This window comes from Gordonia sp. 135, from assembly GCF_009720185.1.
Taxonomy (GTDB): Bacteria; Actinomycetota; Actinomycetes; order Mycobacteriales; family Mycobacteriaceae; genus Gordonia; species Gordonia alkanivorans.
In genome coordinates this window covers 3,504,796-3,561,798 of sequence record NZ_CP046257.1, presented here as the reverse complement: position 1 = coordinate 3,561,798, position 57,003 = coordinate 3,504,796, and the positions used below count along the sequence as shown (strand labels likewise).

56 protein-coding genes (2 of these 56 cut by a window edge) are annotated in these 57,003 nt (G+C 68.0%); 37 read left to right on the top strand and 19 right to left on the bottom strand.

What is annotated here, in order from left to right:
* Together fdxA and dapC are read left to right on the top strand one after the other, a co-directional pair.
* Positions 1-257 carry the 3' portion of a ferredoxin gene (gene fdxA, locus GKZ92_RS16170; RefSeq protein ID WP_155225423.1) on the top strand. It extends 73 nt beyond the left edge of the window, so the window shows 257 of its 330 coding nt (coding positions 74-330); its start codon lies beyond the left edge, outside the window; it ends in the stop codon at positions 255-257.
* Between the two features lie 26 nt (positions 258-283).
* A complete protein-coding gene (gene dapC, locus GKZ92_RS16165) occupies positions 284-1,429 on the top strand; it encodes a succinyldiaminopimelate transaminase (RefSeq protein ID WP_155225422.1) in 1,146 nt (381 codons plus the stop codon).
* A 25-nt stretch (positions 1,430-1,454) separates the two neighbouring features.
* Here the strand turns inward: dapC and GKZ92_RS16160 are convergent, their stop codons facing one another.
* Positions 1,455-2,114 carry a TetR/AcrR family transcriptional regulator gene (locus GKZ92_RS16160; protein ID WP_155225421.1) on the bottom strand — a complete coding sequence of 220 codons (660 nt, stop codon included), beginning with the start codon at positions 2,112-2,114 and terminating at the stop codon, positions 1,455-1,457.
* A 251-nt stretch (positions 2,115-2,365) separates the two neighbouring features.
* On the opposite strand from GKZ92_RS16160, the gene GKZ92_RS16155 reads away from it, so the two are divergent.
* Complete coding sequence (locus GKZ92_RS16155) at positions 2,366-4,540, top strand: ABC transporter permease (protein WP_196222011.1); 2,175 nt, start codon at positions 2,366-2,368, stop codon at positions 4,538-4,540.
* Positions 4,541-4,621: 81 nt separating this feature from the next.
* Here GKZ92_RS16155 and GKZ92_RS16150 read toward each other — a convergent pair whose 3' ends face one another.
* Entirely contained in the window at positions 4,622-4,870 is a 249-nt protein-coding gene (locus GKZ92_RS16150; RefSeq protein WP_155225420.1) for a DUF3072 domain-containing protein, read from the bottom strand.
* A gap of 50 nt (positions 4,871-4,920) precedes the next feature.
* On the bottom strand, positions 4,921-5,886 hold the full coding sequence (gene dapD, locus GKZ92_RS16145) for a 2,3,4,5-tetrahydropyridine-2,6-dicarboxylate N-succinyltransferase (RefSeq protein ID WP_155225419.1): 966 nt from the start codon (positions 5,884-5,886) through the stop codon (positions 4,921-4,923).
* 214 nt (positions 5,887-6,100) lie between these two features.
* Between dapD and GKZ92_RS16140 the strand changes: the two genes are divergently transcribed.
* The 10 genes from GKZ92_RS16140 to GKZ92_RS16095 all read left to right on the top strand — a co-directional run bounded on the left by GKZ92_RS16140 (position 6,101) and on the right by GKZ92_RS16095 (position 14,793).
* Positions 6,101-6,622, top strand: a complete 522-nt coding sequence (locus tag GKZ92_RS16140) for a DM13 domain-containing protein (RefSeq protein ID WP_155225725.1) — start codon at positions 6,101-6,103, stop codon at positions 6,620-6,622.
* A 63-nt stretch (positions 6,623-6,685) separates the two neighbouring features.
* Positions 6,686-7,783 carry a succinyl-diaminopimelate desuccinylase gene (dapE, locus tag GKZ92_RS16135; RefSeq protein WP_155225418.1) on the top strand — a complete coding sequence of 366 codons (1,098 nt, stop codon included), beginning with the start codon at positions 6,686-6,688 and terminating at the stop codon, positions 7,781-7,783.
* A gap of 52 nt (positions 7,784-7,835) precedes the next feature.
* Positions 7,836-8,660, top strand: a complete 825-nt coding sequence (locus GKZ92_RS16130; protein ID WP_006359459.1) for a TIGR00730 family Rossman fold protein — start codon at positions 7,836-7,838, stop codon at positions 8,658-8,660.
* Complete coding sequence (locus tag GKZ92_RS16125; protein ID WP_006359458.1) at positions 8,657-9,193, top strand: TIGR00730 family Rossman fold protein; 537 nt, start codon at positions 8,657-8,659, stop codon at positions 9,191-9,193. The genes GKZ92_RS16130 and GKZ92_RS16125 overlap by 4 nt, the downstream gene beginning before the upstream one ends.
* Before the next feature lie 77 nt (positions 9,194-9,270).
* Complete coding sequence (locus GKZ92_RS16120) at positions 9,271-11,097, top strand: long-chain-acyl-CoA synthetase (protein WP_006359457.1); 1,827 nt, start codon at positions 9,271-9,273, stop codon at positions 11,095-11,097.
* Positions 11,094-11,975 carry a dihydropteroate synthase gene (gene folP, locus GKZ92_RS16115; protein WP_006359456.1) on the top strand — a complete coding sequence of 294 codons (882 nt, stop codon included), beginning with the start codon at positions 11,094-11,096 and terminating at the stop codon, positions 11,973-11,975. Before GKZ92_RS16120 ends, folP begins: the two co-directional genes overlap by 4 nt.
* Positions 11,972-12,985 (top strand): glucosyl-3-phosphoglycerate synthase, encoded by a 1,014-nt coding sequence (locus GKZ92_RS16110; protein ID WP_006359455.1) that lies wholly within the window; start codon positions 11,972-11,974, stop codon positions 12,983-12,985. The genes folP and GKZ92_RS16110 overlap by 4 nt, the downstream gene beginning before the upstream one ends.
* A gap of 147 nt (positions 12,986-13,132) precedes the next feature.
* On the top strand, positions 13,133-13,579 hold the full coding sequence (locus GKZ92_RS16105) for a DivIVA domain-containing protein (protein WP_042375590.1): 447 nt from the start codon (positions 13,133-13,135) through the stop codon (positions 13,577-13,579).
* A gap of 102 nt (positions 13,580-13,681) precedes the next feature.
* The gene (locus GKZ92_RS16100; protein WP_004019232.1) at positions 13,682-13,849 is read left to right on the top strand and encodes a DUF3117 domain-containing protein; all 168 of its coding nucleotides are present in this window, start codon (positions 13,682-13,684) and stop codon (positions 13,847-13,849) included.
* A 41-nt stretch (positions 13,850-13,890) separates the two neighbouring features.
* Positions 13,891-14,793 (top strand): putative RNA methyltransferase, encoded by a 903-nt coding sequence (locus GKZ92_RS16095; RefSeq protein WP_230461816.1) that lies wholly within the window; start codon positions 13,891-13,893, stop codon positions 14,791-14,793.
* Positions 14,794-14,813: 20 nt separating this feature from the next.
* Here the strand turns inward: GKZ92_RS16095 and glgA are convergent, their stop codons facing one another.
* A complete protein-coding gene (gene glgA / locus GKZ92_RS16090) occupies positions 14,814-15,980 on the bottom strand; it encodes a glycogen synthase (protein WP_196222010.1) in 1,167 nt (388 codons plus the stop codon).
* Positions 15,981-16,093: 113 nt separating this feature from the next.
* Here glgA and glgC point away from each other — a divergent pair, with 113 nt between their 5' ends.
* On the top strand, positions 16,094-17,308 hold the full coding sequence (gene glgC / locus GKZ92_RS16085; RefSeq protein ID WP_006359451.1) for a glucose-1-phosphate adenylyltransferase: 1,215 nt from the start codon (positions 16,094-16,096) through the stop codon (positions 17,306-17,308).
* Positions 17,309-17,463: 155 nt separating this feature from the next.
* Here the strand turns inward: glgC and GKZ92_RS16080 are convergent, their stop codons facing one another.
* Genes GKZ92_RS16080 through cofD form a run of 3 tightly spaced genes read right to left on the bottom strand, consistent with a single transcriptional unit; the run spans position 17,464 to position 20,416 of the window.
* Entirely contained in the window at positions 17,464-18,039 is a 576-nt protein-coding gene (locus tag GKZ92_RS16080) for an NUDIX hydrolase (protein WP_035751189.1), read from the bottom strand.
* Complete coding sequence (locus GKZ92_RS16075) at positions 18,036-19,385, bottom strand: coenzyme F420-0:L-glutamate ligase (RefSeq protein ID WP_006359449.1); 1,350 nt, start codon at positions 19,383-19,385, stop codon at positions 18,036-18,038. Before GKZ92_RS16075 ends, GKZ92_RS16080 begins: the two co-directional genes overlap by 4 nt.
* Positions 19,382-20,416 carry a 2-phospho-L-lactate transferase gene (gene cofD, locus GKZ92_RS16070; protein ID WP_006359448.1) on the bottom strand — a complete coding sequence of 345 codons (1,035 nt, stop codon included), beginning with the start codon at positions 20,414-20,416 and terminating at the stop codon, positions 19,382-19,384. Before cofD ends, GKZ92_RS16075 begins: the two co-directional genes overlap by 4 nt.
* Before the next feature lie 719 nt (positions 20,417-21,135).
* Between cofD and GKZ92_RS23580 the strand changes: the two genes are divergently transcribed.
* Positions 21,136-21,399: a WhiB family transcriptional regulator gene (locus GKZ92_RS23580; RefSeq protein WP_187346529.1), complete on the top strand. Its 264-nt coding sequence runs from the start codon at positions 21,136-21,138 to the stop codon at positions 21,397-21,399.
* Between the two features lie 96 nt (positions 21,400-21,495).
* Here GKZ92_RS23580 and GKZ92_RS16060 read toward each other — a convergent pair whose 3' ends face one another.
* Complete coding sequence (locus GKZ92_RS16060) at positions 21,496-22,017, bottom strand: metallopeptidase family protein (protein ID WP_006359446.1); 522 nt, start codon at positions 22,015-22,017, stop codon at positions 21,496-21,498.
* A gap of 103 nt (positions 22,018-22,120) precedes the next feature.
* Between GKZ92_RS16060 and GKZ92_RS16055 the strand changes: the two genes are divergently transcribed.
* The 3 genes from GKZ92_RS16055 to manA all read left to right on the top strand — a co-directional run bounded on the left by GKZ92_RS16055 (position 22,121) and on the right by manA (position 25,286).
* On the top strand, positions 22,121-22,681 hold the full coding sequence (locus GKZ92_RS16055; protein WP_187346527.1) for a DUF3499 domain-containing protein: 561 nt from the start codon (positions 22,121-22,123) through the stop codon (positions 22,679-22,681).
* A 164-nt stretch (positions 22,682-22,845) separates the two neighbouring features.
* The gene (locus tag GKZ92_RS16050; protein ID WP_042375690.1) at positions 22,846-23,994 is read left to right on the top strand and encodes a hypothetical protein; all 1,149 of its coding nucleotides are present in this window, start codon (positions 22,846-22,848) and stop codon (positions 23,992-23,994) included.
* Complete coding sequence (manA, locus tag GKZ92_RS16045) at positions 23,991-25,286, top strand: mannose-6-phosphate isomerase, class I (protein ID WP_040004218.1); 1,296 nt, start codon at positions 23,991-23,993, stop codon at positions 25,284-25,286. Before GKZ92_RS16050 ends, manA begins: the two co-directional genes overlap by 4 nt.
* A 115-nt stretch (positions 25,287-25,401) precedes the next feature.
* Here the strand turns inward: manA and eccE are convergent, their stop codons facing one another.
* Positions 25,402-27,123 (bottom strand): type VII secretion protein EccE, encoded by a 1,722-nt coding sequence (gene eccE / locus GKZ92_RS16040; protein WP_155225417.1) that lies wholly within the window; start codon positions 27,121-27,123, stop codon positions 25,402-25,404.
* A 201-nt stretch (positions 27,124-27,324) separates the two neighbouring features.
* Between eccE and eccB the strand changes: the two genes are divergently transcribed.
* On the top strand, positions 27,325-28,803 hold the full coding sequence (gene eccB / locus GKZ92_RS16035; protein WP_075863832.1) for a type VII secretion protein EccB: 1,479 nt from the start codon (positions 27,325-27,327) through the stop codon (positions 28,801-28,803).
* Positions 28,804-28,820: 17 nt separating this feature from the next.
* Here eccB and hpxO read toward each other — a convergent pair whose 3' ends face one another.
* Together hpxO and GKZ92_RS16025 are read right to left on the bottom strand one after the other, a co-directional pair.
* Positions 28,821-29,981 (bottom strand): FAD-dependent urate hydroxylase HpxO, encoded by a 1,161-nt coding sequence (gene hpxO / locus GKZ92_RS16030; RefSeq protein WP_075863869.1) that lies wholly within the window; start codon positions 29,979-29,981, stop codon positions 28,821-28,823.
* Between the two features lie 130 nt (positions 29,982-30,111).
* Positions 30,112-30,738 carry a TetR/AcrR family transcriptional regulator gene (locus tag GKZ92_RS16025; protein WP_035751209.1) on the bottom strand — a complete coding sequence of 209 codons (627 nt, stop codon included), beginning with the start codon at positions 30,736-30,738 and terminating at the stop codon, positions 30,112-30,114.
* Between the two features lie 111 nt (positions 30,739-30,849).
* Between GKZ92_RS16025 and GKZ92_RS16020 the strand changes: the two genes are divergently transcribed.
* The 5 genes from GKZ92_RS16020 to nrdF all read left to right on the top strand — a co-directional run bounded on the left by GKZ92_RS16020 (position 30,850) and on the right by nrdF (position 36,117).
* A complete protein-coding gene (locus tag GKZ92_RS16020; RefSeq protein WP_006359438.1) occupies positions 30,850-31,407 on the top strand; it encodes an NAD(P)H-dependent oxidoreductase in 558 nt (185 codons plus the stop codon).
* A gap of 414 nt (positions 31,408-31,821) precedes the next feature.
* Positions 31,822-32,058 carry a redoxin NrdH gene (locus tag GKZ92_RS16015; RefSeq protein WP_005198719.1) on the top strand — a complete coding sequence of 79 codons (237 nt, stop codon included), beginning with the start codon at positions 31,822-31,824 and terminating at the stop codon, positions 32,056-32,058.
* 226 nt (positions 32,059-32,284) lie between these two features.
* The gene (gene nrdI, locus GKZ92_RS16010) at positions 32,285-32,749 is read left to right on the top strand and encodes a class Ib ribonucleoside-diphosphate reductase assembly flavoprotein NrdI (RefSeq protein WP_006359437.1); all 465 of its coding nucleotides are present in this window, start codon (positions 32,285-32,287) and stop codon (positions 32,747-32,749) included.
* 99 nt (positions 32,750-32,848) lie between these two features.
* Positions 32,849-35,044 (top strand): class 1b ribonucleoside-diphosphate reductase subunit alpha, encoded by a 2,196-nt coding sequence (gene nrdE / locus GKZ92_RS16005; protein WP_006359436.1) that lies wholly within the window; start codon positions 32,849-32,851, stop codon positions 35,042-35,044.
* Between the two features lie 68 nt (positions 35,045-35,112).
* Positions 35,113-36,117, top strand: a complete 1,005-nt coding sequence (nrdF, locus tag GKZ92_RS16000) for a class 1b ribonucleoside-diphosphate reductase subunit beta (RefSeq protein WP_006359435.1) — start codon at positions 35,113-35,115, stop codon at positions 36,115-36,117.
* Between the two features lie 47 nt (positions 36,118-36,164).
* Here the strand turns inward: nrdF and GKZ92_RS15995 are convergent, their stop codons facing one another.
* Positions 36,165-36,974: an SWIM zinc finger family protein gene (locus GKZ92_RS15995; RefSeq protein ID WP_006359434.1), complete on the bottom strand. Its 810-nt coding sequence runs from the start codon at positions 36,972-36,974 to the stop codon at positions 36,165-36,167.
* On the bottom strand, positions 36,971-39,865 hold the full coding sequence (locus GKZ92_RS15990) for a DEAD/DEAH box helicase (protein ID WP_006359433.1): 2,895 nt from the start codon (positions 39,863-39,865) through the stop codon (positions 36,971-36,973). The genes GKZ92_RS15995 and GKZ92_RS15990 overlap by 4 nt, the downstream gene beginning before the upstream one ends.
* Positions 39,866-40,106: 241 nt before the next feature.
* On the opposite strand from GKZ92_RS15990, the gene GKZ92_RS23575 reads away from it, so the two are divergent.
* Positions 40,107-40,265: a hypothetical protein gene (locus GKZ92_RS23575; protein WP_006359432.1), complete on the top strand. Its 159-nt coding sequence runs from the start codon at positions 40,107-40,109 to the stop codon at positions 40,263-40,265.
* Between the two features lie 72 nt (positions 40,266-40,337).
* Here the strand turns inward: GKZ92_RS23575 and GKZ92_RS15985 are convergent, their stop codons facing one another.
* Together GKZ92_RS15985 and GKZ92_RS15980 are read right to left on the bottom strand one after the other, a co-directional pair.
* The gene (locus GKZ92_RS15985; protein ID WP_155225415.1) at positions 40,338-40,826 is read right to left on the bottom strand and encodes a beta-class carbonic anhydrase; all 489 of its coding nucleotides are present in this window, start codon (positions 40,824-40,826) and stop codon (positions 40,338-40,340) included.
* 78 nt (positions 40,827-40,904) lie between these two features.
* A complete protein-coding gene (locus GKZ92_RS15980) occupies positions 40,905-41,882 on the bottom strand; it encodes an ABC transporter substrate-binding protein (RefSeq protein ID WP_006359430.1) in 978 nt (325 codons plus the stop codon).
* A gap of 338 nt (positions 41,883-42,220) precedes the next feature.
* Here GKZ92_RS15980 and ctaD point away from each other — a divergent pair, with 338 nt between their 5' ends.
* The 4 genes from ctaD to GKZ92_RS15960 are packed head-to-tail and all read left to right on the top strand — an operon-like array spanning position 42,221 to position 46,530.
* Positions 42,221-44,005 carry an aa3-type cytochrome oxidase subunit I gene (gene ctaD / locus GKZ92_RS15975; RefSeq protein WP_006359429.1) on the top strand — a complete coding sequence of 595 codons (1,785 nt, stop codon included), beginning with the start codon at positions 42,221-42,223 and terminating at the stop codon, positions 44,003-44,005.
* Between the two features lie 3 nt (positions 44,006-44,008).
* Complete coding sequence (gene serB, locus GKZ92_RS15970; RefSeq protein WP_075863831.1) at positions 44,009-45,250, top strand: phosphoserine phosphatase SerB; 1,242 nt, start codon at positions 44,009-44,011, stop codon at positions 45,248-45,250.
* Position 45,251: 1 nt separating this feature from the next.
* The gene (locus GKZ92_RS15965; RefSeq protein WP_006359427.1) at positions 45,252-46,058 is read left to right on the top strand and encodes an aminoacyl-tRNA hydrolase; all 807 of its coding nucleotides are present in this window, start codon (positions 45,252-45,254) and stop codon (positions 46,056-46,058) included.
* A 19-nt stretch (positions 46,059-46,077) separates the two neighbouring features.
* Positions 46,078-46,530 (top strand): cupin domain-containing protein, encoded by a 453-nt coding sequence (locus tag GKZ92_RS15960; protein WP_006359426.1) that lies wholly within the window; start codon positions 46,078-46,080, stop codon positions 46,528-46,530.
* Positions 46,531-46,545: 15 nt separating this feature from the next.
* Here GKZ92_RS15960 and GKZ92_RS15955 read toward each other — a convergent pair whose 3' ends face one another.
* Positions 46,546-47,559: an LLM class flavin-dependent oxidoreductase gene (locus GKZ92_RS15955; RefSeq protein WP_006359425.1), complete on the bottom strand. Its 1,014-nt coding sequence runs from the start codon at positions 47,557-47,559 to the stop codon at positions 46,546-46,548.
* Between the two features lie 96 nt (positions 47,560-47,655).
* Between GKZ92_RS15955 and GKZ92_RS15950 the strand changes: the two genes are divergently transcribed.
* Together GKZ92_RS15950 and GKZ92_RS15945 are read left to right on the top strand one after the other, a co-directional pair.
* A complete protein-coding gene (locus GKZ92_RS15950; protein ID WP_006359424.1) occupies positions 47,656-48,489 on the top strand; it encodes an ABC transporter ATP-binding protein in 834 nt (277 codons plus the stop codon).
* On the top strand, positions 48,489-49,313 hold the full coding sequence (locus tag GKZ92_RS15945; RefSeq protein ID WP_035751220.1) for an NUDIX hydrolase: 825 nt from the start codon (positions 48,489-48,491) through the stop codon (positions 49,311-49,313). Before GKZ92_RS15950 ends, GKZ92_RS15945 begins: the two co-directional genes overlap by 1 nt.
* Before the next feature lie 4 nt (positions 49,314-49,317).
* Here the strand turns inward: GKZ92_RS15945 and ligD are convergent, their stop codons facing one another.
* Positions 49,318-50,298, bottom strand: a complete 981-nt coding sequence (gene ligD / locus GKZ92_RS15940; protein WP_035751222.1) for a non-homologous end-joining DNA ligase — start codon at positions 50,296-50,298, stop codon at positions 49,318-49,320.
* A gap of 102 nt (positions 50,299-50,400) precedes the next feature.
* Here ligD and GKZ92_RS15935 point away from each other — a divergent pair, with 102 nt between their 5' ends.
* The 5 genes from GKZ92_RS15935 (at position 50,401) to GKZ92_RS15915 (ending at position 54,547) form a co-directional block, all read left to right on the top strand.
* Complete coding sequence (locus GKZ92_RS15935) at positions 50,401-51,189, top strand: enoyl-CoA hydratase-related protein (RefSeq protein WP_040004216.1); 789 nt, start codon at positions 50,401-50,403, stop codon at positions 51,187-51,189.
* Positions 51,190-51,244: 55 nt separating this feature from the next.
* On the top strand, positions 51,245-52,225 hold the full coding sequence (locus tag GKZ92_RS15930) for a class I SAM-dependent methyltransferase (protein ID WP_035751226.1): 981 nt from the start codon (positions 51,245-51,247) through the stop codon (positions 52,223-52,225).
* A gap of 111 nt (positions 52,226-52,336) precedes the next feature.
* Positions 52,337-52,594 carry a hypothetical protein gene (locus tag GKZ92_RS15925; RefSeq protein ID WP_006359419.1) on the top strand — a complete coding sequence of 86 codons (258 nt, stop codon included), beginning with the start codon at positions 52,337-52,339 and terminating at the stop codon, positions 52,592-52,594.
* A 61-nt stretch (positions 52,595-52,655) separates the two neighbouring features.
* Positions 52,656-53,855, top strand: coding sequence for a class I SAM-dependent methyltransferase (locus GKZ92_RS15920; RefSeq protein WP_155225414.1), 1,200 nt, complete (start codon positions 52,656-52,658; stop codon positions 53,853-53,855).
* Positions 53,856-53,914: 59 nt separating this feature from the next.
* Entirely contained in the window at positions 53,915-54,547 is a 633-nt protein-coding gene (locus GKZ92_RS15915; RefSeq protein ID WP_075863827.1) for a DUF3887 domain-containing protein, read from the top strand.
* 73 nt (positions 54,548-54,620) lie between these two features.
* Here GKZ92_RS15915 and GKZ92_RS15910 read toward each other — a convergent pair whose 3' ends face one another.
* On the bottom strand, positions 54,621-55,958 hold the full coding sequence (locus tag GKZ92_RS15910; RefSeq protein ID WP_006359416.1) for an outer membrane protein assembly factor BamB family protein: 1,338 nt from the start codon (positions 55,956-55,958) through the stop codon (positions 54,621-54,623).
* Between the two features lie 91 nt (positions 55,959-56,049).
* On the opposite strand from GKZ92_RS15910, the gene GKZ92_RS15905 reads away from it, so the two are divergent.
* Positions 56,050-56,811: an acyltransferase gene (locus GKZ92_RS15905; protein ID WP_006359415.1), complete on the top strand. Its 762-nt coding sequence runs from the start codon at positions 56,050-56,052 to the stop codon at positions 56,809-56,811.
* Between the two features lie 4 nt (positions 56,812-56,815).
* Here GKZ92_RS15905 and GKZ92_RS15900 read toward each other — a convergent pair whose 3' ends face one another.
* Positions 56,816-57,003, bottom strand: the 3' end of a protein-coding gene (locus tag GKZ92_RS15900; protein WP_155225413.1) for a glycosyltransferase family 4 protein. It continues 1,102 nt past the right edge of the window; only the last 188 of its 1,290 coding nucleotides appear in the window; its start codon lies beyond the right edge, outside the window; it ends in the stop codon at positions 56,816-56,818.

Below are 57,003 nucleotides of genomic sequence, written 5' to 3'. Positions count from 1 at the left end.
ACTGCATCTACGAGGGTGGACGCATGCTCTACATCCAGCCGGATGAGTGCGTCGACTGTGGTGCGTGCGAGCCGGTGTGTCCGGTCGAGGCGATCTTCTACGAGGATGATGTTCCCGACGAGTGGGAACCGTACGTCAGCGCGAACGCCGACTTCTTCGACGATCTCGGCTCGCCCGGCGGCGCGAGCAAGGTCGGCAAGACCGACGCCGACCCGGCCTTCATCAAAGCTCTGCCGCCGATGAACGCCGAGGACTGACCGAGACGCGCCATGGGGAACCCGCAGTGAGCACCCCGGTGTCCCGTGCAGCAGCGCCGCTTCGCGTGTCGACGACACGTGTGAGCCGGCGCCTGCCCGACTTTCCGTGGGACACGATCGCCGACGCCAAGGCCGCCGCACGTGCACACCCCGACGGCATCGTCGACCTCTCCGTCGGCACCCCGGTTGACCCGGTCCCGCCGCTGATCCGCGAGGCGCTCGCCGACGCCGCGGAGTTCCCCGGATACCCGACGACGACGGGTACCACCGAACTGCGCGAGGCGGCTGCGGAGTCGCTGACGCGGCGTCACGGGGTCACCGGTCTCGACCAGTCCGGAATCCTGCCGGTCATCGGGACCAAGGAGGCCATCGCCGGTCTGGCGTCGACTTTCGGGCTCGGGCCCGCTGACGACGTGGTCATCCCCGAGGTCGCCTATCCGACCTATGAGGTCAGTGCGCTGCTCGCGGGTGCGCGCGCGGTGCGCGCCGACTCGACCATCGCGCTCGGCCCGATGAACCCGGCGTTGATGTTCATCAACTCGCCGTCGAATCCGACGGGCAAGATCCTGGGTCTCGACCATCTGCGCAAGGTGGTCGGCTGGGCACGTGAACGGGGCACCGTGGTGGTCTCCGACGAGTGCTACCTGGGTCTGAGCTGGGAGGGGGAGCCGCCGCTCTCCGTTCTCGACCCGCGTGTGTGCGACGGCGACCACACCGGCCTGCTCGCCGTCCACTCGTTGTCGAAGATCTCCGATCTCGCGTCGTACCGGGCGGGCTTCTTCGCCGGCGACACCGACCTCATCGCCGAGCTGCTCGCCGTCCGCAAGCACGCGGGCCTCATGCTGCCGTTCCCCATCCAGGGCGCGATGACCGCAGCGCTGCGCGACGATGCCCACGTCGACGAACAGCGTGAGCGCTACGCGGCCCGGCGCCGCACGCTGCTCGCCGCTGTCGAGGCGGCGGGTTTCCGCGTCGATCACTCCGAGGCCGGCCTGTACCTGTGGGCCACCCGGGACGAGCCGTGCCGCGACACCGTCGCGTGGTTGGCGGAACGCGGAATCCTCTGCGCGCCAGGCGATTTCTACGGACCTGTCGGCCACCGGCACGTTCGGATGGCGTTGACTGCCACCGACGAGCGCATCCGCAGCGCCGCCGACCGCCTGGTTGCCTGACCGCGTCGTACCGGCCAGGCGGGGGCTAGAGCAGCACCCCCGGTGAGGCCGGGCTGAACGAGCTCGGTTCCGTCACCGGCGCCGAGAGCATCCCGGCGGCCGCATCGGTGAGGAAACCTCCGAAGGCGGCCCATTGGGGATCGGTCTTCCCGGCTGCGATCGCCGCCTCGTACTCAGCGCACACGTCGACGACCATGCGCGCCAGAATCCAGATGCGTCCCCGGATGACGTCCCCGGGCAACCAGGACATCTGGTGTGCGATCGCGGTCACCATCTCGTCGACCACCGAATCGGCTTTGGCGACCTCGGCGACCAGGGTGGCGAGTGCGGGCACATCGCGCGCCTGGAGCACGAATCGCGCGCGCCACGTCGGCAACGGCAGGCCGTCGAGGGTTTGCGTGACCGGCTGGATGAGGCACCGCAGCAGGTCGGCGATGAGTGGTTCGGCGGGCAATGCGGCCATCATCTCCGCACGCAGCGAACGCGTCCGCTGGGTGTGGCGCTCGACGAGCTCGCGGAGCATCGCCTCGCGGCCGCCGAAGTGGTAACTGACCGCCGAGTGGTTCGCGTTACCCGCGTGCACGCAGATCCGCCGGTTGGACACCGAGTCGATCCCTTCCGTGGCGAAGAGTTCCTCCGCCGCGTCCAGTAGCGCGCGACGTGCCTGGTCGCCGTGTCGTCCCATCGGGTCGCCGCCTTGTTCTCGTCATCGCTGGTGTCCGCTGGTGGTGTCCGCGGGTGTGCTCGTCGTGCCCGCGCTGTCTCGCCGCAGAGAGCCTACGACGAAGATCACTCGGTACTGCGTTCATCATTTTAAGACAAGTGGCGTAAATTATGGAAGTCGCCGCGAACTCGTAGGTGCCAGTGTCCCGTGCCGTCGAAGGTGCGCGGTCGGCGAGTGCGAGCGGCCCCTTTTCCGAACATCCAGGAGGTTCTGTGGCCACGCCCTCACCGGCCCACACCGACAAGTCCGACGACACGGTCCCGGCGCACGACGCCACCGAGGCCGAACTCGAAGCCGCCAAACAGGCGCGCAAGATGAAGATCGGGCGTTACGGCTTCGCGTTCGTGTTCCCGTTCCTGATGGTGGTCATGATGATCACCGGCTACCTCGGGTCCATGCACGACCCGCAGCCCAACGACATGCCGATCGCCGTGGCCGGCTCGACGCCGGACGCCGAGCGGTTCGTGGCTACGCTGGAGAACGCCGACGCCGATGCCGTGGACATCCGGGTGGTCGACTCCGCGGAGACCGCGCGCCAGCTGGTCGTCGACCGCGAGGCCTCGGGTGCCGTCGTGCTGCCCACCGCAGTCGACGACACCTCGGCGACCGTGTACACCGCAGGCTCTGCCGGTGCCTCCCAGGCGACGGCGGTCACCGGACTCGTGGCGCCGCATCTTGGGGCGGAGGGATTGCGGATCCAGTCCGAGGATCTGGTGCCGCTGCCGGCCGAGGATTCGTCCGGACTGGCGCCGATGTTCATGGTGACCGCCCTGATCCTCGCCGGCTACATGCCGCTGAGTCTGCTGCTGTCCTCGGCCCCCGAGCTTCTGCGGCTGCGCCGCATCGTGCCGATCCTGGCGGTGTGGTCGGGTCTCGCCAGCCTGCTGACCTGGATCATCGCCGGACCCGTCCTCGGTGCAGCGCAGGGCAGCGCCTGGGAGGTGCTCGGCATCGGCTGGCTGGCCGTATTCGCGGTCGGCGCGGTCCTGCTGTTCCTCACCAGGATCCTCGGTCCGCTCGCGGTCCTGGCGGGCATGCTGTTCCTGATGGTGCTGGGCATCCCGGCGTCGAACATGGGTATGTCGGTCTACACGATGCCCGGCATTTTCCCGTGGTTACACGGCTTCCTGCCGACGCCGGCAGCGGGCGAGGCGTTCCGCTCGGTCATGTACTTCGGCGGCAACGGCGTCGGGGGACACCTCCTGGTCCTCGTGATCGGTGCTGTGCTGGCGCTGGCCGCAGTCGCGGGGATCGACGCCGTGAAGCGCCGCCGCAACCACGAAGAACCTCAGCAGTCGATGGTGTCGATGACCGGTGGCGTCAAGCCGCCCAAGACCTGGGTGCGGTACGCCCTCCTCGCGTTCTTCCCGCTGGCGATGGTCGTGATGATGTTGTCGGCGATGCTCGGCGGGATGGGCGAACCGACCCCGCGTGACATGCCCGTCGCGGTCGTCGGCTCGTCGGAGGCGCAGGCCGAGCAGGCCAGGAACGGTTTCCAGAGCAGCATGCCGGGCCTGTTCGAGCTGACCGCGACGACCTCTGCCGACGATGCGGAAGCGGCCGTGCGTGACCGGCAGATCGTGGCCGCCTACGTCCTGCCGTCGGCGGAGAACCCGTCGGCAACCCTGATCACCAACGGTGCTGCGGGTATGAGTGCGCAGCAGGTCGTGCAGACGGTGTTCGGGCAGGTCGCCCAGAGCCAGGGGATGACGCTGAACATCACCGATCTCACCCCGCTTGATTCCGAGGACTCGGTGGGCACCGTCAGTCTTTATCTCGCGATCGGCTGGATCATGTCCGGCTTCCTGCTCATCATCGTGTTGGCCAATGCGGCACCGGATCTCATGCGCAAACGGATTCTGGTCCCGATCATGGCCGGCTGGTCGGCCTTCATGTCGGTGGCGCTGTGGGTGATCGCCGATCTCATCGTCGGCGCGATCGACGGCCACTTTCTGCCCCTGTTCGGGCTGGGGCTCGCGGCCATCTTCAGCACCGCGCTGTTCACCACGGTGTTCACGCGGATGATCGGGCTCCTCGCGGTGCTGCCGGTGGTGGCGGTGCTCATGTTCCTCGGGGTTCCGGCCTCGGGCGGCGGGCTGTCGGTCTACATGACGCCGGACATCTTCCGGTTCCTGCACGACGTGCTGCCGTTGCCTGCGGCGGTGGAGTCGGCGCGGTCGATCCTGTACTTCGGTGGAGACGTCACCTCGACACACCTGCTGACGTTCGGGATCTGGGCGGTGGCATCGTTCGCCGCACTGTTGATCCTCGACCGGTTCTTCGCCCGGCCGCCGCAACCGATCCCGGGGCAGCCGGTGTCCCAGGACGCGGTCGGCGAGAAGGCCGCGGAGGCCGACGACGCCGAACACGCGACGGCATCACGATAGCCACGTAGCCAGACGCACGAAGGGTGCCGGACGATGACTCGTCCGGCGCCCTGTGTGTCCCAAACTGTATGTCCCAGGCTGTTATTCGGCCCCGCGTCCGCTCTTGTTCTGCAACCGGTCGATCTCCTCGGATGCCTGGGCCTTGGTGAGGTCGGCGGAGATGGTCTCGCCCGCCTCACGCGCGAGCGTGTCGAGGTAACTGCGCTGAGCGCCGGTCATCGGCTCGTCGCCCGTCACCCAGTCGTCGGGATCCTTCTCCGTGCTGTTGCCGGCACCGGCGCCGAGAACGTCCTCGCCGCCCAGCGTCGAACTGTTGTTCGATGTACTCATGAGGCCACAATACGACCGAATCGGCGATCCGGCCAGTCCCACGGCGCGGATCAGTCGTTCTTGTGCAGCGTCTCGTTCAGGGCGATGCCGTCGCCCTTCCACGGCACGACCTCGACCGCGCCGGTCAGGCTGTTGCGACGGAACAGCAGGTTCGACTGACCCGAGAGATCGCGAGCCTTGATCTGGGTGCCGTCCGGACCGGTCACCTTGGTGCCGGCGGTGACGTACAGGCCGGCCTCGATGACGCAGTCGTCGCCGAGCGGGATGCCGCAGCCTGAGTTCGCGCCGAGCAGGCAGCGCTTGCCGAGGGAGATGATCTCCTTGCCGCCACCGGAGAGCGTGCCCATCGTCGACGCGCCGCCGCCGATGTCGGAGCCGTCGCCCACGACGACACCCGCCGAGATGCGACCCTCGACCATCGACGACCCGAGAGTGCCTGCGTTGAAGTTCACGAAGCCCTCGTGCATCACCGTGGTGCCGGCGGCCAGGTGGGCGCCGAGACGGATGCGGTCGGCGTCACCGATGCGGACGCCGCCGGGGACGACGTAGTCGACCATGCGCGGGAACTTGTCGATCGAGTACACGGTGACCGGACCGCGGGCGCGCATCTTGGCGCGCACCGACTCGAAGTTCTCGATCGCGCACGGACCGTGATTGGTCCAGACGACGTTGGTGAGCATCCCGAAGATGCCCTCGAGGTTCGCGCCGTGCGGCTCGATGAGCCGGTGGGAGAGCAGGTGGAGTCGGAGGTAGACGTCGTAGGCGTCGACCGGGGCGACCGACAGGTCGGCGATGCCGGTGCGGACCGCGACGGTCTTGACGCCGCGGGCCTCGTCGACACCGACCAGTTCGCGCAGTTCCGCCGGTGTCGACTCCTCGTCGAGGACGACGGTCTCGGCGGTCTCGACGCCGTCGAGTTCGGGTGCGGGGAACCAGACGTCGAGCACGACTCCCGGAGTCGACCCCCCGTCGATCACCGTTGCGATGCCAGTTGCGTGTGCGCCAGTAGTTGTCACGGCACCCGAGTCTAGGCGATCGGCCCGGGTGAACGACGCCGCGCCTCCCGCCGCCCGCCGCCGTCGGCGCATCGGGGCCGACGGGTGCCCGCCCGTCATCCGAATGGCTCAAACTCCTGGTGGGGGCAGGTTCGGGGCTCGTATCGTCGCTGCCATGACCGGCCACGACCGACCTTCCCCACCCGCCCCGCGGCGCAGGCGTCGCTGGCCCTGGGTGCTCGGCGGCGTGGGCTTGCTGGTCGTCGTCGCTGTCGCGGTCGCCGCGGTGATCTTCCAGCCGTGGCTGATCTTCGTCGACACCGAGGTCGACGACGAGATCCCGGTCGCTGTGACGCCGTCGACCTCGCAGGTCGGTCAACCGCCCCCCGCCGCGCCCGTCGTGCTGTCCGAAGGCCGGCTGATCAGCCACGAGCATTCGACCTCGGGAACCGTCACGATCATCGAGAAGCCGGACGGTACACGGGTTCTCGCCATCGAGAACCTCGACACCACCACCGGACCCGACGTCCACGTCTGGTTGTCGCAGGCCGAGGTCGTCGAAGGCTTCAGCGGTTGGCGGACCGCCGCCGATCCGCCCCACGTCGACCTCGGGACGATCAAAGGCAACAAGGGCAACCAGGTCTACGAGATCCCTGCCGACGTCGACCTCGACGCCTATCCCGCGGTGTTCCTGTGGTGTGTGAAGTTCAGCGTCTCCTTCGGCGCCGCCGAGCTGGCCGCACCGAACGCCGGCTGATCCATGTCGGTGGAGCCGAACCTTGCCGGTTGAGCTTGTCGAAACCCCAGATACGGTAGGCGCGTGAGCACCGCACTCGACCTCGCCGCCGATCCCGTCGAACTGACCGCCGCCCTCGTCGACATCGAGAGCGAGTCGCGCAACGAGTCGGCCATCGCCGGTGCGGTGGAAGCGGCACTGCGCGAACAGACGACGGGCTTCGAGATCCTCCGGCACGGCAACCGGGTACTCGCCCGCACCAACCGGGGGAAGGCGCAGCGCGTCATCCTCGCCGGGCACCTCGACACCGTGCCCGTCGCCGGCAATCTGCCGTCGCGACGCGAGAGGCATCCCGAGGAGGGCGACGTGCTGCACGGCTGCGGCACCGTCGACATGAAGTCGGGCGACGCCGTGTTCCTGCACCTCGCCGCGACGCTCGAGGATCCCGCCCACGACCTGACGCTGATCTTCTACGACTGCGAGGAGATCGCCGCCGAGTTCAACGGCCTCAACGACATCGAGCGGGAACTGCCGGAGTGGCTCGCCGGTGACGTCGCCATCCTCGGCGAACCCACCGCCGGTCTCATCGAGGCGGGTTGTCAAGGGACGCTGCGCGTTCGGCTCTCGACGTCGGGAACGCGATCGCACTCGGCCCGCTCGTGGATGGGGGACAACGCGATCCACAAGCTCGGGGGAGTGCTGACCACGCTGGCCGCCTACGAGCCGCGCCGCGTCGACATCGACGGCTGCGAGTACCGCGAGGGACTCTCGGCGGTCGGGCTCGGCGGCGGTGTCGCAGGCAACGTCATCCCCGACGCCGCGCACGTCGACGTGAACTTCCGCTTCGCCCCGGACCGTTCCGTCGAGCAGGCCCTCGACCACGTCGGCGAGGTCTTCGCCGCCGACCTCGCCGACGGCACGGTCACCCTCGAGGTCACCGACGCCGCGGCCGGTGCGCTCCCCGGCCTGGCCCACCCGGCGGCCGCCGCGCTCGTCGAGGCCGCGCAGGGACGCTTCCGCGCCAAGTACGGCTGGACCGACGTCTCACGGTTCTCCGCCCTCGGCATCCCCGCGGTGAACCTCGGGCCCGGCGACCCGAACCTCGCGCATCGTCGGGACGAGCGCGTCCCGGTCGAGCAGATCCGCACGGTCACCGAGCTGCTGCGCGCGTACCTGTCCTGAGCCCGGCCGACGCCGGCCGGGAGCCGCATCGCACGCTGCTAGCGTGAGCCGCATGTCGACCGATCCGGAACCTCTCGCCACCGACTCCGCCGCTGACGACGTCTGCTACGTCGGCCCCATCCGCATGCGGCCGGAGCAGCGCGGCAAGACCACGGACCGGCGGCTTCTCGAATGGGTCGACCCGCGCGATGCGGATCGTCGCGCCGAACGCACGATGCGCGACTCGTGGCGGGTCCTGCGCATCCAGTCGGAGTTCGTCGCGGGCTTCGACGCGATGAGCGAGGTCGCCGAGGCGGTGACCGTGTTCGGCTCGGCCCGGCTGAAGCCGGATTCGCCGGAGTACGCACTCGGCGTGCGCGTGGGTCGTGCGCTCGGCGAGGCCGGCTACGCGGTGATCACCGGCGGCGGGCCCGGCGCGATGCAGGCGGCCAACCAGGGTGCGCACGAGGCGGGTGCCCAGTCGATCGGGCTGAACATCGAGCTGCCCTTCGAACAGGGCCTCAACCCCTGGGTCGACCTCGGCATGAACTTCCGCTACTTCTTCGTCCGCAAGACGATGTTCGTGAAGTACGCGCAGGCCTTCGTCTGCCTGCCGGGCGGCATGGGCACGCTCGACGAGCTGTTCGAGGCGCTCACCCTGGTACAGACCAAGAAGGTGGTGCGATTCCCGATCGTGTTGGTGGGCAGCGACTTCTGGGGCGGCCTGCTCGACTGGATGCGCGACGTGCTGGCCGCGCGCGGGATGATCTCGCCCGAGGACCTCGACCTGCTGACCGTCGTCGACGACCCGGACGACGTCGTCGCGACGATCGAGGCCGCCGCCCCGACGCAACCCGGCGTGAACCAGTCGGGAGTCGATGGCACGATTGCCCGGTGAGTGCCGTCTGTGTCTACTGTGCGTCCGGTCCCGTCGAGCAACGCTTCCTCGATCTCGCCTCCGAGGTGGGGGCGGCGCTCGCGCGTGCCGGTCACGTCGTCGTCTCCGGCGGCGGCAACGTCTCGATGATGGGTGCGCTGGTCACGTCGGCGCGCGCGGCGGGCGGCAACACCATCGGCATCATCCCGAAGGCGCTGATCGAGCGCGAGGTGGCAGACCTCGGGTCCGACGAACTCGTCATCACCGAGACCATGCGTGAGCGCAAACGCATCATGGACGAGCGTGCCGACGGTTTCATCACGCTCCCCGGGGGTATCGGAACTCTCGAGGAGCTGTTCGAGACCTGGACGGGTGGGTACCTGGGCATGCACGAGAAGCCGGTGGTCCTGCTCGATCCTTTCGATTTCTACGCGCCGCTCCTCGGCTGGCTGCGAGAGTTGTCGACAACCGGTTTCGTCTCCCAGCGGTCGTTGGATCGACTGCTGGTCACGGCCTCTGTCGACGAGGCGATCGAGTTGGCGACACAGCGGTAGAAACTTCCTACCGGCCGGTAAGGTGGCGCGGTGAGTGCGCGGGGCACTCACGACGCCCAGCGGAGAGCGGAGGCCACATGCCAGAGACCCAGCCCAAGGACGTCCAGACGGACTCGACGACAGACGGTTCGAATCAGGACACGGTGAAGACGGTCGGGGTGGGGGATCTCCTGCGCGGCGTGGCCAGGATGGCGCCACACGCGACCGGGATGATCAAGCACGCGCCGGGCCTGATCCGGCGGCCGCCGGAAGCGAAGAAGACGATCGGCTCGGTCTTCCAGAAGCATGCGAGTGCCCATCCGGACCGCCCGTTCGTCCGGTTCGAGGGCCGCACGACCACCTACGGCGAGGCCAATCGCCGGGTGAACCGTTACGCCGCAGTTCTTTCCGAGGCCGGTGTGGGCAAGGGTGACGTGGTCGCCCTGCTCTCCAAGAACAACACCACCGATCTGCTGCTGATGCTCGCGACGGTGAAGCTCGGCGCGATCGCCGGAATGCTGAACTACAACCAGCGCGGCGAGGTCCTCGAGCATTCGGTCAAGCTGCTCGGGGCCAAGGTCCTCGTCCACGACCCGGACTGTGCCGAGGCCTTCGAGTCGATCCCGGAGTCGGCGCTGCCCGACCATGTCTTCGACTTCGCCGAGTTCGACGCGGCCGCCGAGGGCAAGGCGGACACCGACCCAGAGGTCACCGCACAGCTGCCGGCCTCGACCAAGGCCTTCTACATCTTCACCTCGGGCACCACCGGGATGCCCAAGGCCAGCGTGATGAGCCACAACCGATGGCTGGCCAGCTTCTCCGGTATCGGCGGTCTCGCGGTCCGCCTGCGCCACAGCGACACCATGTACGTGCCGCTGCCGCTCTACCACAACAACGCACTGTCGGTGTCCCTGTCGTCGGTGCTCGCGTCGGGGGCATGCTTCGCGATCGGCAAGTCGTTCTCGGCGTCGAAGTTCTGGGACGACGTGATCCTCAACCGCGCCACCGCCTTCTGCTACATCGGTGAGTTGTGCCGCTACCTGCTGGCGCAGCCGGAGAAGCCCACCGATCTGCAGCACTCGGTGCACACCGTGGTCGGAAACGGGATGCGCCCCGACATCTGGGACGAATTCCGTGAGCGGTTCGGCGTGGACCGCGTTGTCGAGTTCTACGGCGCAAGCGAGCTCAACCTCGCCTTCGTCAACGCCTTCACCGTCGACAAGACGGCCGGGTTCTGCCCTCTGCCGTACAAGATCGTGGAGTACGACGAGGAGGGCAATCCCAAGCGCGACTCCGAGGGCCGACTGACCGAGGTCGGCAAGGGCGGTACGGGCCTGCTGCTCGCGCAGATCTCCAACCGGGTGCCGGTCGACGGCTACACCGACGAGGAGGAGACCGAGAAGAAGATCGTGCGCGACGCCTTCAAGGAGGGGGACTCGTACTTCAACTCGGGCGACCTCGTCCGCGATCAGGGCTTCGCGCACATCGCCTTCGTCGACCGCCTCGGCGACACCTTCCGGTGGAAGGGTGAGAACGTGGCCACCACCGAGGTGGAGGGTGCCGTCGACTCATACGACGCGGTGGCCCAGTCGGTGGTCTACGGCGTCGAGGTACCCGGCACCGATGGCCGCGCCGGGATGGTGGCGATCAAACTGCGCGACGGCGCCGACCTCGACCCGAAGCGGCTCGCCGAACACCTCTACAAGGCGCTGCCGTCCTATGCGGTGCCGCTGTTCGTGCGCATCGTCGACGACTTCGAGCAGACTTCGACGTTCAAGAACCGTAAAGTCGAACTCCGTAAGGAAGGTTATGCCGACGCCGAGGCCGATCAGGTCTACGTGCTGGTCGGCAAGGAGAAGGGCTACGTGGAGTACTACGAGGATTACCCCGACGACGTGGCAGCCGCCAAGGTCCCCAAGGGATGACCGTTTCGCCGACCCTGTGCGGTCGTCCGGTGGCCGTCGACCGTGCGCTGGTCATGGCGATCGTCAACCGCACCCCTGACTCCTTCTACGACCGTGGCGCCAGCTTCGACGACACCGCTGCACAGCGGCGCGTCGACCAGGTGGTCGCCGAAGGTGCCGACATCATCGATGTCGGCGGGGTGAAGGCAGGGCCCGGCGAAGAGGTCGACGCGATGACCGAGGCGGCTCGCGTGGTGCCGATGATCTCGTGGATCCGGGAGCGCCACCCGGATGTGCTGATCAGCGTCGACACCTGGCGCAGCGAGGTCGCCGACCAGGCGTGCGCGGCGGGGGCCGACCTCATCAACGACACGTGGGCCGGAGTCGACCCCGAGGTCGTCGCGGTCGCGGCCGAACGGGGTGCGGGGATCGTGTGTTCGCACACCGGCGGTGCCGTCGTCCGGACCCGCCCGCACCGCGTCTCCTACGGCGATTCCGTCGACGCGGTGGTGGCCGACGTGCTCGACGAGGTGACCGGGGCGGCGGAGCGGGCCCTGGCAGCGGGCGTACATCGAGACGCGATCGTTATCGACCCGACGCATGATTTTGGCAAGAACACTCACCACGGGCTCGCACTGTTACGCCGTGTAAAAGATCTTGTTAATACGGGTTGGCCAGTCCTGATGGCGCTGAGCAACAAGGACTTTGTGGGGGAGACTCTGGGTACAGACCTGGAGCAACGGTTGGAGGGAACCCTCGCCGCGACCGCTCTGGCCGCCGCCGAAGGCGCCCGGATCTTTCGCGTACACGAGGTCGCCGCCACCCGTCGTGTGGTCGACATGGTCGCTGCCATCGCGGGAACGAGACCGCCCGCCCGAACAGTCAGGGGACTTGCATGACCAAGCAGAAGCGACGTAACCCCATCGGTCGCGATAAGGCCGCCGTCTGGCCGACGCCGGCCGAGGAGCTCGGTACCAAGCGGCAGTGGTCGGCGACCCACACCTGGGAGCAGCCGGACTGGACCATCGACGAACTCGTCGCCGCCAAGGACGGACGCACCGTATCGGTGGTGCTGCCCGCCCTGAACGAGGAGGAGACCGTCGCCGACGTGATCGCCTCGATCATGCCGCTGTACGGCACGCTCGTCGACGAACTGATCGTCCTGGACTCGGGCTCCACCGATGCCACCGCCGAGCGTGCGCTCGCGGCCGGTGCGCAGGTCATCAGCCGTGAGGAGGCGGTGCCCGAGCTCGAACCCGTCAAGGGCAAGGGTGAGGTGCTGTGGCGTTCGATCGCCGCGACCACCGGCGACATCATCGCCTTCGTCGACTCCGACCTCATCGACCCGGACCCCATGTTCGTGCCGAAGATGCTCGGCCCGCTCCTGGTGAATCCGGAGATCCACTTGGTGAAGGGCTACTACCGCCGTCCGCTGCGTACCGGCGGCACCCAGGACGCCAACGGCGGCGGCCGCGTCACCGAACTCGTCGCCCGCCCACTGCTGGCCTCCCAGAAGCCCGACCTCACCGCGGTCCTGCAGCCGCTCGGCGGTGAATACGCCGGCACCCGCGAGATGCTGTCGTCGGTGCCGTTCGCGCCCGGCTACGGCGTGGAGATCGGTCTCCTCATCGACACCTACGATCGGTACGGCCTCGGCGGCATCGGACAGGTCAACCTCGGCGTCCGCACCCACCGCAACCGTCCACTCATCGAGCTCGGCGTCATGAGCCGGCAGATCGTCGGCACGCTGATGCGCCGATGCGGCATCGAGGACTCCGGCGTCGGACTCACCCAGTTCACCGCCGAGCCCGACGGCTCGTTCACGCCGCACACCACCGAGGTCTACCTCGAGGACCGTCCGCCGATGAACACCCTCCGCTCGATCGACTCCAAGGTGATGGCCTCCTAGCCATCCGGCCACACCCCGACTCCGGCGACACCCTGACACGCCTACGGCGTGCCGCAGTGTCGCCGGATTCGTGTGCGGAGGCGATCGCCGGCCCGGCCGCCAGGTGCCGCCGGGGCCGCGCGCCGGCGGTCTGTCAGGATGGAATGCATGCAGACCCTGCTGCTGTACCTGCTGATCATGGCGCTCGTCGCCGGGGCAGTGTTCGCCGTCGTGTGGTTCGTCTTCGGGCGCGGGGAGGAACTGCCCCCGGTCGAACCCGACACCACACTGACCCGCCTGCCGAGGGTCGGGATCGGCGGCGACGACGTTCGCGCGTTGCGTTTCGCGCAGACGTTCCGGGGTTACAAGCAATCCGAGGTCGATTGGGCGCTGGCGCGTCTCGCACGCGAGGTCGACGACCTCCGCGCGGTCATCGCACGGCTCCGGGAGCGCGAGTCTGGGTCAGGTCCGCTCCCCGGCGCCACGGGCGTCCCCGAGGCTGCCGAAGACGATGCCGCCGCCCCCGAGAATGGCCGGGATCAGGCGGCTTACGACGACCCGACCCCCAATCCCGCCTCCCGCGAAGCAGGTCCGTCGATACGCTCGGAGAGGTGAGCAGAGCACACCGGAACAACGCTTGTGTCGCGCACTCGCATTCGATTGAGACGACGACACGTATCATGTTCGAAGCAGGGACACTGTGAAGGGAGCTTGAGAATGGCGGCAATGAAGCCACGTACTGGGGACGGCCCCCTCGAAGCGGCCAAAGAAGGGCGTGGAATCGTTGTCCGGATTCCGATCGAGGGCGGAGGTCGCCTCGTCGTCGAGCTGACCGCCGACGAAGCCGCCGCACTGGGTGAGGAACTCCGCGGGGTCACCGGCTGAACGGAGATCTCGCCGACGTCGTCGAGCTGCTTCGATGCCCGGTGTGTGCCGGGTCATTCGAGACCGGACCTCTCGGGACCGGGCACGACGAAACTTCCCCGGCCGCAGCCGGGTCTGGACCGTCACCGCGTGGAGTCGCACTCCGCTGCGGTGACGGTCACTCCTTCGACATCGCCAAACAGGGTTACGTCTCGCTCCTCGACGGACGTTCGGGATCGCTGCGTGCCGACACCGCGGCAATGGTCGCGGCCCGTGCGCGTGTCCACGACGCCGGATTCTTCACCCCGGTCCTCGCCGCGGTCGCGGACCGGACACGCGAATTAGGTGCCGGTGTCGACAAACCCGTCGTACTCGACGCCGGAGCCGGTGGCGGTCACTACCTTCGCGCCGCGGTCTCCGCGCTCGCCGACTCGTCGCCGTCCGTCCGGGCACGGGGACTCGGCATCGATCTCTCCAAATTCTGTGCGCGGGCGATCTCCCGCGGCACCCCACGACACGCCGCAATCGTCGCCGACATCTGGCGTGGCCTACCGATCGCCGATGACGCTGCCACTGTTGTGCTCTCGGTGTTCGCCCCGCGCAACGCCGCCGAGTTCGCACGGGTACTCCAACCCCACGGTGGGCTCGTCGTGGTCAGCCCGGCTGCCGACCACCTCGCCGAGATCATCGAACCGATGCAGATGCTGCGGGTCGACTCCGGCAAGTACGAACGCCTCCAGGCCACCTTCGCCGACGGTTTCGAGGTCGTCGACTCGTCGACGATCCGGCACGTCATCGAACTCGACGCGCAGACCGTGGGCGACCTGGTGGCGATGGGGCCGTCGGCCTTTCATGCCGACGACGCCGACATCCGCTCGCGTGCAGACGCATTCGTGGGAGGTGGCACCGTGGGCGTGACACTGTCGGTGGTCGTGACGACCTGCCGCCCGATCGCGCAGGGCTGACCTGCCGCAACGGCGCGCTGTCAGCGGAGTACGGACCGGTACACCCCTAGGGTCTGTTCGGCGATCGTCGACCAGGAGAACTCGGCTTCGGCACGCTCGCGGCCGGCCGCACCCATCGCCGTGGCCGCGACGGGATCTCCGACGACGGCGTTGACCGTCTGGGCGAGATCGTGTTCGAAGGTCTGCGGATCGACGGGGTCGTAGGGCACCAACCGGCCGGTGACGTGATCGCGCACCACCTCCGGGATACCGCCGACTTCCGACGCCACGACGGCGGTCCCGCAGGCCATGGCCTCCAGGTTCACGATGCCGAGCGGTTCGTACACCGACGGGCACACGAAGACCGATGCTGCAGTGAGGATCTCGCGGATGCGGGGGAGCGGCAGCATCTCCCGTATCCAGTGCACGCCGGGTCGTGACGCGGACAGCTCGCCGACCGCCGACTCGATCTCGGCGCCGATCTCCGGGGTGTCGGGGGCGCCGGCGCAGAGCACGAGCTGGATGTCCGGATCGAACCGGTGGGCGGCAGCGACGAGATGGGCGACGCCCTTCTGCCTGGTGATACGGCCGACGAAGGCGACGATCGGACGCTCCGGATCGACGCCGAGCGCAGTCAGCGTCGATTCGGGGCCGAACGGGTCGTCGACGGGATACCACTGGTCGGTGTCGATGCCGTTGCGCACCACGTGGACACGTTCGGGATCGAGATGCGGATAGGTGGTGCAGATCTCGCTGCGCATCCCCGAGCTCACGGCGATCACCGCGTCGGCGTACTCGACCGCGTTGCGCTCGACCCAGCTCGACACCCGATAACCACCGCCGAGCTGTTCGGCCTTCCACGGCCGCGACGGTTCGAGCGAATGCGCGGTGAGGATGTGAGGGACGCCGTACAGCTGCGCGGCGACGTGCCCGGCGAGGCCGGTGTACCAGGTGTGGGAGTGCACGACGTCGGCGCCTTCGGCACCGACGGCCATCCGCAGGTCGGCGGACAGCGTCGTGATCGCCGCATTCGCGCCGGCCAGGCCCGGGTCCGGCGAATAGACCGCCGCGGTCTCCCGCTCGGCACCCATGCAGTGCACATCTACGGTGGCGAGATCGCGTAGGTGGCGGACCAATTCGGTGACGTGTACACCGGCGCCGCCGTACACCTCGGGTGGATACTCCCGTGTCATCATCGCCACCCTCATATCGACGACGCTAGTGGCATCCGCAGCAGTTCGCCATCGCAGAGTGAACACAACCGCGAATCCGATGGTGCGGTCATCTGGCCGAGGCTCCCGATCGCGGTTAAGTTGGGGGAGTGAGATCACAGCCGCACGTCCTCGGCATCGTCCTCGCGGGCGGCGAAGGTAAACGCCTTTACCCGCTGACGATGGATCGGGCAAAGCCTGCGGTGCCCTTCGGCGGTGCCTACCGGCTGATCGACTTCGTGCTGTCGAACCTGGTCAATGCCGGATACGAGCGCATATGCGTGCTGACACAATACAAATCGCATTCGCTGGACCGGCACATCTCGCAAACCTGGTGGACATCGGGATTTCATGGCGAATACATCACCCCGGTGCCCGCGCAGCAGCGCCTCGGTCCGCGCTGGTACACGGGTAGCGCAGATGCAATCTTCCAGTCCATGAACTTGATCAGCGATGAACAGCCGGAATACATCGTGGTGTTCGGTGCCGATCACGTGTATCGCATGGACCCGTCGCAGATGGTCGAGGCGCACATCGCATCGGGAGCCGACGTCACCGTCGCCGGCATCCGCGTACCGCGTGCGGAGGCCGTGGCCTTCGGGTGCATCGACTCCGACGCGTCCGGCAAGATCACGCGCTTCCTCGAGAAGCCCGCGGACCCGCCCGGGACCCCCGACGATCCGGACTCGACCTTCGCCTCCATGGGCAACTACGTGTTCACCACCGAGGCTCTCGTCGACGCCCTGCGCGCCGACGCCGCCGACTCAGACTCCGACCACGACATGGGCGGCGACATCATCCCCGCGTTCGTCGCGCGCGACACCGCCTACGTCTACGACTTCAAGGACAACGAGGTGCCCGGGGCCACCGAGCGCGACAAGGGCTACTGGCGTGACGTCGGAACCCTCGACGCGTTCTACGAGGCGCACATGGACCTCGTGTCCGTGCACCCGATCTTCAACCTGTACAACGGCCGCTGGCCGATCCGCGGCGAGACACACAACCTGCCGCCGGCCAAGTTCGTCCAGAGTGGCGTCGCCGAGGACTCGGTGGTCGGTTCGGGCTGCATCATCTCGGGTGGGACGGTACGCAATTCGGTGCTGTCGTCCAACGTCATCGTCGAGGACGGCGCGATCATCGAGGGCAGCGTCCTCATGCCGGGCGTACGGGTCGGCAAGGGTGCGGTCGTGCGCAGGGCCATCCTCGACAAGAACGTCGTCGTCGGCGACGGTGAGCAGCTCGGCGTCGACCCCGACGCCGATCGCGAACGCTTTTCCGTCAGCGCCGGAGGTGTGGTGACGGTCGGCAAGGGGATTCGGGTCTAGCGCCGAACTTCTGCTCCCTGAGGTGCGAGCGGAGCGAGCCACGAAGGGCCGGTGAGGTCGACGCACCAGGCCTTCGTGGCTCGTCGCTTGCGCTCCTCGCACCTCAGGCAGCAGGGGGCGGCGCCCGAGCGGAGCGGAGACGCCGCGTGTCGAGGTCAGCTCGCCAAGGCCGCGCGGATCAGTTCCGGGATGTCGGCGTCGGCATCCGGGGGCAGGTCGTCGATGGGCCACCACTGCAGGTCCACGGACTCCTCGCTGCGTGCGAACTGCGGCAGGCCACCGTCGGCGGTCGGGCCGGCGACCACCCGGTAGCGCACGTCGAGATGCCGGGTCGGCACGCCGAGCGAGCAGGTGATCGGGTGGGTGTGCAGGTGGACGATGCCACCGCCGGCGCCGATCTGGTCGAGATCGAGCCCGGGGATGCCGGATTCCTCGCGGGCCTCTCGCAAGGCGGCGTCGGCCAGGGTCTCGTCGGACGGTTCGCAGTGTCCGCCGAGCTGAATCCACTTGCCGACGCGCGGATGCAGGGTCAGCAGGACATGGCTGCGATCGGCGTCGAAGACGATGGCCGACCCGGTGACATGTCCTGCCGCACAGGCCCGCAGGCACGCGTCCGGGGCAGCGGCCAGGAACGCGAGGTAGGCATGCCGGAGGCTGTCCTGTCCCGAGTCGGGCGCCTGCCAGGCGGTCAATGCCTCGACAGCAGAGGCGTGCAGGGATTCCGCGCTCACAGTTCGATCACCCACTCGTCGGTCGGCGCCGCGTCGCGCAGCGGGGCAGCTTCGAGCGGGTGTCCGATGGCGACCGCGCCCAACGGCTCCCACGACGCGTCCACTTCGAGGACACGACGTACCGTAGGTGCGGCGAAGATCGTCGAGCCGACCCAGCAGCTGCCGATCTCGCGGACCGACAGCGCGATCAGCAGGCTCGCCACGGCACCGCCGGCGGCCACCGTGAACATGGTGTGCTCGGCCGCATTCCGACGCTCGTCGGGGTACTCGTGCACGCCGTCGGGTACCAGGAACGGGATCACCAGTTCCGGTGCGTCATAGAGGATCTGCCCGCGGCGGAGTCGCTTCTCGATCGATTCGGGTGTCTTGGAATCGGATTCGAGGTCGGCGCGCCATTCGGCGGTCATCGCGTCGAGCAGCGCACGACGCCGCTGCTCCGAGCGCACCCACACGAACCGCACCGGATGGGTGTGGTGCGGCGCGGGCGCGGTGAGGGCCTCACCCAGGGCGGTGCGGATCAGTTCCGGGTCGACCGGCCGGGTATCGAAGGCGCGTACGGACCGTCGGGTGCGGATGGCCTCCCGACGACCCAGGGCGATGGCCTCCTCGGTGCCGAGCCGGAACAGGTCCTCGTCGGCGGGCCGGATCAGATCGGCGGCGGTCGAACCGTCGTCGACGGGCGCGAACCCACGCACGACGGCCACCGGCACGGCGGCGAGCTTGCCCTTGACCAGATCTGCGGCCGCGGACAGTTCGTCGGCGACCGCGATGTCGGTCACCACCAACGGGTTCCCGTAGTCGTCGGTGCCACCGTCGTAGGGGTGGGTGACGGCGATGCCCGCCGACCCGATCGCGACATCGGTCTGTCCGGTGCGCCAGGCGCGGCCCATCGTGTCGGTGATGATCACCGCGACCTCGAGTCCGGCACGCTCGGCGATGGCGGCCCGCAGTCGTCTCGCGCTGCCGTCGGGATCCTCGGGGAGCAGGGCCAACTGGTCGGAGCGCACATTGGAACCGTCGATCCCGGCCGCGGCCTGGACAAGACCCAGACGGTTCTCGGTGATCAGCGTGCGGTTCTTGCGGGCGAGCACCCGCACCGACTCGGCCTCGACGAGCCTGCGTCGCAGCGCATCACGTTCGTCGGGATCGGCCGGTGCATCCACCATGCGGCCCTCGGCCTTGGAGATGATCTTGCTGGTCACGACCAGTACATCACCGGATTCCAACCACGGTGCGGCGGCGAGGATCTCGGCGGCGACGTCGGATTCGGCGGTGAACTCGGGGAGCCCGGTGACGGGTCGGATCTCCAGGCCGTCCGGGGCGCGGTGATCGGCGAGGTCGCTCACTCGGTGCCCACGTTCTGTTCCGGCATGGCCACGTCGACGAGTGCGCAGGCAGCTCGGATCATCTGTGCGGTCGCCTGCGGGTCGGTCATCAGCAGCGGTGCGGAGCCGATGGCGATGCCGTCGACCTGTGCCCGGTCGCCCTCGGCGATCAGCCAGCCGTCGAGGATGCCGTTGCCGCTGCGGGCGCCGTAGTGGGCGGCGACCGCCTCGGCCGACGACTCGACACCGATCACCGACAGGCATTCGTCGGCCATGCCGCGCAGCGGCCGGTTGTCGATGATCGGCGAGACACCGACCACCGGGGCCTTGGTGGTGCGCAACGCGCTGCGCATCCCGGGAACGCTCACGATCGCACCGATGCTCACCACCGGATTCGACGGTGCGAGCAGGATGACGTCGGCGTCGGCGATCGCGTCGAGGACCCCGGGTGCCGGGGTGGTGTCGTCCGAACCGACCTGCGCGAAGCCGAAGGTCGGGATCCGGGCGCGGTGGCGCACCCACCATTCCTGGAAGTGGATCGCGACGCGCTCGCCCTCGTCGCCGTCCGGCTTGGCGATCACCACATGCGTCTCGTGCCGGTCGTCGGTCACCGGCAGCAGGCGCACGCCCGGATTCCATCGGCGGGACAGTGCAGCGGTCACATCGGACAACCTGTACCCGGCGTCGAGCATCTGCGTACGGATCAGATGGGTGGCGAGATCGCGGTCGCCGAGGCCGAACCAGTCCGGGTCGGCGCCGTAGGCGGCGAGTTCCTCTTTCGCGTGCCAGGTTTCACCGCGCCGGCCCCAGCCGCGTTCCGGGTCGATGCCGCCGCCGAGGGTGTACATGCACGTGTCGAGGTCGGGGCAGATGCGCACTCCATGCATCCACGCGTCGTCGCCGACGTTCACGATCGCGGTGAGCTGATGTTCGCCGAGACCGAGCGTGGGGTCGTCGGGATGCGGCGGGAACGGGGTGGCACCGAGCAGTTCGCGCAGTCCGAGGAGGAAACGCGCGCCCCCCACGCCGCCGACGAGTACGGTCACCTTCACAGCAGGTACTCCTTCACACCGCCACTCTAGTGGTCGGCCGTGAGGCCCCGTACGCCGCTGTCGCACCCGTCCTGCGGGTGGGGAGGAGGGCTCGCCGAGTGTGATCTTCACTTCGCCTTCGAGCCGTCGTCGTGTCGAGTCACAGATTTGACGGCAGGCGATGGTAAAGGGAATTCTTCGATTCAACTTGACCGGGACCGCCCTCGGCGTGTCTAATCACATCAGTGTCATTCCGAGTTTGAGATCGAGAACATTCGAGGTCGAGAACCACTGGCCTCCAAGGGATTCGATCATATGTTCGAACGCGGACAGAGGGTCGGTGCCGGCAGAGAAGGGCCGTCGCTCGGGCGCTGTGTACAACGGATGTAGAGAGTCACTGCACCCCGAGTACAAGTGGTGTGGCAGCAGTGGTGGGTACGGCAGCACGTCGTGTTCGCAAAGGACAGTCAACGACCAACATCCCGAGCTAGGAGGCGCCGACGATGGCTTTTGACAATCCGATCGGCAATCCGCTTGAACCGCATATTCGCCCGCAATTCATCGCAGAGTCGCACGTGATGACATCCACCCCGGACATCGGCGCCACAGAGTTTCGCACCCTTGGGCCCGTTGACGATTCGATGATCGGTGGCACCGCGCGTGCGGCCGCAATCGAATCCGTCGCCGACGCAACCGTTCTCGTCGAATCCGACGCAGACGATGCCGCCGGCCGTCGTCATCTGGCCTTGGTGCCCAACGACTTCGACGACCTGTTCGATTCCGTCGAAGAGCAGTGGCAGGACCGCGCATTGTGTGCGCAGACCGACCCGGAGGCGTTCTTCCCCGAAAAGGGTGGATCGACACGTGAGGCCAAGCGCATCTGCCAGGGCTGCGAAGTCAAGGCGGAGTGCCTGGAGTACGCGCTGCACAACGACGAACGCTTCGGGATCTGGGGCGGGCTGTCGGAACGTGAGCGCCGTCGTCTCAAGCGCGGCATCATCTGAGGAGGTCGCCGGAACGGCGACGTCCGAACAATCGAATTCCCCAGCGAGAGCTGGACGCTCGACGCTGCGTCGTCGGACGCGATCATCGACCGCGGATCACTCAGGTCCGCGGTCGATCGTGTCTTCGTCGACGCCCAGGTGAGTGGCGACCTGCTGGACGAGGACCTCGTGCACGAGCTCGAGCAGGTCCGTGCCCTTCTTGGCCCGCGACTCCAGCGGCCGGCGGAACAGGATGATCTGCGCCCGTGTCGGCACCCCGTGGACGTCCATGCCCGCGGGGATCAATCGTGCGAGCGGCACCGCGCCGTCGGCGGTCACCTCGTCTGGCCACTCGACGGTCTCGGGATCGCGGGGGAGCAGTCGCGGGATCTCGTCGACGGCGATGTCGAGTCCGGCCAACTGATCGTGCCACTGCGCGTCGATCTCGGCGAAGGCCTCGAGCGCGACGGCGTCGAACTCGTCGGAGCGGGTGTTGTAGGCGGGGACGTTCTGCGGCAGCAGCGGGGAGCGCAGGCCGCGTCCTCGCCGATCTCGGTACCGTCCGACCCGGCGTCGGCCACGACGGATTCCCGGCTGGCCGAATGAGCCGCGCGGCGTCGGCTTCGGGTGGATGCGCATGGCGCGAGTCTATGAGGTCGCGGTGGCCGATGTCGCCCCCGCCCGCCCCCGTTCTGAGCGTGTCGAGTCTGTGGTTGCGGACAGTGCGGGCTAATCTCGTCACGTGAAGCTTCCCCGTCTGTGCTGCCGACCCGGCTGCGCCCGATCCGCGGTGGCTACCCTGACCTTCGTCTACGCCGAATCGACCGCGGTGATCGGTCCGCTGGCGACCTCGGAGGAGCCGCATTCCTGGGATCTGTGCGATGACCACGCTCGCCGGATCACCGTGCCGCGGGGATGGGAGATGCTGCGCAGTGAGCGGGGATTCTCGGTACCGGCCGAGGACCATGAGCTGACCGCCCTCGCCGAGGCCGTTCGCGAGGCCGGCGCCGTCGCCGGTGGAGGACGCCCGGGCTTCGTCGATCGCGGCTCCCTCGGCCGTGGCTCGGACCGGACGCCGGCCGATTCCCTCGATGCGTTCGACTCACGGTCGCTGGACGAGGCGCGCGCGGCCGATGCCGCGTACGAGGCCGCACTCGCCGACCGTCGCAGCGGTCGCCATCGCGCCGGACCCGTCGATTCGCCGTCTCAGCCGTCGGCCACCCCGGGTGTGCCCCGCCACCAGACGCGGCCCCGGCCGGGTCGCCGCGGTCATCTGCGGGTTCTCCCGGACCCGGTCGACTGACCGGAGACCACCACGCGGGGGGCGTGGAACCCGTTGTCGCCGTCGGGGGCCGCGAATCGTCGGAGTTCGGGGCCGGCCTCCCGTCCCACCTCGCTGCGGGTACCGAACGAGTGACTGTGTCGCGTACCCGGGCGTGTGTCCGCGCGGCTGGCTACGCTGGTCCCATGCGCACCGGTACACCCGACCTCGATGATGCCGAGGAGTTGTTCTCCGCGGACGTCGACGGACTGTTGCGGGCCGTCGCGCTCGCCGGGGCGCAGGTTCGGGCAACTGCCGAGGCCGTCCGCGAGGGCGTGCTGGCGCCGCTCGCGGATCTACGGCCACGCAGCGTCGTGATCGTCCACGGTTCCAGCGAGGTCTCGCACCGTGCGGCCGAGATGGGGGTCGCCACCCTCGCGGCACGAATCGACGTCCCGGTCGTGACGGGCCCCGTCCTGCCGGGGTGGGTCGGTCCGCTGGACGTGGTGATCGTGGCCGGTGAGGACGCGGGCGACATGGCACTGGCCGATGCCGCCGCGCGTGCGCTGCGTCGTCGGGCCGAGGTGGTCGTAGCCGCACCCATCGCCGGGCCCCTTCAGGATGCGCTGGGCGGCAACGGGATCGATCTCTCCCCGCGGTTCGACGTCGAGCCGCGCTTCCGGTTCGTCGGATTCGTCGCCGCGCTGCTCGCGGTATTCGGTGGTCTCACCCAGGTCCGTGTGACCGGCCCGGTGCCCGCGCTCGACGACCTGGCCGATGCGCTCGACGCCGAGGCCTCGGGCTCGCATCCCTCGCGGGAGACCTTCCACAACCGGGCCAAGTCACTGGCCGTGCGCGTGCAGGGGCGTCCTTCCGTCTGGACATCGGATTCACCGGCGGGTTCGGTGCTGGCCGTGCATGCCGTGTCGAGCATTCTCGCCTTCGCCGGGATCGTCGGCGCCGTCGCCGAACTCGGGGACGTGGCGCGGATGTCCCGGCTCCGGGAATCGCGACCGGGCGCTGCTCCGGCCGCCGACTCGATCTTCTACGACCCGGAGTTCGACGGTCCGGCGCAGGAGCCCGCTCCGCGCATCATGATCATGTCGACCGCCCGGCGTGAGTGGTACACCCGGCAGCGGGTGATGGGACTCGGCGACGTCGACCTGGTGGTCGGTGCCGACGAGGCAGAGGCGGTGCCGCAGACCGGCGGGCAACCGTCGGACGGCCGGCGGCCGGTGCCGGGCGAGGACCCGGTGGCCGACGGCCCGGGCGACCTCCTCGATTTCCTGGTCGTCGCCTTGCGGGTCGAGATGTCGGCGGTGTATCTCCGCCTGATTGGGAACACGGTGCAATGAGGATTCTCGACGGAGTGGTGCGCCCCTACGCATGGGGCTCACGAACAGCCATCGCGTCGATTCAGGGGAGGCCTGTCCCGTCGGCGCATCCGGAAGCCGAGTTGTGGTTCGGCTCGCATCCGGCGGGCTCGGCGCGGTGCGTCGACCCCTCCGGCCCGGAGCAGCACCTCGTCGAGGTGATCGACGCCGATCCGGTGGCGACGCTCGGTGCGGCGAGCGCGGCCGAGTTCGGGAACCGACTGCCGTTCCTGCTCAAGATCCTCGCCGCCGAGGAAGCGCTGTCGCTGCAGGCGCATCCGTCCGCGGACCAGGCGCGCGAGGGTTTCGAGCGGGAGAACGCCCGCGGCCTCGCCCTCGACGCCCGTGACCGCAACTATCGCGACCCGTGGCACAAGCCGGAGCTGATCGTCGCCACCACGCCCTTCGACGCGCTGGCCGGCTTCCGCGATCCACACAAGACCGTCGCCCTGCTACGCGAACTGCAGGTCAGCGAACTCGACCACTACCTGGGAATGCTTGCCGGACAACCCGATTCCGAGGGTCTGCGGGCGGTGTTCACCACCTGGCTGACGCTGCCGGAGTCGTCGATCCGGCAGCTCGTGCCCGCGGTCCTGCACGGCGCGATCGAGGTGCTGAGCGCGGGACGCACGGAGTTCTCCGCCGAACTGCGCACGGTGTGCGAGCTCGGCGAGGACTACCCGAACGATCCCGGTGTGCTCGCCTCGCTGCTGCTCAACCACGTGCATCTCGAGCCGGGGCAGGGTCTGTATCTGCCCGCGGGCAACCTGCACGCCTACCTGCGTGGCACCGGGGTGGAGATCATGGCCAACTCCGACAACGTGTTGCGCGGCGGCCTCACACCCAAGCACATCGACGTGCCGGAGTTGTTGCGCGTCCTCGACTTCACACCGGTCGACGCCGCCCAGATGGCGCCGCCGGTGCGCATGATCGGCGCCGAACGCGTCTACCTCACGCCGGCGCCGGAGTTCCGGCTGTCGCGGATCGAGTTGGACGGCACCGGGTTGCATCACTCGTCGTCGATCTGTTTCGACATGCCCGGACCGCAGATCCTCGCCGTGCTCAGCGGCGCGGTCGAGGTGCGTCCCGGGGACGGCGCACCGCTGACCGTGAAATCAGGCCACGCCCTGTGGATCACCGACGACGACCCGGACGTGATCGTGCGGGCGGCCTCGGCGCGGGCGGTCTTCTACCGTGCGCTCGTGCCGGTTGCGGTGTCGGCAACCGAAGGTGTGTCGGCGTCTGCGACGGCCGCGGCGACCGCCACCGAGTGACAACCGCGGCGATACCTGCCCGAGCCGCTCACGAGATCCGTTCGCGCTCACCGTCAACGGGTGAGCGGCGACCGACAAAGTGAGCAAAATTGCGACGCCGCGGAGTGAGGTCCCGCTATCGCCGGACCGGCACGGCGGGTTCGGGATAGCCGCCGATCAATTTCCATTCGTCCGGCGTCGCGACCATCGTCACGAGCATCGGCTGCCCGCCGGTGTCGAGTGAGAGGTCCTGTGGCGCACGCGGATTCTGGGTCAGGGCAACAGTGTGGCCGCCGGTCGGGTCGTCGACGCCGGGAGCGGACACGATCATCCGCGTCGTATCCGGTTGCGGCGACGGGGGAGTGACGCCGTCGACGATGACGAGCGCGGGCCCCGGACGGGCCGGTGTGCGGTCGCCGGCCAGTGACAGGGCACTCGGGTCGGCGACGGCGGTGACCAGGGGGGCCCATCGGTGCGGGCGGTCGGTGTGGACGCGAACCGAGGCACCGACCGCCACGGCGCGCAGCGCGATCTGTGCGACGACGTGGATACCGGCGGCGACCGACACGGTGGCGATGCCGGGACCGACCAGTCGGGTGGCGACGGCGCGGCCCGTGTGGTCGGCACCGATGAGCTGACCGCATCCACCGGCCGGGAGGCGAACCGAGCCGATCAAGGCCTGGGCGGCCTCGCCGGTGAGCGTCGGCAGGTTCCGTTCGAGACGGGTGGGCGTCGCGATGGGGAGGCTGACGGCGAGGGCCTCGAACTGGCGCCCGTCGAGCGGCTGCAGACCAGCCGGCCACGACGGCACCGACCGTCGCGCATCGGGGAACTCGTTGAACCGCACGAACGCGGAGACCTCGACCCCGGGCCGTCCGTTGCGGTGGCGGCGGTCGGCGGCGACATGCCGGAGCCGGACGGTGAGGGTGGTGGAGACGGCCGGGTTGACCCAGACGTCGCGGACCACGGCGGGCAGTGCTTCCGGTTCCACTGCGGCGCTGCGGATGCGGAGCCCGGAGACCTCGACCGATTCCCACTCCTCGGCCAGCGAGTCGATGCCGGCGCCCTCGGTCAGTTGGGTCGTGACCGACGTGATCTGCCCGGCGGACAGGATGGTGGTGGTCAGTCCGTGTTCGGCGAGGCGTTTGGCCACACGGCGGGTGGTGACCGTCGCGGTGCGCAGGGCTCCGGTCGCGCCGCCGCCGCGTCGTGCCACGGCGTCGGGACACTCGAGTGGATCGAGTCGCAGCACGACGAACACCGAACGCTGAGCGGTCGCCGAAAGGGGTCCGAGGGTGCGGTCGTAGGTGGCCGGTGCAACACCCGAACCCCACACGCGCACACCGTGACTGATGACCTCGATCGAGCTGAGTGCGATGTCGTACCGGTCGATGCACTCAGCGAGGACGTCGAGCGGAACCAGTTGCCCGTTCTGGTCGCCGAGGGTGCTGTTGCCCGGTGTCAGGTAGGTGACCGCGGGGCCGCCCGGGTACACCCGAACCACGGTGACCAGGGTGTCGCCGACCCAGCGGGCGCCGATGGTCGTGGGTGACGACGACCGGCGGGCCGACGGACGGGTGGAGGGGCCGGCCAGCGGGACGTCGAACGGGGCCGGGTCGAGGTCGGCGTCGCTCCGGCGCATCCGCGACCAGGAGAACGACATCCGCACGGCGAGCCGGCCGAACAGTGACTGCCGACCGCCGACGCTCACCAGCCCGGACGCGATCACCATCGCCACGATCAGGGCCGACAGCCCCCACACGCTGCCGGACAACGCCCATACGACGAGACCGAGGGCCAGGATCACCTCGATCACCACGAGTGTGCGCAGCCCCGTCGCACGCGTGTTCCGATCCACGATCCCCCCTCGATCCCGGTGCCGCGCCCGATGCGGCATCGCCCGTCGGTGTCTCCACAGGCGGCGAAGCCCCACACGTGAGGGGCGCATGTGTCGGTTAGGCTACTACCGCGCGGCAGGGGGTACGCCGCAGGAGATCACAACCGATCCACACCGAAGCCCGTTCGCGGGCGCGTGAGATCGGCGCGGACAGGGGGAGTCGTGGCACGTCAGCTGACGACCAAGGCTCAGGTCAACGGCTACCGTTTCCTGATCAAGCGGCTCGAGCACGCGCTCGTGCGCCGCGACGTGCGGATGCTGCACGACCCGATGCGGTCTCAGCTGCAGGCACTGGTGGTCGGAACCGTCCTCGGCCTGCTCGTCCTCGGTGGCTGCGGTGTGTACGGCCTCGTCCGGCCGCAGGGGTCGGTCGGGGACGCCACCATCATCGTCAGCAAGAACAGCGGCAGCACCTACGTTCTCGTCGAGGACACCCTGCACCCGGTGCTCAATCTCGCCTCGGCCCGACTGATCACCGGGAGTTCCGAGGAGCCGACCTCGGTGGCCGACACCAAACTCGAGCCCTACGCGCGCGGCCCGCTGCTGGGTATCCCGGGCGCGCCTGCGTCCCTGCCGGGTTCGGCGCACAAGAGCACCTCGATGTGGACGGTGTGCGATTCGTCGACGGTCTCGTCGGACCCGGCGAGCGAGTCGATCCGACAGACGGTCATCGCCGACACGCCCGTGCTGGGGTCGTCGACCGTCGAGACCGCCCGTCCGGAAGACGCGTTGCTGGTCCGTACCGGCGACAAGACCTTCCTGATATATCAGCTGTTCCGCGAGGGGAGGTGGAGCCCGGTCCGGGCGGAGGTCGACACCGACAGTGCGCCGGTCATGCGTGCCCTCGGCCTCGACGACGTCACACCGCGCGGGATGACCCCCGGACTCCTCAACAGCTTCCCGCTCGTCGAACCGCTGGAGGTGCCCACCGTCCCCGGTGCGGGGCAGCCGGGCGCAGTCGGCTCGACGACCGTGGGTTCGGTCGTGAAGTCGGTCGACGTCGACGACGACACCACCTATCACGTCGTGCTCCGTGACGGTGTCCAGGAGATAAGTGCCCCGGCCGCGGAGATCCTGCGTCTTGCCGACCGCGACGGCGCCGCACCCGTCAGGACGGTGGCGCCCGGCGAGCTCGCCACCCTGAAGGTGGTGGAGGAGTTGCCGATCGGCGACTTCCCACAGGTCAACCCGACGATACTCGGCCTCGCCACCGATCCGACCCTGTGCCGCAGCTGGTCCCGCGGCACCGACGAACCGCGGGCCGAGACCGCCCTGCTGGCCGGTCGCGCGCTTCCGCTGGAATCCGGTGCCCGGCCGGTACGTCTGACATCGGCCGACGGTGCCGGGCCCGGTCTCGACGAGGTCTATCTGCCGCCGGGGTCGGGGGAGTACTTACAGGTGACCGGCAACGAGGCCGACAGCGCCCGCACCGAATCGCTGTTCTACGTAAACGATTCGGGTGTGCGCTTCGGCATCCCGGACCTCGAGACGGGCGGCACCCTCGGGCTCGGCGACTCGCCTTCGCGTGCACCGTGGTCGGTGGTGTCCCTGCTCGCACCTGGTCCGACGCTTTCCGCCGAGGCCGCGCTGGTCGCGCACGACGGACTCAGAACTGCCGGGATCGACCGGGACGGTGAGTAATCCGGGTCGGCCCCGTCTCAGGACGTGAGCGGGCCGCCGACGATGTTGCCGACGATCCCGCGGATGATGTTGGTGCCGTCCTCGCCGCGCAGTTCGTCGTACCAGGCGGCCGTCTTCTCCGGGTCCTTGCCGTGGGTCACGTCGCAGCGCTTGCGGGCGCGCAGCACGAGGTCGCCGGCACGCTCGGTGCGCGCGGACTGATAGGCGGCCAACGCGGCGAGCGGGTCGTCGGGATGATCGCGGAACGCGAACTGCAGGGCGACCGCGTCTTCCATCGCCAAACAGCCGCCCTGCCCGATGTCGGGGGTGGTGTTGTGCGCGGCATCGCCGAGCACGGCGACGCGTCCCTTGACCCAGGTGTCGAACGGGTCGAGGTCCAGGATCTCGACCCGATTGGTCGTCGTGGGATCGAGCTTGCCGATGAGGGTCTGGACTCCGGGTGCCCAGTCGGCGAACTCCTCGGCCAGCACCTCGCGTGCAGTGCCACGTTCGAACGGGACGCCCGCGGGCATGGGGACGTCGAAGAAGAAGTAGAAACGGTTGCCCGCCACCGGCATCACCGACACACGACGCGAATCACCCACGTAGGTGGTCCATTCGGTGGCCGGACCGATGTTCTCGTCGACCTCGACGAGTCCGTTGAAGTTCACGTATCCGGCGTAGCGGCGCTGGACCGGGCCGCCGAGCACGTACTCGCGGGTCAGTGACTTCGACCCGTCGGCACCGATCACGATGTCGGCGGAATCGGTGGTGCCGTCGGCGAATTCGACGGTCGCACGTTCCGCGCCGTCGTGTACGGCCACCATCTTCTTGCCGAAGTGGATGTCGTCGTACCCGTAGGCGTTCATCAGCATCAGCTGAAGCTCGGCCCGGGCCATCGGGTAGGGGCGCTGGCCCACCTCGTCGATGAGCGGCTGCATGCTGAAGCGGCACATGGCGTCACCGGTGAAACCGTCGACATAACTCATCGAGTCGAGTATGCCGCCGAGTTCGGCGGCCTCTTTCTCCAGACCGAGGTGGTTGAGGCATTTGACGCCGTTGGACCACACCGAGATCGCCGCACCCACCGGCTTGTTCTCGGTGACCTGCTCGTAGACCTCGACGTCGACACCGAGTTGCCTGAGGGCGATGGCCGCCGACATGCCGCCCATACCCGCGCCGACGATCACTGCCTTCACACTCACCACCGCTCTCTCGAGATCACCTGCCGGCGACTGGTGCTGCCGGCCCGACACCAGGCTAGGACGCGACCGACGGCGGCGCGCCCCGAAGACACGGTCGTGACGATGCTGCGCGACCGGGCGGGAGTCAGCGTGAACCGCGGGAGGTCGCGAGCACGGTGACCATGTCCTGCCACTGCGTGGTGATGGTCTCGAGATCGAGGCCGACCTCGACCATCAGGTACCGGACCGATCCGGCGGCCAGCGGAGCCTGCACGGCCAGCGACATGAAGTCGAGATCGTCGGCGAATCCCAACTGCCGCAGCAGGATCTGAACGTGCTGAGTCGACGCGCGGCCCACCGGGTGGGTCATGAAGTCGTCGGTGGCCGCTCCCGCCTCGAGCAGGATGTCGAGGTGGTCGCAGGTCAGTTTGAGCCGGGCGCGGCCGTAGGCCAGCAGCCGGTCGAGCGGCGGCGCACCAGGGCCCAGCGGCTCGGGTCCGGAGAGGTAGGCCTGCTGCATCTCCGATTCGGAGTGGTCGAGGAGTGCGAGCATCAGCCCGGTGCGGTTGCCGAAGCGCCGGAACACCGTGCCCTTGCCCACGCCGGCCTCACGAGCGACCGCCTCCATGGTCACCGCGGCGGCACCGTGGTGATCGATGAGGTTCTTGGCGGCAGCCAGCAACAGACGCCGGTTGCGTGCGGCGTCGGCACGTTCGGTCCCCGAGGTGTTGAAGGAAATCTGGAGCGGGGAGTGGTCTGGCCCGTTCGGCACGTGATGAGGGTAACTCTTCACCCCGATCGGGAATCAATCGGACCCGGGTCCGGTTGCTGGCTTCGTATCCACCGCCCTCAGCGGGCCGGTGCCCTCGTCGAAAGGAATGACATGTCGGATCGAGTCGTCGAACTGGTAGCGCTCGTCGGAAGCCTTCGTGCTGCATCCATCAACCGGCAGCTGGCCCAGGTCGCTGCCGACAACGCTCCCGCCGGAGTTCACATCACCGTCGTCGACCATCTCGGTTCGCTGCCGTTCTACAGCGAAGACGTCGATGTCGAGGGCGCCCTCGACGCCGGTGTGATCGCCCTGCGTGAGGCCGTCGCCAAGGCGGACGGCGTGCTCATCGCCACCCCCGAGTACAACGGCACCATCCCCGCCGCGTTGAAGAACGCCATCGACTGGCTCTCGCGCCCGTACGGCAACGGGGCCCTCAACGGCAAGCCCGTCGCCGTCCTGTCCGCCGCGCTCGGCCAGTACGGCGGCCAGTGGACCCGCGAGGACACCCGTAAGTCGGTCGGCATCGCCGGCGGCCGCGCGATCGAGGACGCCGACCTCGGTCTGCAGATCCCCGCGCTCCCCGAGGGCGGCCTGACCGATCCCGCGATCGTGGAGAAGGTCGTCGCCTCGGTCGCCCGCATCGTCGACGAGGTCGCCGTCAGCGCCTGATCTGTCTTCCGTTTTCCTCGACGCCGCGCCGGGTACATGCCCGGCGCGGCGTCGTCTGTCCGGGTGCACAGGAAGAGGGGTGGCGACCCGGGCCTTGTGGACTGGCGGTGCACATGTTGTGGAGGACCGTTGGACAACCTGTGAGCGACACGCCGGACGCGACCGTGACACGCCGGAATTTATGATCCTGCACCCGTCCGACCTGCATGTCTTCCACCAATGTTATTCACAACCCCTTGTGGTGACCAGAAATGTCAGCCACTAGGTGTAGTGTTTGCCCTACCAGTCAGGCGGACAAGAGGAAGCGGATGTACTCCTCCGGAAACGCCAGGAAGCCGGTGACCCAGATCACCATCTTCACACTGGGAAACTGCACGTCACTGGCGATTCCAACGACCCGAGGAGAACCACTCGATGTCTTCCATCACCGTCTACACGAAGCCGGCATGTGTCCAGTGCAACGCCACCTACAAGGCCCTGGACAAGCAGGGTCTGTCCTACGAGATCGTCGACATCAGCCAGGACCCGGAAGCCCGCGACTACGTGATGGCGCTGGGTTACCTGCAGGCCCCGGTCGTCGTCGCCGGCGACGAGCACTGGTCGGGCTTCCGCCCCGACCGCATCAAGGCGCTCGCCACCGCTGCTGCCTGATCTCCCGCCGTCTGCCGTCACCATCGACCCCGCCGCGGGTGTGATCCGAAGGGGAAGCCGGATCCGCCGCGTCGGGATGTGACAGCAGAGATGAGTGTGGCCATCGGCCCGGATGCGGGAAATGGTCACGACGGTTCCGGCGTTGGAACCAGCAGGCGTCCCGACATCGGGCGCAACGAACAAACGCCATCACAATCGGTCACCGTCACCAGGGTTGGAGGGAGACATGTCGGCCACCTCGCCGTTGATCGTCTACTTCTCCTCGGTCTCCGAGAACACCCACCGGTTCGTCGAGAAGCTGGACATGCGTTCCGTGCGCATCCCGCTGACCGGCGCAGCCGGTGAATTCGGTGTCGACGAGCCCTACGTGCTGATCTGCCCGACCTACGGGGGAGGCAAGGCGACGGGTCAACCCGGCGGCTTCGTCCCCAAGCAGGTCATCCGCTTTCTCAACGACGAACACAACCGATCCCTGATCAGGGGGGTGATCGCGGCGGGAAACACGAACTTCGGTGAGGAGTTCTGCTACGCCGGCGACATCATCTCGCGTAAATGTCGCGTGCCCTACCTGTACCGATTCGAACTGATGGGCACCACCGACGACGTCGACCGCGTCCGCGCGGGACTGGCCGACTTCGCCCAGAGCCCGGCGTTCGCAACCGGTGTGTCGCTGCACGCCACACCAGCCTGACGCCCCGCCGAGCGCGTCACCACCGGACTGTCACACCCCGCCCATACGCTGCCCATGAGGCACTTGGTAAGCCCCCACTATCCGCAGGAGTCATCTGTCGTGTCGCCCACCGCCGCCGCCGTCTCGGACACCTCTTCAGCAAGCAAGTCGGGCGTGCATGCCGGCCCGTCGGGTCATGAACCCGGCGAGCTCGACTTCCATGCGCTCAACGCGATGCTCAACCTGTACGACGCCGACGGCAAGATCCAGTTCGACAAGGATCGCGAGGCCGCGCGCCAGTACTTCCTGCAGCACGTCAACCAGAACACCGTGTTCTTCCACGACCTCGACGAAAAGCTCGACTACCTCGTCGAGGAGAACTACTACGAGCCCGAGGTCCTCGACAAGTACGACCGCGAATTCGTGAAGGGCCTGTTCAAGCACGCCTACGACAAGAAGTTCCGCTTCCCGACGTTCCTCGGCGCGTTCAAGTACTACACGAGCTACACGCTCAAGACCTTCGACGGCAAGCGCTACCTCGAGCGCTTCGAGGACCGCGTCTGCATGGTGGCGTTGACGCTGGCCGACGGCGACACCGCCCTGGCCCGCAACCTGGTCGACGAGATCATCTCCGGCCGCTTCCAGCCCGCAACCCCGACCTTCCTCAACTCGGGCAAGAAGCAGCGCGGCGAGCCCGTCTCGTGCTTCCTGCTCCGCATCGAGGACAACATGGAGTCGATCGGCCGCTCGATCAACTCGGCGCTGCAGCTGTCGAAGCGCGGCGGCGGAGTTGCGTTGCTGCTCTCCAACATTCGCGAGCACGGCGCGCCGATCAAGAAGATCGAGAACCAGAGCTCGGGCGTCATCCCGATCATGAAGCTGCTCGAGGACTCCTTCTCGTACGCCAACCAGCTCGGTGCGCGTCAGGGCGCGGGCGCGGTGTACCTGCACGCCCACCACCCCGACATCTACCGCTTCCTCGACACCAAGCGCGAGAACGCGGACGAGAAGATCCGCATCAAGACGCTGTCGCTCGGCGTGGTCATCCCGGACATCACGTTCCAGCTGGCCAAGAACAACGACGACATGTACCTGTTCAGCCCGTACGACGTCGAACGCGTCTACGGCGTGCCGTTCGCCGACATCAACGTCACCGACCGCTACCACGAGATGGTCGAGGATCGTCGTATCCGCAAGACCAAGATCAAGGCGCGCGAGTTCTTCCAGACCCTCGCCGAGCTGCAGTTCGAGTCGGGCTACCCGTACATCATGTTCGAGGACACGGTGAACCGGTCGAACCCGATCGACGGCAAGATCACCCACTCCAACCTGTGCTCGGAGATCCTGCAGGTCTCGACGGCGTCGACCTTCAACGACGACTTGTCCTACTCCCAGGTGGGCAAGGACATCTCGTGCAACCTCGGGTCGTTGAACATCGCCAAGACGATGGACTCACCCGACATCGGCCAGACCATCGAGACCGCCATCCGCGGACTCACCGCGGTGAGCGACCAGACCTCGATCACCTCGGTGCCGTCGATCGAGCACGGCAACAACAACTCTCACGCCATCGGCCTCGGCCAGATGAACCTCCACGGCTACCTGGCCCGCGAGCGGATCTTCTACGGCAGCGACGAGGGCATCGACTTCACGAACATCTACTTCTACACGGTGCTCTTCCACGCACTCCGCGCGTCGAACCGCATCGCCCGCGAGCGCGGTCGGGCGTTCACCGGTTTCGAGAAGTCGAAATACGCGTCGGGTGAATTCTTCGACAAGTACACCGCCAAGGTGTGGGAGCCGGAGACCCAGAAGGTCCGGGACATCTTCGGGCAGGCCGGGATTCACATCCCGACCCAGGACGACTGGCGTGAGCTGAAGGAAGCCGTGCAGCGCGACGGCATCTACAACCAGAACCTGCAGGCCGTCCCGCCGACCGGTTCGATCAGCTACATCAACCACTCGACCAGCTCGATCCACCCGGTCGCGGCGAAGATCGAGATCCGCAAGGAAGGCAAGATCGGTCGCGTCTACTACCCGGCGCCGTACATGACGAACGACAACCTGGAGTACTACCAGGATGCGTACGAGATCGGGTACGAGAAGATCATCGACACCTACGCCGCGGCGACCCAGCACGTCGACCAGGGCCTGAGCCTGACGCTGTTCTTCAAGGACACCGCCACCACGCGCGACGTCAACAAGGCGCAGATCTACGCATGGCGCAAGGGCATCAAGACGCTGTACTACATCCGTCTGCGCCAGATCGCGCTCGAGGGGACCGAGGTGGAGGGTTGCGTTTCGTGCATGTTGTGATCCTTTGCCACACAATGCCTTTCAGTAGCTTTGGCCCCCACTCGACCAGTTAGACGAGGAACCGTCACATGACCTCCACCGAAAGCCACAGCCCCGCCGACGGCGCACCCATCAAGCTGGTCAGCCGGGTCTCGGCGATCAACTGGAACCGCGTCCCCGACGAGAAGGACGCCGAGGTGTGGGATCGCCTCACCGGCAACTTCTGGCTGCCGGAGAAGGTGCCGGTGTCCAACGACATCCCGTCGTGGGGCACGCTGACCGAATACGAGAAGCAGCTCACCATGCGGGTCTTCACCGGCCTGACGCTCCTCGACACCATTCAGGGCACCGTCGGCGCGGTGTCGCTGATCCCGGATGCCACCACTCCGCACGAGGAGGCGGTGCTCACCAACATCGCGTTCATGGAGTCAGTGCACGCCAAGTCCTACAGCTCGATCTTCTCGACCCTGTGCTCCACCAAGGAGATCGACGAGGCCTTCCGCTGGTCGGAGGAGAACGAGCAGCTGCAACGCAAGGCCCGCATCGTCATGGACTACTACCGTGGCGAGGATCCGCTCAAGCGCAAGGTCGCCTCGACGCTGCTCGAGTCGTTCCTGTTCTACTCGGGCTTCTACCTGCCGATGTACTGGTCGAGCCGCGCCAAGCTCACCAACACCGCCGACCTGATCCGCCTCATCATCCGCGACGAGGCCGTCCACGGTTACTACATCGGCTACAAGTACCAGCGCGGCCTCGAGACGCAGACGCCGGAGCGTCGCCAGGAACTCAAGGACTACACCTTCGAGTTGCTGTTCGAGCTGTACGACAACGAGAGCGACTACACCGAGACGCTCTACGACGAGGTCGGGCTCACCGAGGACGTCAAGAAGTTCCTGCGGTACAACGCCAACAAGGCGCTGATGAACCTCGGCTACGAGGCGATGTTCCCGAAGGACGAGACCGACGTGAACCCGGCGATCCTGTCGGCACTGTCGCCCAACGCCGACGAGAACCACGACTTCTTCTCGGGGTCGGGCAGCTCGTACGTCATCGGCAAGGCCGTCAACACCGAAGACGAGGACTGGGACTTCTAGTCCCGCACCGTTTTATAGCCCGAAGCCGCGCCCAGCGCGGGTTCGGGCTATAAGTCTGTGGCGGTCAGGCGGTCGTAGAGATCGCCGAGTTCGTCGATGGTCTCGGCGATGTCGGCCGGCGCCACACCTGTCGCCCGCAGCGCGGCGCGGAGATCCGAACCGTCGAGCGCGGTGAGCGGGTTCATCCGTGGGACCGACGGGAGCGGCGGCAACGGCGACGAGGTGCCGTAGAAGTCGTCGGGCCGCAGCGAGCCCGACGACGAGTCGTCGTCGGCGGCGGGGGATTGTGCGGGCCGCGAGTCGATTTCGGCGAGCAGGTCACGGAGATCGGTACCCATCACCGTCAGCAGTGTCAGCGGAGACCGGTCGATCTCGGCGGCGATCTCATAGCTCGTCACCAGCGCGTGGACGCACCGCGGAGCCTCGTCGGGGCAGGTGCAGTCGGTGGCGATGTCCGCCGATTCGGTGGGCACCAGGAGTTCGCCGAGGATAGGTGGCTGCTCGCCGCGCGTGAGTCGCATCAGTTCCTCGACGCCGCCTCGGTCGCGGAGTAGCCCGGCCAGCGTCGGTGTGTCGACCGTGCGGGTGGTGATGATGACGTCGAACGGTTCCAGTTGCGTGCCCTCCACCGACGCCGTCACCTGGCCCGCACCGATCCGCAGACCGCGCACATGCCGGTCACGGAAGTACCTGCGTGCCTTGGTGATGTGTCGGCTGTCGGCGGCCGCCTCACCGTCGGCGCCGCGGCCCTCGACCACGTCGACGAACGCCCGCGACCACGGCGTGAGACCGTATCCGCGGACGGCGATGGTGCCCCGTTCGCCTTTGCGTTGGGTGCCCTTCTTGCGCACGGTCATTCGCTCACCGCCTCGTCGCGGAGCCGGAAGAGTTCGAAGAGTTCGTCGTCGGCGAGGTCGGACACCCAGTTCTCGCCGGCGGCGACGGTGAGCCGGGACAGTTCGCGCTTCTTGGCGATCATGTCGTCGATCCGTTCCTCGATGGTGCCCACGCAGACGAACCGGTGCACCGACACCTTCTGGTTCTGGCCGATGCGGTACGCGCGGTCGGTGGCCTGATCCTCGACGGCGGGGTTCCACCACCGGTCGACGTGGATGACGTGGTTGGCCGCGGTCAGGTTGAGGCCGGTGCCGCCGGCCTTGAGGGTTGCCAGCATGACCGGGGGACCGTCGTCGGATTGGAAGCCGGCGACCATGCGGTCGCGTTCCGTGCGGCCGAGTCCGCCGTGCAGCAGCGGGATCGCGGTGCCGAACTGTTCGGCGAGCCATCCCGACAGCATCTCGCCGAACGTCGCGAACTGGGTGAAGACGAGTGCGCGGTCGCCCTCGTCGGCGACGGTGGAGACGATGTCGGCGAGCAATTCGACCTTGCCGGAACGATGTTCGCCGTCGCGGATGAGGTCGGTGCCGTCGGCGAGGTAGTGCGCCGGGTGGTTGCACACCTGCTTGAGCCGCGTGAGTGCGGCCAGCACGTTGCGACGACGCAGGGTGCGCTGCTGTTTGTCGCGCAGCGCTGCCATGAGTTCGTCGATGACCGCGCGGTAGAGCGCGGCCTGTTCGACGGTGAGGTTGGCGCGCACCGCGAAGTCCGCCTTCTCCGGCAGATCGGCGGCGATGGCCGGGTCGGTCTTCTCGCGGCGCAGGATGAACGGCCGTGTGATCGCGGACAGTCGCCTTAGGGCTCCGGGATCGCGGTCGCGTTCGATGGGTTCGGCATAGCGCGCGCGGAACACCGACGCCGACCCCAACAGTCCGGGGTTCACCAGGTCGATCACCGCGCGCAGGTCCTCGAGGCGATTCTCCACCGGGGTGCCGGTCAGCGCGAGACGGCGATCGGCGGGAATGTTCCGGATCGCCTTGGAGGCAATGGTGTTGACGTTCTTGAGGTGCTGGGCCTCGTCGACGACGACGCGGTGCCAGGGATGTCGGGAGAGCAGTTCGAGGTCGCGGCCGGCGATCGCGAAGGTTGTGACGACGATGTCGACGGAATCGCGGATCGTGGTGAAGACCGCGCCGGCGGCTCGCGACGGGCCGTGATGGATGGCCACACGCAGTCCGGGTGCGAACCGCGCTATCTCGCGAGACCAGTTGCCGACCAGCGACATCGGGCAGACGACGAGCGTCGGTCCGGGCCGGTCGGCGTCGTCGGCGATGACGCTGCGCTCGTGGCACTCGAGTGCGATCACCTGGAGGGTCTTGCCCAAGCCCATGTCGTCGGCGAGTACGCCTCCGACGCCGAGGTTCGACAGGTGTGCCAGCCAGTCCAGCCCTCGTTGTTGGTACGGCCGCAGCACGGCTTCCAGATCGGTTGGGGGTGTGACCGGTTCGGGTCGGATGGCGCCGCCTTCGGCGACGTCGTCGAGCCACGAGAGTCCTTCGACCCGGGCGACGGGGACCGGGAGCTTGTCCGACTCGCCGGTCACGAGACCGAACAGTTCGCCGAAGTCCGCGGGCGGCTGGGTTGCGGCGAGAGCACGTTGCGTCGCTACGAAGGCGGCGGCGCGCGTCAGTGCCGAACCCTCGGCGCGGACCCACACGCCACGCACCCGGACCAGATCGCCCTTCTGGCCGGACAATTCGTCGAGATCGGCGTCGGTGAGGGTGATGGCGTCGGATGAATCACCCAGTGCCAGTCTCCATTCGAACTCACGGATCTCGCGGAGACCGACCATGGCTGCGGGCGCCCCGCCGCCGGGTGGTGGCAGGGCACGCAGCGTGAGACTCGGCCGGACCTCGGCGATGGTGCGGGGGAGCAGCACCGGAATCCCGGCCGCGCCCAGTGCCGCGGCGCCGGTAGCGAACAGTTCGGCGGCGACGTCGGTGGGGAGCAGGAAGTCGAGGGAGCCGCGGTCCGGGTCGGCCCGGTCGAGTTCGGGGAACTCGCGTACCGCGGTGGCCAGCGCTGTGGTCAGCTCGTCGAGTTCATGAGCGTCGAGGCGGTGGGGTGCCACCGGCTCGATCTGACCGTCGATGCTGCGCCGGCAGACCTCGAGTCGCCAGCGCGAGGCGTCGGCGACCTCGTCGCGCGTGGGCAGGTCGAAGGTGTCGTCGTCCCACGCGTCGTCCCAATGGCTCTCGGTCAGGTCGTCGTACTCGGGTTCGTGGAGACGGAAGATCAGTGACTGGTCGTCTCGTGGCACGCCGGCATTCCACCGGGACCAGCTCCCCACAGCGGCCGCCAGACGCTCGGGGGAGCAGGGCGGGCCGACGTCGGTGCCGGGCAGCAGCGCGCGGACGACGGGCGACGCCGGACGCGGTTCGCCGAGCCGGGGGATCGAACGAGCGATCGTCGTGCGGCATTCGTAATCGACGAGCTCGGCGAGAAAGTCGTCGAGCGAGGCGTGGGAGCCGTTGTGCAGCAACGCATCCGGCGCACTGCCGAGGCCGACGGCATGCCAGCTGCGCCACGTCGGCGTCGGAATGACGACCCAGCGGAGCAGCCATTCGCCCGCGACCTGCTCGGCCGACGGCGCCACCGAGCCGGCGGCGACGAATGAACGTACGCCGTCGAGCAGGTAGCGATACCACCGGACATCGCCGGTGACCGTCGCCGACCGAGACGCGTCGAGCAGGGACACCGCCGACGTCAGGCCGAGCGTCGCCGCCCGGACGAACCGTCGGCGATTGCCCTCGCCGACGATCGGGATCTCGCTGCGGAACCGGCGGCCCGACAGGGCGTCGCGCAGCGGCTCGGGCAGGTCTGCCGGTTCGCCGTCGATCCACACGGCCATCCCCACACCGGGCCGCCACAGGACGTGGAGCGGCGCGACGGAACGGGGCCGGTGGGTTGAGGGCGAGGGGGCGACGTCCGGCGGAGTCGGCCCACTGAGCTGCGGTTCTGAAGGCATCGAGGATCGCCCGCCAGTCTAACGACGGCCCCCGACACTGCCGGTTTCCACATCGTCCGACGAGGGTAAGGGAGAAGATCGATTCCGCATGCTCAACGCGGCACGAGAGTGCGAGGAGGCACCGATGGGACAGTCGAAGGACCAGCAGGCCGAACACGACGAGGGCACTGCCGAGGTTCGCAAGGACCCGCCCGGCCCCAAGGACCACGGACGTGAGGGCGGCATGGCGACCCGGGAGAACGCTCCCGACGCGGTGAAGCGCTCGGACCACACCGCGGACTGACGAGAAGCGACCGACGAGACGAAACCGACCGGGTACGCCGCAACGCGCGTACCCGGTCGGTTCTGTCCGGAGTCAGGAGACCTCGCGGAGGAGGCCGGTCGCGACGTCGAACACGAACCCGCGCAGCGAGCTGGTCTTGGTGATGAACGGACTGTTCTTGATGCGGTTGAGCGACTGCCGCACGTCGTCGTCGACGTCGCTGAACGCCTCGGCGGCCCACTCCGGCTTCTGCCCGATCTCGGTCTGCATGTCGCGCTTGAAGTCGTCGTCGGTGAAGGTGAGCATGCCGCAGTCGGTGTGGTGGATCAGGACGATCTCGGTGGTGCCGAGCAGCCGCTGGCTGATGGCGAGGGAGCGGATCTCGTCGGCGGTGACGACGCCGCCGGCGTTGCGGATCACGTGGGCCTCGCCCTCGTTGATGCCGAGGACACGGTAGACGTCGAGGCGGGCGTCCATGCACGCGACGATGGCGATGTGCTTGCTCGGCGGCAGCGGCAGGGGACCGTTGAAGGTCTTGGCGTACTCCGCGTTGTTGGCCAGGTACTGATCGGTGACAGTCATGCGCAAACAGTGATGCGTCAGAGAGTCCAGGGCGAGGGTTTGACCTGGCCTGATCCAAACGGTGGACGCGGGGGCCGCTCAGGAGTTGCCGTCGAGCGAACCCTTGACGTCGTTGAGGACCAGCCAGGCGGCAGCGAGGCCGGAGGAGTCGTACCAGACGGCGTCGTCGACGGCGAGCACGCGCTTCCACATCGAGGCACCCAGACCCAGCCACTCGTCGCTGAGCAGGACCTCTTCGCCGTGCTCCTGGCCCTTCTCACCTTCAAAGCTCACATAGATGAGGTCGCCTTCGGCCTCACGGAAGTTCTCGGAGGTGACGGGGAAGGAATCGGGGACCCGTTGCGGACCGGGCCGCTGGACGCCGATCTCACCGAGGACCTGGCCGGCGAAGGTGTCCATGCCGGCGATGGTCTCCGAGTCCTCGCCGAACCGGACCAGCGACACCTGCGTATGTGAGGCGTCCATGCGCCTGCCGGTCTTGGCGGCTTCGGTCGTGAACTCGGCCAGACGCTGCCGCCCGGCTTCGCTGCGGCCGACGGCGTCGGCGACGGCCTGGAACTGCTCCTGCCAGTCGCCGGCGGGGATCGTGGCCGAACGCACCGAGCCGAAGGGCTTCGACGACGCGGCGGTCTCGGGAGTGAGGAGGACGAGGTCGGCGTCGGCCTGCGACACAGCTGCGGCGTCGGGCGCGGTCCCGATCGCCGGCACCGACGACAGTCGGGGTCCGAGATAGGCGGGCACCGAACCAGGGGCAGCGGTCACGGCCGTCACCTTGTCGCCGATGCCGAGTGCACACAGGGCGTCCAGGAGCGCCGGATCGGTCACGACGATGCGGGTGGGATCGGTGGCGGCGTCGTCGGCCGGGGTGGGCGCGAGGCAGGTCTTCGAGAAGTCACGGTCGGCGGAGACGATGTTGACCTCCGCGACGCGGGTGACAGTGGTCGAGATGGTGGAGCCGTCGGGAGTGGTCAGCGGCTCGTCGCCGGAACACGCTGCCGACGCCGCGACGACGACCACGCCGAGGACCGCTGCCCAGACCGGCCGGCGTCCCCGCATACGACGAACACGTACATCCGTGACCCCGTTACCCCTGCTCTGCACCCGCCCAACCTAGCACCGGCGCCGGGGCGTCGAGCGTAGGCTTCCACGGGGCCGCCAGACCGTCGGCCGCAGACACCGAGCGGGGTCGCCAGACCACCCGGCGCGTCGAAGGAGGAAAGGGGTTTGAGCACGGCCGATGTGGTGCGTCGGGCGTCGAATACGACAGATCGTAGGACCCGTTCGGCCCGGGCGTCGGGAAGGGTTTAGGATCAGTACTCAGCGCTCGGTTTGTGTTCATGTGCCGACCGACGTTCGAAGGGGTTCGACGTCGAGCTCGCGCAAGAGGAGGATCTGTGACCGCGGTAGACCAACCCACCACGCAAGTGGCTCCAGTGCGACCATTCCCGGAGCGCTATCAGCCCAAGGGTTCGTTCATCTACAAGCTGTTGACGACGACCGATCACAAGCTGATCGGCATGATGTACATCACTGCATGTTTCGCGTTCTTCCTCATCGGCGGCCTGATGGCCCTGCTGATGCGTGGTGAGCTCGCGGCTCCGGGCATGCAGTTCCTGTCGACAGAGCAGTTCAACCAGCTCTTCACGATGCACGGCACCGTGATGCTGCTGATGTACGCGACCCCGATCGTCATCGGCTTCGCCAACTTCGTGTTGCCGCTGCAGATCGGTTCGCCCGACGTCGCCTTCCCGCGACTGAACGCACTCGGCTTCTGGCTGTTCGTCTTCGGTTCGACCATCGCCATCGCCGGCTTCATCACCCCGGGCGGTGCCGCCGACTTCGGTTGGACGGCGTACACGCCGCTGACCGACGCCGTACACAGCCCCGGCCTCGGTGCCGACCTGTGGATCATGGGTCTGGGTGTGTCCGGTCTGGGCACCATCCTCGGCGCGGTCAACATGGTCACCACCGTGGTCTGCCTCCGTGCACCCGGTATGACGATGTTCCGCATGCCGATCTTCACCTGGAACATCCTGGTGACCAGCGTGCTCATCCTGCTGATCTTCCCGCTGCTGACCGCTGCCCTGATGGGCCTCGAGGTCGACCGCCAGTTCGGCGCCCACATCTACGACCCGGCCAACGGCGGTGTCATCCTGTGGCAGCACCTGTTCTGGTTCTTCGGACACCCCGAGGTGTACGTCATCGCGCTGCCGTTCTTCGGCATCGTCTCGGAGGTCTTCCCGGTCTTCTCGCGTAAGCCGATCTTCGGATACTCGGGCCTGATCTACGCGACCCTGGCCATCGCCGCCCTGTCGGCCGCGGTGTGGGCGCACCACATGTACGTCACCGGCGCCGTGCTGCTGCCGTTCTTCTCCTTCATGACGTTCCTGATCGCGGTTCCGACCGGCGTGAAGTTCTTCAACTGGATCGGAACGATGTGGCGAGGTCACATCACGTTCGAGACGCCGATGCTGTTCTCCGTCGGCTTCATCGTGACCTTCCTCTTCGGTGGTCTGACCGGCGTCCTGCTCGCGAGCCCGCCGCTGGACTTCCACCTGTCCGACAGCTACTTCGTGGTCGCGCACTTCCACTACGTGCTCTTCGGCACCATCGTGTTCGCCACCTACGCCGGCATCTACTTCTGGTTCCCGAAGATGACCGGACGCATGCTCGACGAGCGCCTCGGCAAGATCCACTTCTGGCTGACGTTCATCGGCTTCCACATGACGTTCCTGGTGCAGCACTGGCTGGGCAACGAGGGCATGCCGCGTCGCTACGCCGACTACCTGCCGTCGGACGGCTTCACCACGCTGAACACCATCTCGACCATTGGTGCGTTCATCCTCGGCCTGTCGACCCTGCCGTTCTTGTGGAACGTCTTCCGCAGCTACCGCTACGGCGAGGTCGTGACCGTCGACGATCCGTGGGGCTTCGGCAACTCCCTGGAGTGGGCGACCTCGTCGCCGCCGCCGCGCCACAACTTCACCGAGCTGCCCCGCATCCGTTCGGAGCGTCCGGCCTTCGAGCTGCACTACCCGCACATGATCGAGCGGATGCGTGCCGAGGCTCATGTCGGCCCGGGTCACGACGCGGGCAAGGATCGCCAGATGGAAGAGGCTCGTCGCGAGCCGTTCACCGTGGGATCGCACGAGGGATCGCCTGATCCCGATCCGCGCTGACCGGTGGGCAACGACTCAACAGGCACTACCGGTACGACCGTTCTCTTCACTGTCACCGGTCCCGACCGGCCAGGTGTCACCTCTGTTCTCATGGGTGCCCTGGCCGGTCAGGCCGTTGCACTGCTCGACGTCGAGCAGGTGGTCATCCGCGGTCAGCTGACGCTCGGCGTGCTCGTCTCCGCGAACGGAGATCCCGAGACGCTGCAGGAGATCGTCGAGCAGGCGATGGCCTCCATCGGCTTCGACGTGCGGGTGGAGATCGGTGTCGATTCGGGTAGCCGTTCGACCTCGTCTCATGCCGTCGTGATCCTGGGCAGTCCGGTCACGGCCACCGCCTTCAGCGCGGTCGCCGCGAAACTCGCCGGTCAAGGCGGAAACATCGACTCGATCCGCGGTATCGCCGACTATCCGCTCACCGGCCTCGAACTGATGGTCAGCGTGGCCGGCCGCGGCGGGGTCGCCGCCGACGCCGCCCTGCGGAAGGGGCTCGCCGAAGTCGCCGCCAAGCATTCGGTCGACATCGCAGTCGAACGCGGTGGTCTGGCCCGGCGCGCCAAGCGCCTCATCGTCTTCGACGTCGACTCCACCCTGATCCAGGGTGAGGTCATCGAGATGCTCGCCGCGAAAGCCGGCCGTGAAGCCGAGGTCGCGGCGGTCACCGAAGCCGCCATGCGCGGTGAGCTCGACTTCGAACAGTCACTGCACCAGCGCGTGGCGGCCCTCGCCGGGCTCGACGCCGGGGTCATCGACGACGTCGCGAAGTCGCTGCAGCTCACGCCGGGCGCCCGCACCACGATCCGCACGCTGCATCGGCTCGGGTTCCACTGCGGCCTGGTGTCGGGTGGTTTCCGTCAGGTCATCGACGGTCTGGCCCACGAACTCGAACTCGACTTCGTGCGCGCCAACACTCTCGAGATCGTCGACGGCAAACTGACCGGACGCGTGATCGGCGAGGTCGTCGACCGGACCGGCAAGGCCCGTGCGCTGCGTTCCTTCGCCGACCAGGTCGGGGTGCCGATGGAGCAGACGATCGCCGTCGGCGACGGTGCCAACGACATCGACATGCTCAGCGTCGCCGGACTCGGCATCGCGTTCAATGCGAAGCCCGCGTTGCGGGAGGTCGCCGACGCCACGCTCAACCACCCGTTCCTCGACGCCGTGCTGTTCATCCTCGGGGTGTCGCGCGACGAGATCGAGGCCGCGGACGCCGCCGACGGCGTGTACCGGCGGGTTCCGCTCGGCTGACGTGTCGGACACGACAGACAACGCCGACGTGACGGGCTTGCCCGTCACCCGTGACGCCGTGACGCGGCCGCCGGTCACCCCCGATGCGGTCGTGGCGAACCATCGACGCCTCGTCGGATACGTCGGGGGCGGTGAGGATCCTGAGGATCCGGCCGACGTCCTGGCGATGGCGATGGTGCTGCGCGTCGAGAAGTCCGATCCGCCGGATCGCACCGACCTGTTGACCGCGGCGGCACGGGCCGTCGCGCTGCTGTGTCTCGACGACCGCGCAGCCGGTGACGGTCCGTGGGCGGCGGCGATGGACGACTGGTGCCAGGCCCGCATTCGTAAGATCGCTCGTCGAGCCCGTGGCGCGCAATGGGCTGCGGCGCAAGAGGTGTGGGGCGTGACCGCGACCGAGGGTGGCGCCGAGGCGCGCGCGTTCGTGCCCGGCCGCGTCGGCGATCTCGACCGGCGGGTCAAGAAGCTGCAGATCGGCGGCACCGAGGTCGACGGCGAACTCCCCACCGAGAGGCCGGATCACGGCGTGGTGCTGTGGACGAATCCCGGGCTCGACATGACCGTCGGCAAGCTCGCCGCGCAGGTCGGTCACGCATCGATGCTCGCCGCCAAACTTCTCGACGCCGACGAGGCGATCCGGTGGCGGCTCGACGACTGTCCGCTGGCGGTGCGTGAGGCCACGCCCGAACGATGGCGTGACCTGCTCGAGGCCGATGCGTCCGGCACCGCGGTCGCGGTCCGTGATGCCGGGTTCACCGAGATCGCGCCCGGTTCGGTCACCGTCATCGCCGAAGTCGTCGGGAACTGATCACGAGACAGGGGAGCAGATGAGCGCCACCGAACTACCGGACTGGGCGAAAAGCCTTGACCTGCAACCGCACCCGGAGGGTGGCTGGTTTCGCGAGACCTGGCGCAGCGGGATCGGGCTGCCGAACGCGGTGCTCCCGGCCGGCTACACCGGTGACCGGGCCGCCGGCACCGCGATCTACTTCGTCCTGACGCCCGGCCAACAGTCCGCGTGGCACACCGTGCGCGGCTCAGAGCTCTGGCTGCACCATCGCGGGGCGCCGGTGCAGCTCGATCTGGGCGGCGACGGCGATGCCCCCGGCGATCCGACCCCGATCATCGTCGGGCCCGACATCGAGGCCGGGAATCAGCCGCAGGCGCTGGTGCCGCCCGGCATGTGGCAGCGTGCGCGCCCCGTCGGCGACGAGGCGGCACTGGTCAGCTGTGTCGTCGTGCCCGGCTTCGACTTCGCGGACTTCCGGCTCGAGGACTGAGACTCGGCTCCGGGATCAACCGCCTACGGCCACCGGCGAATTCGCCGGGGCGAGATGCCCGAGAGTGCTCATCCAGACGTCGCGACTCGGTGCCAGCGACGCAACGATCAGCTCGTCGGCATCGGCATGTCCGGCGAACCAGCTCAGGTACTGTCGCACCTCATCGGGCGTCCCGATACCGGCGTAGGTGAGCATCTCGTCGATCTGGCGGCCTTGGGGCATCGACAGCACCGCGTCGGCTTCTTCGTCGGTGAATGTGCGGCCGCGTCCGTAGAGCAGGGAGACGCGCTGACGGCGGGCGATCTGCAACTGCTGCTGTGCGACGTCGGGATCGTCGTCGGCGATCACGCCGACACCGGCGATCACGTACGGCTCGGCGAGCACCTCCGACGGCCGGAACTCGCGGCGGTACAACTCGACTGCCTGCGTCAGGGCCTGCGGTGCGAAGTGCGACGCGAAGGCGTAGGGGAGTCCGAGGGCGGCGGCGAGCTGCGCGCCGAAGAGCGACGAACCCAGGATGTAGAGCGGTATGTGGGTCCCGGCGCCCGGCGTGGCGCGGACGCCTTCGATGCGGGACTCGTCGCCGAGGAACGCCTGCAGTTCGAGAACGTCGTGCGGGAACCGTTCGGCTGACGCGTGGGTGCGACGCAGGGCCTGGAAGGTCTGCTGGTCGCTGCCCGGGGCGCGGCCGAGTCCGAGGTCGATGCGGCCGGGATGGAGTTCGGCGAGGGTGCCGAACTGCTCGGCGATGGTGAGCGGGGCGTGGTTGGGCAGCATGACGCCGCCGGCACCGAGGCGGATGGTCGAGGTGTGGGCGGCGATGTGCGCGATGAGCACAGCAGGCGCCGACGACGCGATCGCCGACATGTTGTGGTGTTCGGCGTACCAGATCCGCTTGTATCCCCACTTCTCCGCGTTCTGCGCGAGATCGACACTGGCGGCGAGACTTTCCGCGACGGTCTCGTCGCGGCCGACGGTGGCGAGATCCAGGATGGACAGAGGAAGGTGTTGAGCGGTCACGTAGTCCATCAACCCGGCGAACCGGTCGGTGTATTCCCGTGACGTGTATCGGACACGGCTGAGCCGAACCGGTCGAACGGACGGGCGTGAGGCAGGATAGGGGTCGTGACCGAATCCGATCCCGACCTCTTGATCGACTTCCGCGACGTCGCGATCGTCCGTGGCGGCAAAACGCTTGTCGGCCCGCTGTCCTGGCAGGTCGAACTGGACGAACGCTGGGTCATCATCGGGCCCAACGGTGCCGGTAAGACGACACTTCTGCGACTGGCGGGTGCCGAACTGCACCCGACGTCGGGCACCGCATTCGTGCTGAACGAGAAGCTCGGCCGGATCGAGATCCGCGAACTCGCGACGCGGATCGGCGTCGCCAGTCCCGCCCTCGTCGACCGCGTGCCCGACCACGAGGTCGTCAGCGACGTCGTCATCTCCGCCGGCTACGCCGTCCTGGGGCGCTGGCGCGAGGCCTACGACGACATGGACCGCGACCAGGCCGTCGAATCGCTGGAGTCGATGGGCGCGGAGCATCTCGCCGACCGCACCTTCGGCACCCTGTCGGAGGGGGAGCGCAAGCGCGTGATCATCTCCCGCGCCCTCATGACCGACCCCGAACTCCTGCTGCTCGACGAGCCGGCCGCCGGTCTCGACCTCGGCGGCCGCGAAGAACTCGTCGACCGCCTCGCGACCCTCGCCGCCGACCCCGACGCTCCCGCCATCGTGCTGATCACCCATCATGTGGAGGAGATCCCGGAGGGGTTCACGCACGCGCTGATCCTGTCCGAGGGTGGCGTCGTGGCGCAGGGCCTCCTCGAGGAGGTGCTGACCAGTGAGAACCTGACGGCCGCCTTCCGGCAGCAGATCATCCTCGACAAGGTCGACGGCCGGTACTTCGCTCGACGCCGTCGCCGCGCGGGCGGTCACCGTCGAGCAGGAGGCAACTGATGACATCCACCGATCACGGACCCGAGGTCGTGTCCGCACCGATCCGCGACGCCGCGACGGTCGTCCTGGTCCGTGACTCCGCCGACGGCATCGAGGTGTTCCTGCAGCGTCGGGTGAAGCAGATGGCTTTCGCCGGCGGCATGACCGTATTCCCGGGTGGCGGCGTCGACAAGCGCGACGCCGGCGCCCACGTGGCCTGGACCGGGCCGCAAGCGGCGTGGTGGGCCGAGCAGTTCAACACCGATGACGAGCTCGCCCAGGCGCTCGTGTGCGCGGCCGTCCGCGAGACCTTCGAGGAATGCGGCGTTCTGCTCGCGACCACCGCCGACGGTTCTTTCGCCGACCCGGGCGCCCTCGCCGACGACCGGCAACAGCTCGTCGAGAAGTCTCTGTCCTTCGCCGAGTTCCTCACCGCGCGCGGCCTCACCCTGCGTGCCGATCTGCTGAGTCCGCTCGCGCACTGGATCACCCCGGTCAACGAGAAGCGTCGCTACGACACCCGGTTCTTCCTCGCTGCCATGCCCGAGGGCCAGCAGGCCGACGCCGAGACCACCGAGGCCGAGGTGGCGCGCTGGGTCAACGCCCGCGTCGCGATCGACGCCTGGGCCGACGGCAAGCACTTCCTGATGCCGCCGACCTGGGCGCAGCTGCACTACGTCAGCGGCTTCCCGAGTGTCGATGAGCTGCTGGCCGCCGAGCGGTCCGTCGAGTGCATCCTGCCGAACACCACCCCGGGCGCCGGGCTCGCCGGACTCGGGTTCCCCGGCTCCGACGAGTACTTCCGCACGCTCGGCGATCAGACGCCGCCGGAGATCACGCTGTAGATCCTCACGGCTCGTCGAGATCGACGGCGTCGTCCTCGTCCTCGGCGATGTCCTCGCGATCGGCCCAGTCGAGCAGCGTGTCGAGCCGGTGGGCGACGTCGTCGATCTCGGCGTGCAGGTCGCCGAGTTCGGCGAATCGCGCGGGCACGGTGGCGATGGTGAAGTCGTCGGGTTCGATGTCGTCGATCTCGTTCCAGCGGATCGGCGTGGACACCGTCGCGCGTTGGTTGCCGCGCACCGAGTAGGCCGACGCCATGGTGTGGTCGCGGGTGTTCTGGTTGTAGTCGACGAACACGGCTGCCGGGTCGCGATCCTTGCGCCACCACGTTGTCGTGACGTCTTGGGGTGCCCGGCGCTCGACCTCGCGGGCGAACGCGAGCGCGGCGCGCCGGACCTGAGGGAACCCCCACTCGGGGGCGATGCGCACGTAGATGTGCAGACCGCGACCACCCGAGGTCTTCGGGAAGCCACGCATGCCCAGCTCGTCGAGAACCTCCTCGACGACGTGGGCCACCCGCTGGATGCGTGAGAAGGTGCAGTCCGGCATGGGGTCGAGGTCGATGCGCCACTCGTCGGGGGATTCGGGGTCGGCGCGGCGTGAGTTCCAGGGGTGGAACTCGACCGTCGACATCTGTACCGCCCAGATCACCGATGCCAGCTCGGTCACGCACAGCTCGTCGGCGGTGCGTCCGTAGCGGGGGAAGTAGATCTCGGTGGTCTCGAGCCAGTCCGGTGCGCCCGCCGGGACCCGCTTCTGGTGCACCTTGTTGCCGCTGACGCCCTTGGGGAAACGGTGCAGCATGCAGGGACGTTCGCGCAGCGCCCGCACGATGCCGTCACCCACCGACAGGTAGTACTCGGCGAGGTCGCGCTTGGTCTCGCCGCGTTCGGTGAAGTACACGCGATCAGGGCTGGACAGGCGGACGGTGCGGTCACCCACCGTCAGCTCGATCGGCTCACCTGCGGAACCCGCGCCTTTGGCCATGTCGCCAACTGTAGGGCGCGCGGATGTGACGCGTGGGTTGTCGCAGGCCGATGACACCGGGCTGCGACACCACGCCGACTTACCAGACGGTAGCCTTCGAGGATGCCTGAGTTCGTGACCCTCGAAACGTCCGACGACCATCCCGGCGTGGGCACCATCCTGCTGGCCCGCCCGCCGATGAACGCGTTGAGCCGCCAGGTGCAGGCCGAACTGGCCGCGGCCGCCGAGGAGGCGACCCTCCGCGACGACATCAAGGCCGTCGTCGTCTACGGCGGACCCAAGGTCCTCGCCGCCGGCGCCGACATCAAGGAGATGAACGACCTCAGCTACGCCGAGATGAGCAAGGTCGCCGGTCGTCTGCAGCGCGACCTCGGCGCCATCTCCGAGATCCCGAAGCCCACGGTCGCGGCCATCACCGGCTACGCGCTGGGCGGCGGCCTCGAAGTCGCGCTGGGAGCCGACCGCCGGATCGCCGGTGACAACGCGAAACTCGGCGTGCCCGAGGTTCTCCTCGGACTCATCCCCGGTGGTGGCGGTACGCAGCGTCTGGCGCGGCTCATCGGACCGGCCAAGGCCAAGGACCTCATCTTCACCGGCCGGTTCGTCGGCGCCGAGGAGGCACTCGCGATCGGACTGGTCGACGAGGTCGTCGCCCCCGACGAGGTCTACAACGCCGCACTGGCCTGGGCGGGTCGGTTCACCAATGCCGCGTCAGTGGCGATCGCCGCCGCCAAGAAGGCCGTCGACCAGGGGCTGGGCGTGGACCTCCACACCGGACTCAAGATCGAGGAGCAGCTCTTCGCGGCGCTGTTCGCCACCGAGGACCGTGCCATCGGTATGAAGTCGTTCGTGGAGAACGGTCCCGGCAAGGCGGAGTTCACCGGTCGCTGACGGCGCGGCCCCACCAACATCACGACTGACCGACCCACGCGACAAGGAAGCGATCATGACCACCGACGCCACTCCGGGTATCGATCCGGCGCCGAATCCGCATGCCACCGAGGAGCAGGTGCAGGCCGCTCTGAAGGACACCAAGCTCGCCCAGGTGCTCTACCACGACTGGGAGGCCGAGACCTACGACGAGAAGTGGTCGATCAGCTTCGACGAACGCTGCATCGATTACGCGCGTGGACGTTTCGACGCCATCGAGATCGACGAGCCGCTGCCGTACGGGCGCGCGATGGAACTCGGTTGTGGCACTGGCTTCTTCCTGCTGAACCTCATGCAGTCGGGTGTCGCCGAGAAGGGTTCGGTCACCGACCTGTCGCCGGGCATGGTGAAGGTCGCACTGCGCAACGCCGAGAACCTGGGACTCGACGTCGACGGCCGGGTTGCCGACGCGGAGAAGATCCCGTACGACGACAACACCTTCGACCTCGTCGTCGGACACGCTGTGCTGCACCACATCCCCGACGTCGAGCAGGCGCTGCGCGAGGTGCTGCGCGTGCTCAAGCCTGGCGGTCGTTTCATCTTCGCCGGCGAGCCGTCGACCATCGGCGACTTCTACGCGCGCTGGATGAGCCGCGCGACGTGGGCCGTCACCACCAACGTGACCAAGTTCGGGCCGCTGCAGAGCTGGCGGCGTCCGCAGGAGGAGCTCGACGAGTCCTCGCGTGCCGCCGCTCTCGAGGCCGTCGTCGACATCCACACCTTCGATCCCGACGAGCTGGCCGGCATCGCCCGTTCCGCCGGAGCCGCCAAGGTCGCCACCGCCACCGAGGAACTGGCCGCCGCCATGCTCGGCTGGCCGGTCCGCACCTTCGAGGCCGCGGTGCCGCCGGAGAAGCTCGGCTGGGGCTGGGCGCGGTTCGCGTTCGGCGGCTGGAAGCGCCTGACCTGGCTCGACGAGAACGTCTTGCGCAAGGTCGTGCCGCAGAAGTTCTTCTACAACGTGGTGGTCACCGGCACCAAGCCCGGCGATTCGTAGAAAGCGCAGGGTTATAGCGCGCATTCTCTCTACCGATCGGGTCGTCGCCTCTGCGGCGGCCCGATCGTCGTTTTCGGGACCGGGGCCGCTTCCTGCGTGCAACCATGGGCTATGGCCACCCTGCTGACGTCCGATGAGTTCGAGATCCGTCTGCTCTTCAGTGATCCGGTACCGGAGGTGAGGCAGTTCCTCCACGAGGTCATCGCGAAGCGTGAACCGATCGCTCTCGACGTCGAGGGCACGGTGCATCTGCTGAACGTCGCCAACGCCAGACACGTGGTGCTGGCCGATCAGGACCCGGACGACGAGTCGCTGGCGACCGGCGATCGGACCACGATCGTCACATCCCTCGTGGAGCTGCGTCAGTAGGCTCTGCGACGCGGCGGGCGGCCCGGGGAGACGCGGGCCACGACGGTAGCCTGCAAGGATCATGAGCTACTCCTTCAGTCTCGACGACGTCGCCTTCCTGCGGTCGCGGCATGGTGAGAAGGCCCTGGAGACGGTGTCGGCTCTGGCCCTCACCCCGGCGTCGATGCTGTCCGACATCACCGAGGTCCGCAGCCGGTATGCACCGCATGATGCCGCGCTGATCGAGACCGTCCGGAACCGTCGACGAGCCGCGTCGAAACTGCGGGACCCGGCCGAGTTGTTGCTCACCGACGACGGCGTGCAGCAGGCGACCGCCTCGGTCGTCGCCGCGCACCGCGCCGCTGAGATCGCCGCCCGGTTTCCGGCGTCGGTGGTCCACGACATGACCTGCTCGATCGGTGCGGAGCTACGAGAACTGGTGCGCGTCAACGGGATCACCGGAGTGATCGGCAGCGACCTCGACCGCGTCCGGCTCGCGATGGCGCGCCACAACGTACCCGACGCGACGCTCCTCGTCGCCGACGCGCTCACCCCGACCTCGACTGCGGACGTACTCCTCGCCGACCCCGCGCGACGGTCCGACGCCGGCCGGATCTTCCGCCTCGACCAACTGACCCCACCGCTGCTGGAACTGCTCGCCACCTATGCGGGCCGCGTACTGATCGTGAAATGTGCTCCCGGACTGGATCATCAGTTGCTGCGCAATCGGTTCGGATTCGACGGCGAGGTCCAGGTGACCTCGCTCGACGGCGGTGTCCGGGAAGCGTGCCTGTGGTCGGGGCCGGGGATCGAGACCCGGCGCCGGGCAACGGTTCTGCGTACGCGGCCCGACGGGACGGTGTCGCAGTTCGAGATCACCGATCACGAGGACGACGACGTGCCGGCAGGCGAGGCGGGGGAGTGGATCGTCGACCCGGATGGTGCCGTCGTGCGTGCCGGTCTCGTCAAGCACTACGCCCACCGTTTCGGCCTGTGGCAGCTCGATCCCCAGATCGCCTACCTGACCGGCGATTCGGTGCCTGCGGGGGCACGTGGGTTCCGCGTGATCGAGCAGGTGGGGGTGACGGAGAAGGTTCTCCGCAAGGCCCTGGCCGCGCACGGTTGCGGGCCGCTCGAGATCCTCGTCCGCGGCCTCGACGTCGATCCCGATCAGCTCCGCAAGAAGCTCAAACCCAAGGGCGCCCGGCCACTGTCGGTGGTGCTCACCCGGATTGGACGCAAGGGAACCGCCTTCATCTGCGAGCCGGGAATCAGGTTCTGACCCGATCGCTTGTAAACCGGAGCTTGACACCCGGGTGCTTGTAAACCTATCCTTTACAAGTGTCCGAGGTGGAAGAAACAGCACGGGAGATCGAGCGATACGCGCGCAGCGTGGCGACCGGACCCGGTTCCGAACCGGGTGACCCGGGTGCCCGCGAAGCGGCTCTGACCAGAGTCCATGACGCACTCCAATTGGGCCGTCGCGCAGAGGAATTGCTCAGTGCCACGGCTCGTTCGGCGCGCGAGTTCGGGTGTACCTGGCAGGAGATCGGCGACGTCGTCGGCGTCACCCGTCAGGCGGCGTTCCAACGCTTCGGCAAACCCATCGATCCCAGAACAGGAGCACCCATGCAGAAAGTCACGATTGCCCACGCCGACGCCATGGCCCTTGACGTCATCGAGAAGATCACCGAGGCCGAGTGGGCGACCGTCACAGCACGTTTCGACGAGACCATGACGGCTGCCCTGTCCGACGCCGCACTGGCCGACGCTTGGGCGTCGGTGGTGGCACTCCACGGTGAACTCGAGAGGACCGGAACGCCTTTCGTGCGCGGTCACGGCCTCCACACGGTGGTAGACGTGCCGCTCGAGCAGGAGGCCGGGGAGATGGTTTTCCGCGTGGCGTTCGACGCCGACGGCCGGATCGCGGGATTGTTCTTCCTCAATCCCGACGCAGCGAGCCAGGAGCTCTGAGCGACCACGCACAAACACGATGCGGGCTGAGTGCCGGTTTCCGGCACTCAGCCCGCATTCTGGTTCCGGCGCTTTATCCCAGGTTGGCCTTGCTGTCGAAGAAGTACACCTCGCCGAGGTTGGTCGCGGTCGCGATCTGGCCCCAGTAGGAGACCGAGACGCCGGTCGCGAAACCCGACGAATTCGGCAGTGGCAGGGTGCGTTTCGTCGCCCCGTCGTCGGTGGAGACCTCCACCAGCGACAGCGTGTCCTTGCCGGCGTCGCGGACGACCGTCCAGGCGGTCTTCTGCTGGGTCAACGCAGACAGGCTCACCGTGGCGAGATCGGTGCGCTGCCACACCTTTTCGGCGCGGTCACCCGCGTCTCGGTACAGCGTGAGCGGGGCACCGAGCGAACCGGTGGGGATGATCAGGCCGTCGGGCGACACGGTCATCGTCGCGAAGCCGTGGCCGCCGATGTCCTGGGTCCACTTGGTCGACCCGTTCTCGGTGTTCAGGGCGACGATCTTGCCGTCGCGCGAGAAGGCGTAGAGCGTCGCACCGTCGGCGGACAGGGTCGGCGTACCGATGACGCCGCTCGGGACGTCGGTCTGCCACGCGGTTCGCACCTCGCGCTTGCCGGCGACCTTGTTGTACTTCATCGCCCGGATCTGCGACGACGCCGCGCCCTGCGGGAAGAAGTTGAGGTAGAAGCGTTCCCGGTCGGTGTCGACCGCCGCGGGTGCCGGGATCGCGCACTGCGGTCCGTTGCGCACACAGTCGCCGAAGCCGAGGAGCGGCTCCTCCGGATCGGCGTCGTCGCGCAGCTTCACCTCGGGGGCGACGAGCTCGTTGCGCTGGGTGTCGATCAAGAGGATCTGGCCCTGCGTCGTCGTCACCAGCACCTCGTTCGGCGCAGCGAACTTCGCCGACAGCGGGACACCGATCACGCCGGCGCGCCAGCGGATCGCACCACCGGCGTTGAACGCGAGGAAGGTGGCCTCCTCGCCGAGGTACGGCTGGTCGTACTGGTCGACGAGCATCGCGTTGACCTCGACCCCGGCACGCATGTCCTTGCAGAAGTTCTTGCGTCCCGACCGGCCGTCGAGCACCAGGACGTTGCAACCCTGGGTGGCATTCGACGTGACCCCCACATTGCCCTTGCCGGAGATCGTGACCGGCGCCGTGACCGGACCGCCGGTGGGTCGGGTCCAGCTGAGGGTCAGATCATCGGGGACGTCGGCGTAGGCGAAGTTCGCGTTGCCGGGCACGCCGCCGTAGCTGGGCCAGCCGACGCTCGGGATCGAGCGTACGTCGATGTGACCGTCGGAGCAGCCGGCGAGCACCAGCGAGCTCACGGCCGTGACGGCGACGAACAGGCGGGTCAGCGCAGATCGGCGGTGTCGGGACACCTGCGGTCGTGCCAAGGCCATCGGCGCTCCTCATCGTCGGTCCTCACCGGCACGCGTCGTGCCAGCAGTGAGCCTATCGTGCGCGATTTTCGGGTCGTTTAGGGTTTGTCCCATGACCACCATGTGGAACGCCTCCTACCGGTCCCGACGCCGCGCCGGCCGTCGCCGCGACCCCGAGCAGGCGCGATTCCTCACTCTCGATTCGCTGCGCTGGGTGAAACGCAACCGCGCGTACACCCCGTGGTACCTGGTCCGTTACTACCGTCTCGCGAAGTTCCGTCTGGCCAACCCGCACGTCGTGCTGCGCGGCATGGTGTTCCTCGGCCGCAACGTGGAGATCCACTGCACCCCGGAGCTCGCCCGGATGGAGATCGGCCGCTGGGTCCACATCGGCGACGGCAACTCGATCCGCTGCCACGAGGGCAGCCTGAAGATCGGCGACAAGACCGTCTTCGGCTGCAACAACGTGGTGAACGCCTACCTCGACCTCGAGATCGGTGGATCCACCCTCGTCGCCGATTGGTGCTATATCTGCGACTTCGACCACAAGATGGACGACATCACGCTGCCCATCAAGGATCAGGGCATCGTGAAGGGCCCGGTCCGCATCGGCCCGGACACGTGGGTCGCGGCCAAGGTGTCGGTGCTGCGCAACACCATCGTCGGCCGAGGCTGTGTCCTCGGCTCGCACGCGGTGGTCAAGGGGATGATCCCGGACTACTCGGTCGCGGTCGGGGCGCCGGCTCGCGTGGTCAAGAACCGCATGGACGACTGGGCCGAGAACGCCGAGCAGCGCGCCGAACTCGAACGCGCCCTCGCCGACATCGAACGCAAGAAAGCGGCGGCGGAAAAGGCCGCGGCGGAAGGGCGGTAGGCGCTCAGGGAACGGGGTGGTCGGGCTTCGCCGGGTCGCGTTCGGGCAACGGACGCATCGGAATGTCCGGTCGTCCGACCGGATGGCGCACCCGGCGCTTGGCGGCCAGGTGTACCGACGCGGTGCGTTCGGCCACCTCGGCCCAGGAGAACTCGGCGGTCAGTCGGGCACGGGCCCGGAGGGCTCGCTGCG

Bases quoted from the DNA above. Each gene is read 5' to 3' on its own strand.
- GKZ92_RS16160 (WP_155225421.1), bottom strand. From the start codon at position 2,114: ATGGGACGACACGGCGACCAGGCACGTCGCGCGCTACTGGACGCGGCG.
- GKZ92_RS16150 (WP_155225420.1), bottom strand. From the start codon at position 4,870: ATGAGTACATCGAACAACAGTTCGACGCTGGGCGGCGAGGACGTTCTC.
- GKZ92_RS16130 (WP_006359459.1), top strand. From the start codon at position 7,836: ATGTCGACCGATCCGGAACCTCTCGCCACCGACTCCGCCGCTGACGAC.
- GKZ92_RS16120 (WP_006359457.1), top strand. From the start codon at position 9,271: ATGCCAGAGACCCAGCCCAAGGACGTCCAGACGGACTCGACGACAGAC.
- folP (WP_006359456.1), top strand. From the start codon at position 11,094: ATGACCGTTTCGCCGACCCTGTGCGGTCGTCCGGTGGCCGTCGACCGT.
- GKZ92_RS16110 (WP_006359455.1), top strand. From the start codon at position 11,972: ATGACCAAGCAGAAGCGACGTAACCCCATCGGTCGCGATAAGGCCGCC.
- GKZ92_RS16105 (WP_042375590.1), top strand. From the start codon at position 13,133: ATGCAGACCCTGCTGCTGTACCTGCTGATCATGGCGCTCGTCGCCGGG.
- GKZ92_RS16100 (WP_004019232.1), top strand. From the start codon at position 13,682: ATGGCGGCAATGAAGCCACGTACTGGGGACGGCCCCCTCGAAGCGGCC.
- glgA (WP_196222010.1), bottom strand. From the start codon at position 15,980: ATGAGGGTGGCGATGATGACACGGGAGTATCCACCCGAGGTGTACGGC.
- GKZ92_RS16060 (WP_006359446.1), bottom strand. From the start codon at position 22,017: ATGCGCATCCACCCGAAGCCGACGCCGCGCGGCTCATTCGGCCAGCCG.
- GKZ92_RS16050 (WP_042375690.1), top strand. From the start codon at position 22,846: ATGCGCACCGGTACACCCGACCTCGATGATGCCGAGGAGTTGTTCTCC.
- manA (WP_040004218.1), top strand. From the start codon at position 23,991: ATGAGGATTCTCGACGGAGTGGTGCGCCCCTACGCATGGGGCTCACGA.
- GKZ92_RS16020 (WP_006359438.1), top strand. From the start codon at position 30,850: ATGTCGGATCGAGTCGTCGAACTGGTAGCGCTCGTCGGAAGCCTTCGT.
- GKZ92_RS16015 (WP_005198719.1), top strand. From the start codon at position 31,822: ATGTCTTCCATCACCGTCTACACGAAGCCGGCATGTGTCCAGTGCAAC.
- nrdI (WP_006359437.1), top strand. From the start codon at position 32,285: ATGTCGGCCACCTCGCCGTTGATCGTCTACTTCTCCTCGGTCTCCGAG.
- nrdF (WP_006359435.1), top strand. From the start codon at position 35,113: ATGACCTCCACCGAAAGCCACAGCCCCGCCGACGGCGCACCCATCAAG.
- GKZ92_RS15995 (WP_006359434.1), bottom strand. From the start codon at position 36,974: ATGACCGTGCGCAAGAAGGGCACCCAACGCAAAGGCGAACGGGGCACC.
- GKZ92_RS15990 (WP_006359433.1), bottom strand. From the start codon at position 39,865: ATGGCCGTGTGGATCGACGGCGAACCGGCAGACCTGCCCGAGCCGCTG.
- GKZ92_RS23575 (WP_006359432.1), top strand. From the start codon at position 40,107: ATGGGACAGTCGAAGGACCAGCAGGCCGAACACGACGAGGGCACTGCC.
- GKZ92_RS15985 (WP_155225415.1), bottom strand. From the start codon at position 40,826: ATGACTGTCACCGATCAGTACCTGGCCAACAACGCGGAGTACGCCAAG.
- GKZ92_RS15980 (WP_006359430.1), bottom strand. From the start codon at position 41,882: ATGCGGGGACGCCGGCCGGTCTGGGCAGCGGTCCTCGGCGTGGTCGTC.
- GKZ92_RS15960 (WP_006359426.1), top strand. From the start codon at position 46,078: ATGAGCGCCACCGAACTACCGGACTGGGCGAAAAGCCTTGACCTGCAA.
- GKZ92_RS15955 (WP_006359425.1), bottom strand. From the start codon at position 47,559: ATGGACTACGTGACCGCTCAACACCTTCCTCTGTCCATCCTGGATCTC.
- GKZ92_RS15945 (WP_035751220.1), top strand. From the start codon at position 48,489: ATGACATCCACCGATCACGGACCCGAGGTCGTGTCCGCACCGATCCGC.
- ligD (WP_035751222.1), bottom strand. From the start codon at position 50,298: ATGGCCAAAGGCGCGGGTTCCGCAGGTGAGCCGATCGAGCTGACGGTG.
- GKZ92_RS15935 (WP_040004216.1), top strand. From the start codon at position 50,401: ATGCCTGAGTTCGTGACCCTCGAAACGTCCGACGACCATCCCGGCGTG.
- GKZ92_RS15930 (WP_035751226.1), top strand. From the start codon at position 51,245: ATGACCACCGACGCCACTCCGGGTATCGATCCGGCGCCGAATCCGCAT.
- GKZ92_RS15925 (WP_006359419.1), top strand. From the start codon at position 52,337: ATGGCCACCCTGCTGACGTCCGATGAGTTCGAGATCCGTCTGCTCTTC.
- GKZ92_RS15920 (WP_155225414.1), top strand. From the start codon at position 52,656: ATGAGCTACTCCTTCAGTCTCGACGACGTCGCCTTCCTGCGGTCGCGG.
- GKZ92_RS15910 (WP_006359416.1), bottom strand. From the start codon at position 55,958: ATGGCCTTGGCACGACCGCAGGTGTCCCGACACCGCCGATCTGCGCTG.
- GKZ92_RS15905 (WP_006359415.1), top strand. From the start codon at position 56,050: ATGACCACCATGTGGAACGCCTCCTACCGGTCCCGACGCCGCGCCGGC.